This is a genomic window from Pinisolibacter sp. DMC19, from assembly GCF_056313985.1.
The window spans coordinates 1-56,704 of record NZ_JBQUZF010000008.1; the positions used below are offsets into that span (position 1 = coordinate 1).

The 56,704-nt window shown below is 70.0% G+C and carries 49 protein-coding genes (1 of these 49 cut by a window edge); 31 read left to right on the plus strand and 18 right to left on the minus strand.

The window, feature by feature from the left end:
* Positions 1-113: 113 nt before the first annotated feature.
* The 6 genes from allS to ACT53U_RS17195 all read right to left on the minus strand — a co-directional run bounded on the left by allS (position 114) and on the right by ACT53U_RS17195 (position 7,454).
* Complete coding sequence (gene allS / locus ACT53U_RS17170; RefSeq protein ID WP_476157023.1) at positions 114-1,061, minus strand: HTH-type transcriptional activator AllS; 948 nt, start codon at positions 1,059-1,061, stop codon at positions 114-116.
* A 130-nt stretch (positions 1,062-1,191) separates the two neighbouring features.
* Positions 1,192-2,091, minus strand: a complete 900-nt coding sequence (locus ACT53U_RS17175) for an oxamate carbamoyltransferase subunit AllH family protein (RefSeq protein ID WP_476157024.1) — start codon at positions 2,089-2,091, stop codon at positions 1,192-1,194.
* A 26-nt stretch (positions 2,092-2,117) separates the two neighbouring features.
* Entirely contained in the window at positions 2,118-3,104 is a 987-nt protein-coding gene (locus ACT53U_RS17180; RefSeq protein WP_476157025.1) for a carbamate kinase, read from the minus strand.
* Positions 3,105-3,229: 125 nt separating this feature from the next.
* Positions 3,230-4,486: a YlbE family protein gene (locus ACT53U_RS17185; RefSeq protein WP_476157026.1), complete on the minus strand. Its 1,257-nt coding sequence runs from the start codon at positions 4,484-4,486 to the stop codon at positions 3,230-3,232.
* A 15-nt stretch (positions 4,487-4,501) separates the two neighbouring features.
* Positions 4,502-6,166 carry an acyl-CoA synthetase FdrA gene (fdrA, locus tag ACT53U_RS17190; RefSeq protein ID WP_476157027.1) on the minus strand — a complete coding sequence of 555 codons (1,665 nt, stop codon included), beginning with the start codon at positions 6,164-6,166 and terminating at the stop codon, positions 4,502-4,504.
* Position 6,167: 1 nt separating this feature from the next.
* Positions 6,168-7,454, minus strand: coding sequence for an MFS transporter (locus ACT53U_RS17195; protein ID WP_476157028.1), 1,287 nt, complete (start codon positions 7,452-7,454; stop codon positions 6,168-6,170).
* Between the two features lie 967 nt (positions 7,455-8,421).
* Here ACT53U_RS17195 and ACT53U_RS17200 point away from each other — a divergent pair.
* On the plus strand, positions 8,422-9,804 hold the full coding sequence (locus tag ACT53U_RS17200) for a hypothetical protein (RefSeq protein WP_476157029.1): 1,383 nt from the start codon (positions 8,422-8,424) through the stop codon (positions 9,802-9,804).
* A 20-nt stretch (positions 9,805-9,824) separates the two neighbouring features.
* The gene (locus tag ACT53U_RS17205; protein ID WP_476157030.1) at positions 9,825-11,048 is read left to right on the plus strand and encodes an amidohydrolase family protein; all 1,224 of its coding nucleotides are present in this window, start codon (positions 9,825-9,827) and stop codon (positions 11,046-11,048) included.
* 58 nt (positions 11,049-11,106) lie between these two features.
* Here the strand turns inward: ACT53U_RS17205 and ACT53U_RS17210 are convergent, their stop codons facing one another.
* Complete coding sequence (locus ACT53U_RS17210; RefSeq protein WP_476157031.1) at positions 11,107-12,993, minus strand: sensor domain-containing phosphodiesterase; 1,887 nt, start codon at positions 12,991-12,993, stop codon at positions 11,107-11,109.
* Positions 12,994-13,339: 346 nt separating this feature from the next.
* On the opposite strand from ACT53U_RS17210, the gene acnA reads away from it, so the two are divergent.
* Both acnA and fumC read left to right on the plus strand, forming a co-directional pair.
* A complete protein-coding gene (acnA, locus tag ACT53U_RS17215) occupies positions 13,340-16,063 on the plus strand; it encodes an aconitate hydratase AcnA (protein WP_476157032.1) in 2,724 nt (907 codons plus the stop codon).
* A complete protein-coding gene (fumC, locus tag ACT53U_RS17220) occupies positions 16,060-17,457 on the plus strand; it encodes a class II fumarate hydratase (protein ID WP_476157033.1) in 1,398 nt (465 codons plus the stop codon). The genes acnA and fumC overlap by 4 nt, the downstream gene beginning before the upstream one ends.
* A 46-nt stretch (positions 17,458-17,503) precedes the next feature.
* On the opposite strand, the gene ACT53U_RS17225 is transcribed toward fumC, so the two are convergent.
* From ACT53U_RS17225 to ACT53U_RS17235, 3 genes are read right to left on the minus strand one after another with little or no spacing between them, the layout of a single operon-like run.
* The gene (locus tag ACT53U_RS17225) at positions 17,504-18,337 is read right to left on the minus strand and encodes an FTR1 family iron permease (protein ID WP_476157034.1); all 834 of its coding nucleotides are present in this window, start codon (positions 18,335-18,337) and stop codon (positions 17,504-17,506) included.
* Positions 18,338-18,359: 22 nt separating this feature from the next.
* Complete coding sequence (locus tag ACT53U_RS17230) at positions 18,360-18,737, minus strand: cupredoxin domain-containing protein (protein ID WP_476157035.1); 378 nt, start codon at positions 18,735-18,737, stop codon at positions 18,360-18,362.
* Positions 18,727-19,266, minus strand: coding sequence for an iron transporter (locus ACT53U_RS17235; protein WP_476137282.1), 540 nt, complete (start codon positions 19,264-19,266; stop codon positions 18,727-18,729). Before ACT53U_RS17235 ends, ACT53U_RS17230 begins: the two co-directional genes overlap by 11 nt.
* A gap of 725 nt (positions 19,267-19,991) precedes the next feature.
* Here ACT53U_RS17235 and ACT53U_RS17240 point away from each other — a divergent pair.
* On the plus strand, positions 19,992-21,485 hold the full coding sequence (locus tag ACT53U_RS17240) for a 4Fe-4S binding protein (RefSeq protein ID WP_476157036.1): 1,494 nt from the start codon (positions 19,992-19,994) through the stop codon (positions 21,483-21,485).
* Positions 21,486-21,506: 21 nt separating this feature from the next.
* On the opposite strand, the gene ACT53U_RS17245 is transcribed toward ACT53U_RS17240, so the two are convergent.
* Positions 21,507-22,403 (minus strand): LysR family transcriptional regulator, encoded by an 897-nt coding sequence (locus ACT53U_RS17245; protein WP_476157037.1) that lies wholly within the window; start codon positions 22,401-22,403, stop codon positions 21,507-21,509.
* A gap of 142 nt (positions 22,404-22,545) precedes the next feature.
* Here ACT53U_RS17245 and ACT53U_RS17250 point away from each other — a divergent pair, with 142 nt between their 5' ends.
* The 9 genes from ACT53U_RS17250 to ACT53U_RS17290 all read left to right on the plus strand — a co-directional run bounded on the left by ACT53U_RS17250 (position 22,546) and on the right by ACT53U_RS17290 (position 30,792).
* Positions 22,546-23,358: a putative hydro-lyase gene (locus ACT53U_RS17250; RefSeq protein ID WP_476157038.1), complete on the plus strand. Its 813-nt coding sequence runs from the start codon at positions 22,546-22,548 to the stop codon at positions 23,356-23,358.
* Between the two features lie 111 nt (positions 23,359-23,469).
* Positions 23,470-24,717: an ABC transporter substrate-binding protein gene (locus ACT53U_RS17255; protein ID WP_476157039.1), complete on the plus strand. Its 1,248-nt coding sequence runs from the start codon at positions 23,470-23,472 to the stop codon at positions 24,715-24,717.
* Positions 24,718-24,942: 225 nt separating this feature from the next.
* Positions 24,943-25,821: a branched-chain amino acid ABC transporter permease gene (locus ACT53U_RS17260; protein ID WP_476157040.1), complete on the plus strand. Its 879-nt coding sequence runs from the start codon at positions 24,943-24,945 to the stop codon at positions 25,819-25,821.
* Positions 25,821-26,825: a branched-chain amino acid ABC transporter permease gene (locus ACT53U_RS17265; protein WP_476157041.1), complete on the plus strand. Its 1,005-nt coding sequence runs from the start codon at positions 25,821-25,823 to the stop codon at positions 26,823-26,825. Before ACT53U_RS17260 ends, ACT53U_RS17265 begins: the two co-directional genes overlap by 1 nt.
* A 4-nt stretch (positions 26,826-26,829) precedes the next feature.
* Positions 26,830-27,573: an ABC transporter ATP-binding protein gene (locus ACT53U_RS17270; protein WP_476157042.1), complete on the plus strand. Its 744-nt coding sequence runs from the start codon at positions 26,830-26,832 to the stop codon at positions 27,571-27,573.
* A complete protein-coding gene (locus tag ACT53U_RS17275) occupies positions 27,557-28,261 on the plus strand; it encodes an ABC transporter ATP-binding protein (RefSeq protein ID WP_476157147.1) in 705 nt (234 codons plus the stop codon). Before ACT53U_RS17270 ends, ACT53U_RS17275 begins: the two co-directional genes overlap by 17 nt.
* Before the next feature lie 28 nt (positions 28,262-28,289).
* Positions 28,290-29,054 (plus strand): LamB/YcsF family protein, encoded by a 765-nt coding sequence (locus tag ACT53U_RS17280; RefSeq protein ID WP_476157043.1) that lies wholly within the window; start codon positions 28,290-28,292, stop codon positions 29,052-29,054.
* A gap of 2 nt (positions 29,055-29,056) precedes the next feature.
* On the plus strand, positions 29,057-29,779 hold the full coding sequence (locus tag ACT53U_RS17285) for a 5-oxoprolinase subunit B family protein (protein ID WP_476157044.1): 723 nt from the start codon (positions 29,057-29,059) through the stop codon (positions 29,777-29,779).
* Entirely contained in the window at positions 29,776-30,792 is a 1,017-nt protein-coding gene (locus ACT53U_RS17290) for a 5-oxoprolinase subunit C family protein (protein ID WP_476157045.1), read from the plus strand. Before ACT53U_RS17285 ends, ACT53U_RS17290 begins: the two co-directional genes overlap by 4 nt.
* On the opposite strand, the gene ACT53U_RS17295 is transcribed toward ACT53U_RS17290, so the two are convergent.
* From ACT53U_RS17295 to ACT53U_RS17320, 6 genes are all read right to left on the minus strand, one after another.
* Positions 30,780-31,805, minus strand: a complete 1,026-nt coding sequence (locus ACT53U_RS17295) for an NAD(P)H-dependent flavin oxidoreductase (RefSeq protein ID WP_476157046.1) — start codon at positions 31,803-31,805, stop codon at positions 30,780-30,782. The two genes, ACT53U_RS17290 and ACT53U_RS17295, sit on opposite strands and share 13 nt — an antisense overlap.
* A complete protein-coding gene (locus ACT53U_RS17300) occupies positions 31,802-32,242 on the minus strand; it encodes a PaaI family thioesterase (protein WP_476157047.1) in 441 nt (146 codons plus the stop codon). The genes ACT53U_RS17295 and ACT53U_RS17300 overlap by 4 nt, the downstream gene beginning before the upstream one ends.
* Positions 32,243-32,455: 213 nt before the next feature.
* Entirely contained in the window at positions 32,456-33,613 is a 1,158-nt protein-coding gene (locus ACT53U_RS17305; protein WP_476157048.1) for an acyl-CoA dehydrogenase family protein, read from the minus strand.
* A gap of 12 nt (positions 33,614-33,625) precedes the next feature.
* The gene (locus ACT53U_RS17310; RefSeq protein ID WP_476157049.1) at positions 33,626-34,822 is read right to left on the minus strand and encodes an acyl-CoA dehydrogenase family protein; all 1,197 of its coding nucleotides are present in this window, start codon (positions 34,820-34,822) and stop codon (positions 33,626-33,628) included.
* On the minus strand, positions 34,822-36,012 hold the full coding sequence (locus tag ACT53U_RS17315) for an acetyl-CoA C-acyltransferase (protein WP_476157050.1): 1,191 nt from the start codon (positions 36,010-36,012) through the stop codon (positions 34,822-34,824). The genes ACT53U_RS17310 and ACT53U_RS17315 overlap by 1 nt, the downstream gene beginning before the upstream one ends.
* 11 nt (positions 36,013-36,023) lie before the next feature.
* The gene (locus tag ACT53U_RS17320) at positions 36,024-39,770 is read right to left on the minus strand and encodes an AMP-binding protein (protein ID WP_476157051.1); all 3,747 of its coding nucleotides are present in this window, start codon (positions 39,768-39,770) and stop codon (positions 36,024-36,026) included.
* 356 nt (positions 39,771-40,126) lie between these two features.
* On the opposite strand from ACT53U_RS17320, the gene ACT53U_RS17325 reads away from it, so the two are divergent.
* The 11 genes from ACT53U_RS17325 (at position 40,127) to ACT53U_RS17375 (ending at position 50,398) form a co-directional block, all read left to right on the plus strand.
* Positions 40,127-41,305, plus strand: coding sequence for an ABC transporter substrate-binding protein (locus ACT53U_RS17325; RefSeq protein WP_476157052.1), 1,179 nt, complete (start codon positions 40,127-40,129; stop codon positions 41,303-41,305).
* 64 nt (positions 41,306-41,369) lie between these two features.
* Positions 41,370-42,242: a branched-chain amino acid ABC transporter permease gene (locus ACT53U_RS17330; RefSeq protein ID WP_476157053.1), complete on the plus strand. Its 873-nt coding sequence runs from the start codon at positions 41,370-41,372 to the stop codon at positions 42,240-42,242.
* 10 nt (positions 42,243-42,252) lie between these two features.
* Entirely contained in the window at positions 42,253-43,248 is a 996-nt protein-coding gene (locus tag ACT53U_RS17335) for a branched-chain amino acid ABC transporter permease (RefSeq protein WP_476157054.1), read from the plus strand.
* A complete protein-coding gene (locus tag ACT53U_RS17340) occupies positions 43,235-43,942 on the plus strand; it encodes an ABC transporter ATP-binding protein (protein WP_476157055.1) in 708 nt (235 codons plus the stop codon). The genes ACT53U_RS17335 and ACT53U_RS17340 overlap by 14 nt, the downstream gene beginning before the upstream one ends.
* Positions 43,942-44,664 carry an ABC transporter ATP-binding protein gene (locus ACT53U_RS17345; protein WP_476157056.1) on the plus strand — a complete coding sequence of 241 codons (723 nt, stop codon included), beginning with the start codon at positions 43,942-43,944 and terminating at the stop codon, positions 44,662-44,664. The genes ACT53U_RS17340 and ACT53U_RS17345 overlap by 1 nt, the downstream gene beginning before the upstream one ends.
* A gap of 26 nt (positions 44,665-44,690) precedes the next feature.
* On the plus strand, positions 44,691-45,479 hold the full coding sequence (locus ACT53U_RS17350) for an enoyl-CoA hydratase-related protein (protein ID WP_476157057.1): 789 nt from the start codon (positions 44,691-44,693) through the stop codon (positions 45,477-45,479).
* Positions 45,480-45,528: 49 nt separating this feature from the next.
* Positions 45,529-46,335, plus strand: a complete 807-nt coding sequence (locus ACT53U_RS17355; RefSeq protein ID WP_476157058.1) for an IclR family transcriptional regulator — start codon at positions 45,529-45,531, stop codon at positions 46,333-46,335.
* Positions 46,336-46,372: 37 nt separating this feature from the next.
* Positions 46,373-47,530, plus strand: a complete 1,158-nt coding sequence (locus tag ACT53U_RS17360; protein ID WP_476157059.1) for a CaiB/BaiF CoA transferase family protein — start codon at positions 46,373-46,375, stop codon at positions 47,528-47,530.
* A 192-nt stretch (positions 47,531-47,722) separates the two neighbouring features.
* Positions 47,723-48,556 (plus strand): ABC transporter ATP-binding protein, encoded by an 834-nt coding sequence (locus tag ACT53U_RS17365; RefSeq protein WP_476157060.1) that lies wholly within the window; start codon positions 47,723-47,725, stop codon positions 48,554-48,556.
* Positions 48,553-49,341: an ABC transporter permease gene (locus ACT53U_RS17370; protein WP_476157061.1), complete on the plus strand. Its 789-nt coding sequence runs from the start codon at positions 48,553-48,555 to the stop codon at positions 49,339-49,341. Before ACT53U_RS17365 ends, ACT53U_RS17370 begins: the two co-directional genes overlap by 4 nt.
* 28 nt (positions 49,342-49,369) lie before the next feature.
* A complete protein-coding gene (locus ACT53U_RS17375; RefSeq protein WP_476157062.1) occupies positions 49,370-50,398 on the plus strand; it encodes an ABC transporter substrate-binding protein in 1,029 nt (342 codons plus the stop codon).
* A gap of 194 nt (positions 50,399-50,592) precedes the next feature.
* Here ACT53U_RS17375 and ACT53U_RS17380 read toward each other — a convergent pair whose 3' ends face one another.
* Positions 50,593-51,507, minus strand: a complete 915-nt coding sequence (locus tag ACT53U_RS17380) for a LysR family transcriptional regulator (RefSeq protein ID WP_476157063.1) — start codon at positions 51,505-51,507, stop codon at positions 50,593-50,595.
* Positions 51,508-51,808: 301 nt separating this feature from the next.
* On the opposite strand from ACT53U_RS17380, the gene ACT53U_RS17385 reads away from it, so the two are divergent.
* The 6 genes from ACT53U_RS17385 to torT all read left to right on the plus strand — a co-directional run.
* Positions 51,809-52,585 (plus strand): 5-oxoprolinase subunit PxpA, encoded by a 777-nt coding sequence (locus ACT53U_RS17385; RefSeq protein ID WP_476157064.1) that lies wholly within the window; start codon positions 51,809-51,811, stop codon positions 52,583-52,585.
* Positions 52,586-52,612: 27 nt separating this feature from the next.
* Positions 52,613-52,855, plus strand: a complete 243-nt coding sequence (locus ACT53U_RS17390) for an acetyl-CoA carboxylase (protein ID WP_476157065.1) — start codon at positions 52,613-52,615, stop codon at positions 52,853-52,855.
* A gap of 10 nt (positions 52,856-52,865) precedes the next feature.
* Positions 52,866-54,236, plus strand: coding sequence for an acetyl-CoA carboxylase biotin carboxylase subunit (locus tag ACT53U_RS17395; RefSeq protein ID WP_476157066.1), 1,371 nt, complete (start codon positions 52,866-52,868; stop codon positions 54,234-54,236).
* Positions 54,237-54,246: 10 nt separating this feature from the next.
* On the plus strand, positions 54,247-55,116 hold the full coding sequence (locus tag ACT53U_RS17400; protein ID WP_476157067.1) for a 5-oxoprolinase subunit B family protein: 870 nt from the start codon (positions 54,247-54,249) through the stop codon (positions 55,114-55,116).
* Entirely contained in the window at positions 55,113-56,087 is a 975-nt protein-coding gene (locus ACT53U_RS17405; protein ID WP_476157068.1) for a 5-oxoprolinase subunit C family protein, read from the plus strand. The genes ACT53U_RS17400 and ACT53U_RS17405 overlap by 4 nt, the downstream gene beginning before the upstream one ends.
* A 124-nt stretch (positions 56,088-56,211) precedes the next feature.
* Positions 56,212-56,704 carry the start of a TMAO reductase system periplasmic protein TorT gene (gene torT, locus ACT53U_RS17410; RefSeq protein ID WP_476157069.1) on the plus strand. Its footprint extends 587 nt past the window's final position, so only the first 493 of its 1,080 coding nucleotides appear in the window; its start codon is at positions 56,212-56,214; the stop codon falls past the right edge of the window.

The window sequence follows — 56,704 nt, forward strand, 5'->3', positions numbered from 1 at the left end:
GAAGCGGGATCCGACGGGACCGATCGCGGGCCGGCAAAACCGCGACCGGACCTCCCCCGAAAGGGTCCCGCTTCCCCTTTTTACGACGAGAACGCCCGCGGATCGGTCCGATCTCAGAGTTCGGTCTCGGGGTCGATCCGGTCGGCGAGGAAGGCGAATTCCTCGGCGTTCGACAGGACGAGGTCGCGCAGGTGGGCGGCGACCCGGCCGTTGTGATTGCGCCGCCAGACGAGCGACAGCGGCGACGGCGATCGGCCCTGCACCACCCGGCGCTCGACGAGACGGCCGGCGCGGATGTGCTCGCGCGCCATGGTCGTCGGCAGGAAGCCGACGCCGGCGCCGGCGACATGGGCGACGATCTTGGTACGCAGATCCGGCACCAGCATCTCCTTCTGGCCGGCGAGCCGCCAGGCGACGCGCTTGACCAGACGTGTCGAGGTGTCCTGCACGTTGACCGCCGGGAAGCGCCGCAGTTCGTCGTTGGAGAGCGGTTCGGGGTGATCGGCGAGCGGATGGTCCGGCGCGACGACGAAGACCCACTCGATCGCCCCGAGCGGATGGGTGTCGAAGTCGTCGTTGATGGTGTGGAAGCCCGGCGCGCCGAGCGCCATGTGAACGCCGTTGTGCAGCAACTCGTCCCAGACCCCCATGTAGACGGCGCTGCGGATCTCGATCTCGGTGTGGGGGAAGGCGCGATTGAGATGGGCGAGGATTCGCGCAGCTGCGTCAGAGTCGTAGAGTAGATTGTTCACGACCAGGATGAAGCGCGGTTCGACGTTCTCGCCGACCTGCCGGAGCTCGTCGGGCAGGCCCTGCAGCCATTCGAAGATCTGGCCCGCCTTGTCGAGCAGCACGTGGCCGGCCGGCGTCAGCGTGACGTTGCGGGTGGTGCGGACGAAGAGCGGCGTGCCGATGCCGTCCTCGAGCGTCTTGATGCGGTAGCTCACCGCCGAGGTGGTGCGATGGAGTTGCTGGGCGGCGGCCGAGAAACTCTTCAGGCGCGCCACCGCGACGAAGGTGCGGACGGCTTCGAGATCGAGATTGGGAATGCGAGGTTCCATCGCGCGGACTCGATTCGATGCGCCTCGGCGGGTGCCGCGGGCGAGGCGAAGGGCGGGCGGCGGTCAGCCTAGCGCGGCTGTGGCGAGCCGGCAAAGCGACCCCGGCGCGCGCGAGACCCGTCGGCCGGTCTCAGGTTGTCGGGCATGGCCCCGCCCCGCGTCCGACGACCGCTGCGGCTGCGGCCACCATGCCGGCGAGCGTGTCCCAGCCCGAGGTGTGACCGATGGTCTCGACCCGGTCGAGGAGATCCTCGGCCACGGCGCCGACGGCGATCCGGTCGAGCACGTCGACGAGCCGCGCCGCCGCCTCGCCCTCGGCGGCGTGGGCGAGATGGGCGGCGGCGATCGTGTTGGTCGCGGTCGCCGCCGAGAGCAGCACGACGCGGGCCGCGGCATCGGCCGCAGCCGGGCGTCCCAATCGCCGCAGGGCGATGAGGAAGCCGGCGAGAAAGTCGTCGCCCGACGGCGTCAAGCCCGGACCGAGGCCGACGAGACGGGTCACGTCCGGTACCGGACCCACTCCGCCCACCCGCGCCCAGGCGACGAGCGCGGCGATCGGCGCGGCCGCCGACGCAAGCATGCGATCGAGCCCATCTGTCGAGGGCACCGTGCCGCGACAGAGGTCGGCGACGAGGACGCCGAGGCCGGCGGGTGTGCGATCGGCGACCGCCTCGGCCAACCGGTCGAGACCGCGGGCGAGCGTTTCGGCCGAGAAGGACGGCGGCGACGGCGCCCTCCAGGGCACGAGACCCGTGACGTCGAAGGCGACGCCGGCGACGTCGAGGACGGCGCCCCGCACCGCGCCCGTATCGCCGATCGCGATGCCGTCGGTCGCTTCGCTCTCCCCCTCGACATCGACGAGGAGATGGATCGGGCCGGGGCCGAAGTCGGTGGGGCCGACGCAGACGAGGCCGCCGCCGATGTCGAGGTAGAAGCTGCGGGCGAAGACCGCCACGACCCGCCCTCGCCCGCCCCGTTCGAGGAGGCGGGCGGCGGCAGCGCCGATCGTCGTCGCGGGTCTCGTCGTCATCGCCTGCGTCCCCTCCCCGGTGTCGTTCACACCGCCGCGCGGTGCGGGGCCACGACCGCGTCGGCGACGATGTGCGTTCCGGTCTCACCGCGCAACATCGGCACGGCATCCTCGAGGCGACCGATCAGCACGCGCCGGCCGCCACCTTCGAGGAACTGGATCGCCGCGTCGATCTTCGGGCCCATGCTGCCGGGCGGGAACTGGCCGTCGTCGCGGTGGCGCCGGATCTCGGAGAGGCTCACCCGTTCGAGCGGCCGCTGGGTCGGCTTGCCGTAGTCGACGGCGACGCGCGGCACCGAGGTGAGGATCATCAGATCCTCGATGCCGAGGAGATTGGCCATCAGCGCCGAGGTGCGGTCCTTGTCGATCACCGCCTCGACGCCGTGGCGGCAGCCCAGCTCGTCGCGCACCACCGGGATGCCGCCGCCGCCACCGGCGATGACGACCGCGCCGGAGGCGGCGGCGGTGTCGATCAGCGCCGTCTCGACGATGTGGACGGGCATCGGCGAGGGCACGACGCAGCGCCAGCCGCGTCCCGAGTCCTCGCGCATCTCCCAGCCGAGTTCCTCGCGCAGTGCCTTGGCCTCGGCCTCGCTGTAGAAATAGCCGATCGGCTTGGTCGGGTTCTCGAAGGCCGGGTCGGCGGGGTCGACCTCGACCTGGGTCAGCATGCAGACCACCTCGCGGCGATTGCCGGCGGCGCGCAGCGTGTTCTCGAGCGCCTGCAGCAGCACGTAGGCGACGCCGCCCTGGCTGTGGGCGACGAGGATGTCGAGCGACATCGGCGCCACACGGTGACGCGCCAGCACGTTGCGCATCAGGATCTTGCCGACCACCGGGCCGTTGCCGTGGGTGATGACGAGCTGTGTGTCGAGTTCCATCAGCGGCAGCAGGGCTGCGCCGAGACGGGCGGCGACTTCGGCCTGTTCGGCGGGGGTGCCGCGGATGCCCTCGGGGTGGATGGCGTTGCCGCCGATGGCGATCAGCAGGCGGGCGGGGATGTCCTCGGTCATGTCGACCTCCCGGGTGTGGTCGTCTCGTTGGTTTTCGAAAACAAGAGGCCGTCCGTCGGCCGCGGGCGGCCGACGGGGCTCGGTTCCGGTGGGGCGCGGGTCAGACGCCCCCTCGTCGCCTCGGGTCAGGCCGCCGCGGCGCGGGCGGCGGCGAGGGCTTCCAGCGCCTGTTCGAAACAGGCGAGCGGCGGCCGTACGGTGCCGGCGCCGACCTGGCCGATGCCGGGCAGGCGATGGGCGATGCCGGTGTTGATCACCGGCGTGATGCCGGTCTCGACGACGCGGCGCACGTCGAGGCCGACGCAGGCGCCCTGGAAGTCCCAGGTCGGGATCTGCAGGGTCGGGTTGGTCTCGACGTAGATCTCGCGCATCTCCTCGGAGATCTCGAGCGCGTCGGCGAAGCCGCCTGAGCCGACGAAGCGGGTGACGCCCGGTGCCGCGATCATCGCCGCACCGCCGATGCCGAAGGTCTCGGTGATGGCGCTGTCGCCGATGTCGGGATTGGCGTCGGCCTGCGAATAGCCGGTGAAGAACAGGCCGACCGGCGTGTTGACCGGGGCGGTGAACCAGCGGTTCCCCAGACCGGCGACGCGGATGCCGAAGTCGCGGCCGTTGCGGGTCATGGCGGTGACGATCGAGCCGGCGCCGACGGCGTGGCCGGCGTCCATGACGCACTTGCAGTGCGCCATCGCCACGTTGAGGAAGAACTGGTCGGTGCGTTCGAGGAAGCGCAGCACCGCTTCGTTGTCGGCGACCGAGGCCTCACCGGCGGCGATGTCGGCGGCGAGCGCCTTGAGCAGCAGCGCGGAGGCCGCGATGTTGCGCTGGTGGAACTCGTCGCCCATGGTGATCGCCTGGGCCATCAGGGCGGTCAGGTCGATGCCGCCCTTGCGCTTCAGCGCCGCCGAGAGCACCGGGGCGAGCACGTCGCGCATCCAGGCGAGCCGGGTCTGCACCTCGCCCTCGAAGGCGCCGAAGCGCATCACCTTGCCGATGCCTTCGTTGAGGTTGCAGTAGGCGACGTTGCCCTGCTCGGCGTTCTCGACGACGAGCACCGGCATGTTGGCCGAAGTGATGCCGCCCATCGGGCCGACGGCGGAATTGTCGTGGCAGGGGACGAAGCGGATCTTCGCGGCGGCGAAGGCCTCGGCCTCCTCCACGGTCTTCGCCCAGCCCTCGAACAGGCAGGCGCCGAGCACCGCACCCTTCATCGGGCCGGTCATGGCCGCCCATTCGATCGGCGGGCCGGCATGCATCAGCACCGCACCTTCGGCGAGGGCCGGGATGCAGGCCCCGGCGGGCCGGACGTCGACGAGGCGGGGACGGGCGCGGCGGATCTCGGCGATCACGGCCGCATTGGCTTCGTTGATGGTCGCATACATGTCGATACTCCGAATTCAGACGAGGGAGGCGGCCAGGCGGCGCAGCCGTTCGGCACCTTCCGGCGCCGGTTCCCATTGCAGGTGGACGGTGGCGACGCCGCCCGCGGCGAGGTCGTCGGCGAAGCCGCGCAGACCGATGTTGACGACCGCGGCGGGCTCGCCGAGCAGTGCGGGCGGCGTTCCCGGGGCGGCCCCGGAGGGCGTCAGGAGCCGGAGGGCGAGGAGGACCGCCGCCCGCACGCTGCCGGCGATCAGGATGCCGGCATCTTCGAGTTTCTGGGACTGGACCGCGAGATCCTGCGGATCGTCGGGAACGCCGGTCAGGGTGGCGACGACCGTGATCGGCGAGGCATCGCCGCGGGCGGCGCGCATCGCCTCGACGGCGCCGGCGAATTCGCCGGCCGGATCGAGGTGACTGCCGAAGCCGAGCACCACGTCGACCAGCAGCACGCCGGCGTCCGCGTCCTTCGCCAGGGCGACGACGAGCTCGTTGCGGGCGAAGGGGTCGATCATCGGGTGGGGACGGCCACGGGTGTAGACGTCGTCACCGAGGTCGACGATGCGATGATGCTCGGTGCGCAGCATGAAGCCTTCGGCATGGGCCGCGTCGGGGACGAGATCCAGCGCCTCGGCGAGCAGTCCCGCCGCCTCGCCGGCGAGCGTGCCGCCGGTGTAGAGGCCGCGGATTCCGCGCGCCGTCGGCCGCGGCAGGTCGCGGGCGAGCGCGTCGATCTCGACGAGTTCGACCGCCAGCGCCGCCGCCTCGTCGAGGGTGCGGGCGAGGTGGACGTCGCCGAAGTCGCGACGGCCGGGACGATCGCCGAGGAAGAGGGCGACGACCGGCTTGCCGAGCTTCGCCATCCGGTCGAGCAGCTTCGCCCGGACGGCCGCCGCCGGCGGCTTGGAGACGAAGGCGACGACGCGGGTCGCCGGATCGGCGGCGACGAGATCGAGCGCGGTCTCGGCGGAGATGCCGCCGATCGTCTCGGAGAGGTCGCGACCGCCCAGGCCGAGGGCATGGGTGATGCCGTGACCGCGCCGGGCGATCTGGCAGGTCAGTTCCTGGATGCCGGTGCCGGAGGCGCCGACCACGGCGATCGGACCGGCGGGTACCCGGTTGGCGAAGGCGAGCGGGGCGCCGCCGACGATCGCCGTGCCGCAGTCCGGCCCCATGACGAGGAGGCCGCGGTCGCGGGCGAAGGTCTTGAGGTCGCGTTCCTGATCGATCCCGACGTTGTCGGAGAAGATCATGACGTTGAGCCCGCCCTCCAGCGCCTCGCGGGCGAGCCCCGCAGCATACTGGCCGGCGACCGAGACGAGGGCGATGTTCGCCTTCGGGTTCATCTCCCGGGCCCGCCGCCAGGAGCGGGCGACCGGGTAGTGCGCCTTGCCGGAGCCCTTGGCGAGCTCGGCCAGACGTTCGCCGATGCGGGTGGCGATCGCGTCGGCGACGGCCGGGTCGGCGTTCTCGGCATCGACGACGATGCAGAGGTCGTTGGGGGTGGCCTCCGCGAGGAGGTCGTGCCAGAGGCCGGTCTCGCGGAAGACGTCCTTGTTGGCCGGGGTTCCCATCATCACCGAGACGCGTGTCACCTCGGGGAGAGCGGAGAGATCCCGCGACAGAACCATCAGGGTGACGGAGTCCTGGAAATTGCCTTTGATCAGACGAGCGTGGAGCATCTCAGGCAGCCTTCTCGGTCGCGTTGGCGCGGGTGTCGTCGAGGAACATCATGCCGACCATGCCGACGATCAGGATCGCGGCGGAGATGTAGAAGTTGGCGGCGAGGCTCCCGGTGGCGTCGGCGATCATGCCGGCGATGACGGGGGCGACGATCGACGAGGACATGCCGACGAAGTTGAAGATGCCGAAGGCGGTGCCGTAGGAGTCCTTCGAGGCGTTGTCGGCGACGGCGGCGACCAGCACCGGATCGAGGGCCAGCTTGCCGAAGAAGCCGTAGACGCAGATCGCGGCGATCACCTGGTTCACGTCGTGGAGGAAGGCGATCGAGATCAGGCTGAGGGCGGCGATCGGCACCAGCACCATGACCAGCGGACGGCGCTTGCCGAGCCTGTCGGAGATGCGGGCGAAGAGCAGGCCGCCGGGGATCGACACCCACGCCACCAGCGACGAGATGTTGCCGATGTCCTTCACCGGGATGCCGCGCTCGGTCTGCAGGTAGTAGGGCAGCCAGGTCAGGATCATGAAGAAGCCGAACAGCGAGCAGAACACCATCAGATAGGTGAGGACGAGGTTCCGGTTGCGGATCAGCGCCATGAAGGACGAACGCTGCGACTGGCCGGAGACCGGGGCGGGACGCGGACGTTCCTTGACCAGCCACCAGATCAGCAGACCGGTGACGATGGTCGGCAGGGCCATGAAGTAGAACGGCGTGCGCCAGCCCATGCCGAGCGTGTAGGCGACCCAGCTCGAGGCCATCAGGCCGAGCGCGATGCCGAAGGCCATGCCGGAATTGATGATGGCGCTGCCGAGCGAGCGGTATTCCTGCGGAATCTGTTCCGAGGAGATGCCGTACTGCGGGCCGTAGTAGGTGCCCTCGCCGGCGCCGGTGACGATACGCGAGGCGAGCAACTGCCAGAAGGTCTTCACCGTGCCGGTGACGGCGGTGAAGATGCCGAACAGGATGAAGCCCGGCACCAGCACCTTCTTGCGGCCGATGCGGTCGCCGAGGATGCCGGCAGGGATCTGCAGGATGGCGTAGGAGAAGAAGAACACGCTGGAGATCAGGCCGAGCTGGGTGCCGCTCAGACCGAACTCGCTCTGGATGTCCTTCATGACGGGGTTGAGGACGGTGCGGTCGGCGTACATGAACACCCAACCGAGCCAGAACAGAAAGACGGTGATCCACCATCCGGGGATGCCGATGCGGTTCTCGGCCGAGGCGGGCGCCGTGGTCTTCGCCGTCTCCGCCACCCGGGCCTCTCCCGATGTCGCGAGCTGACTGGTCATGAGACTGTTCCCTTCACGTGATGCGATGGACCATCGATACGCCCGCCGGGACGCCCGATCTTTCCGAAACTTCGCGACAATCGGTGCCCCGCGCCGGCCTTCGCCGCCCCCGACGGCGGGGGCCGTGCGGCGCGGACATTCGGTCAACACGTTGATCCATCCGGCTTTTTGGCTCGACCCGGCGCGGCCGGCGGCGGTGCCGGACTGTTGAAGGGGCTCGCAGGACGCCTCTTCTCGTCGCGACTTTCGATCAACGATCGACAGACTGTTGAATTCTCTCGAAATCCGCAGATTTACTGACACGATCTCGCAGTCACGACGCGGCATCGCGGCCCTCCGGCATCGTCGAAGCGCGTGAGAGAGGGGCCGAACGGTCGTCTTCGGGCGTCGTCCGGCCTCGTCCGCACCGTCTCGGGCCCGGGAGACGCGCCGCCATTGACGCAATGTTTTCAACAATCGGTTTCGCCCGTGGCGACGCGATCGGCGGAATTTCGCGCATTCCCGCCGCAGATCGCCGTCCGGGAGGGCGGGAGGGCGAAGGCCGCCTGGACGATTTTGCGCACTTGACGTCGAGCGACCTCGAAACGAAAGCTTCCCGTCATCGAAGGCAGACGTCGACCGTCACGAACCCGCTCTCGTCTCGAAGCGTGGAATGGTTCGAAGAAGTCGGAAAGACGTTCTGCGAGAGGAACCGTTCGATACACGCGATATCGCTCGCTTCGGCGACGACGGACAGGCGAAGGCGGCGACGTCGACTTCGGACCTCCGTCGTTCCGACGACGCCCTCGCATGGCCCGACGGCGTGATCCGGTCACGGGAAGACCCGACGCGCCGCGACGGGCCGGACCGGCGAACCGTTCCTCGACGTCCACGACGGGCCGGCCGGCATCGCCGCGGCCCCGCCACTCCATCGAGCGCGCCGCGACTCCGTCGCCGCCGCGCCGGAACGACGAACGGGGGAAGAACCATGTCCAATCCGTCGACACCAGCCGCGACCGGGCCCGCGCCCGACGGGTCGCGGCGCGCCACGATCGTCATGCTCGGCGCCGTCGCCGTCTCGCTGGCGCTCGCCGTCCTCGCCCGTTCGGCGCCGGGAACCGCCGCCGCCGCGGCGATCGGCGTGCTGCCGATCGTGCTCATCCTCGGGCTGCTCTTCGCCCAGGTGAACATGCTGATCGCGGCGCTGGCCGGCGGCATCATGGCGATGATCATCGGCGACATCGGGCTGGCCGAGGCCAACAAGGGCCTCGGCGAGGCCGTGCCGAAGATGCTGTCGATCACCGTGCCGATCCTCAACTCGGCGATCGCCATGGCGGTGTTCAAGGCCGGCGGCTACGCCTCGGCGCTGACGCTGGTCCGCCGCAACATCGGCGAACGGGTCGAATACGTCGGCGCCTTCATCGTGCTGCTGCAGGCCGCCGCCACCTACATGTCGGGCATCGGCGGCGGATCGGCCATGGTCATCGCACCGCTCGCCTTCGCCGCCGTCGGCGCCATCCCGGCGGTGATCGCCGGCATGTCGATCGCCGCCGCCGCCTGCTTCACCACCTCGCCGGCCTCGCTCGAGTCGTCGGTCGTGTCGAAACTGACCGGCGTTCCGGTCGCCGACTACGTGGCGATGATGCAGCCCTACACCGCGCTCTTCGTGATCGTCGCGGTCGCCATCGCCTTCGTCGGCACCAAGCGGGCGAAGACCCTGTTCCACGGCGAGATCCCGGCAGAATTCCGCGACATGTCGAACGCCGAACTGTGGAAGCGCACCATTCCGGCCGCCTTCCTGATGTTCGCGGTGATCGCCGGCCCCTTCGTCAACGCCGCCGTCGGCGTGCCGGTCCTCGGTCCGGTCGCCTATGCCATCGTCACGCTGGCGCTGGTGTGGCTGTGCAGCGACTTCTCGGCCAACCAGTCGGTCGACGCGATGATCGACGGCTCGTCCTACATCCTCACCCGTCTGCTGCAGGTCGGCCTGTTCCTGGTCTTCATCGGCATGATCGAGAAGATCGGCGCCTTCGCCACCATCGCCGGCCTGGTCAAGATGGCACCGCCCTCGCTGGTGGTTCCCGCCGCCGTCGTCGCCGGCTTCGCCATCGGCTTCCCGGCAGGCGCCTATGTCGGCTCGATCCTGACGCTGGTGCTGCCGATCGCCGTGGCGCTGGGCTTCTCGCCGCTCGCCGTCGGCTTCGTCACCATCGGCGTCGGCTTCGGCAGCCAGGTGTCGCTGGTCAACATCACCATGCAGGCGCTCAGTGCCGGCTTCCGCATCCCGGTGCTCCAGGTCTCCAAGGGCAACGCGCCCTACGTCCTGAGCTGCGTCGTGCTGCTGGTCCTGCTCGCCTTCGTCATGGTCTGATCGCTCGAGGAAACAGAATCATGGATCTGATCTTTCGCAACGTCCGTCTCGACGACCGCGACCCGACCACCGACGTCGGCATCGAAGCGGGGCGCATCGTCGCCGTCGAACCGAAGCTCGCGGCCGAGGCGGCCGAGACGATCGACGGCGCCGGCCGGGTGCTCGTCCCCGGCTTCGTCGAGAGCCATCTCCATCTGGAGAAGGCCTACGTCATGGACCGCAAGCCCAATCGCTCGGGCACTCTGATGGAGGCGATCGCCGTCACCGCGGCCCTGAAGCCGACCTTCACCCGCGAGGACATCGAGGCGCGGTCGCGGCGGGTGCTGAAGCAGCTCGTCGCCTGCGGCACCACCCATGTGCGCGCCCATGCCGAGTTCGACCCGGCGCAGGGCTTCACCGGTTTCGACACGGTGCTGAGCCTGCGCGACGAATATCGCGGCCTGATCGATATCCAGGTCGTCGCCTTCCCGCAGGAGGGCATTCTCAAGGCGCCGGGCACCGACGCCATGATGGTCGAGGCGATGAGGCGCGGCGCCGACGTGGTCGGCGGCATCCCCTACAACGACACCGACGCCGAGGCCCACATCGACTGGGTGTTCCGTCTCGCCCGCGAGTTCGACAGAGACCTCGACTTCCACCAGGACTTCCGCGACGACGGCGACGCCATGTCGATCGAGTATCTGGCGCGCAAGACCATCGCCGAGGGCTGGCAGGGTCGCGTCTCGGTCGGTCATCTGACGGCGCTCGCCGCCGTCTCGCCCGAACGCCGCGGCGAGATCGTCGCACTGCTGAAGGACGCCAGCATCTCGGTGATGGCATTGCCGGCGACCGACATGCACCTCGGCGGGCGCAGGGACGCCTACGACGTCCGGCGCACCATCACGCCGGTCCGGGCGCTGCGCGACGGCGGGGTCAACGTCTGCCTCGCGACCAACAACATCCGCAACGCCTTCACGCCCTACGGCACCGGCGACCTGCTGCAGATCGCGGCGCTCGCCCTGCCCGCCTGCCATCTTGGCGGCGCGGACGATCAGGCGACGGTGCTCGACATGCTGACGGTCAACCCGGCGAAGGCGCTGCGCCTTCCCGACTACGGGCTCGCGGTCGGCGCCCGCGCCGACATGGTGCTGCTCGACACGAGGCGCGTCGCCGACGTGATCCTCGACATCCCAGACCGCAACGTCGTGGTGAAGGGCGGCCGCATCGTCGCCCGCACCGAGCGGCGGGTCGAGACGCTGCTCTGAGGCCGCGCCGCGAGGAGGCCCGCGCCGGGGACACCCCTCGGCGCGGGCCTTCGCGTCGTCACATCGCTTCCCGGCGAACCGACGGGCGATGGAAGGCCGGGGCGATGCCGAAGGTCTCGGCGAAGAGCGTCGCCGGCATCGGCTTGCCGAAGAAGTAGCCCTGCCCCTCTCGGCATCCCTGGTTCAGGAGATCGTCGCGTTCGGCCGCCTCCTCGATGCCTTCGGCGATCGTGTCGAGATCGAAGGCCCGCGCGATGTCGAGGATCGCCCGCACCACCGAGGCGTCCTTGCCGGAGGTCAGCATGCCGGTGACGAAGGACCGGTCGATCTTGATGCGGGTCAGCGGGTAGCTCTTCAGCAGGCTGAGCGAAGCGAAACCGGTTCCGAAGTCGTCGACGGCGAGGCCGACGCCGTGAGCCCGGAGCCGGCTCAACCGATCGAGGACGACGTCGTCGAGGCCGAGGGCGATGTTCTCGGTGATCTCGAGCTCGAGCGCGTCGGCGGGAAGACCGTGACGATCGAGCGCCTCGATCACCTCGGTCGCGAGGTCACCGACACGGAACTGGGCGGCGAACAGATTGACCCCGATGCGGAAGTCCTCCGCGCCGTTGCGACGCCAGAACGCCGCCTGGGCACAGGCCTGGTCGAGGATCCACGATCCGACCGTCGCCGCCAGAGGTCCGCGTTCGAGGGCCGGCAGGAAGGCGGCGGGCGCCAGGAGCCCGCGCTGCGGGTGGAGCCAGCGGATCAGCGCCTCGGCCCCGGTCAAGGCGCCGTCGGTCAGGCGGACCTGCGGCTGATAGAAGAGCAGGAATTCGCCAGCCTTCACCGCCCGGTGGATCTCCATGCCGTAGAGACGGCGGGCCGCGGCTTCCATGCGCAACGCCGGTTCGAAGGCGAAGGACCTGCCGCGCCCGTCGGTCTTGGCCCGGAACAGCGCGAGATCGGCGTTGCCGAGCAGTTCCATCGGGCTCTTGGTATGGAGCGGGGCGAGCGCGACGCCGCAGCTCGCGGCGACGTGGATCTCCTGCCCGTCGATGACGATCGGGCGGGCGACGTCGTCGTTGATCGCGTCGGAGACCGCCATGGCCACCGCGGGTTCGACCACGCCGCGCAGGAGGATCGCGAATTCGTCGCCGCCGATCCGCGCCGCCGTGTCGCCCTCGCCGACGCGGCGTTGGAGCCGCGCGGCCACTTCGCGCAAGATGCCGTCGCCGACGGCGTGTCCGAGCGTGTCGTTGACGTCCTTGAAGCCGTCGAGATCGATCATCACCACCGCGGCGGGCGTCGGCTCCGCCAGCGTCTCCTCGACCAGCCGGAAGAAGCGCCCCCGATTGGCGAGGCCGGTGAGGAGATCGAAGTCGGCGAGCCGGAAGAGTTCAGCGGTGTCGCGGCGACCGGCGGCCACGTCGTCCGGCGGTTCGGCGCGCGCGGCCGATCCGGCGGCGACCTCGATGCGTCGCAGTTCGAGCCTGTCCGACGCCATCAGCGCCAGTTCGCGCAGGCGGTCCGCGTCGTCGCGCGAGAACTCCGGATGGGGCCGGCCATCGATCACGCAGAGCGCGCCGAGTGGCTGGCCGCAGGACGAGACCAGCGGCACGCCGGCGTAGAAGCGCAGCCCGGCCGGGCCGGTGACCAGCGGATTGTCGTGGAAGCGCTCGTCGCGGGTCGCGTCGGGAACGATCATGACGCCCTCGCCCGTGATGGCATGGGCGCAGAACGACACGTCGCGCCGCATGTCGACCTCGCCGATGCCGACGCTGGCGGCGAAGAAGACGTGGTCCGAGCCGATCATGTTCACCGCGGCGACGGGCATGTCGAAGATGCGCGCGGCGATGCGCACGACCGAGTCGAGGCTGGGCAGTGGGCGTTCATCCCCCAGGCCGTATTCCGACAGGGCCTTCAGTCTTTCCGTCTCGGTCGGCAAGATCGGGGGACACTTCATGAATTTCCCTCCCCAAGGCGTCACGAAGGAAGCTCCGGCAACCGGGAATCGAGACATCGACGTATCATATCAAATCCTGATCGATACTCCTTTCCAGAAGATCAACGGTCACACTCGCCATCGACGGCGAAAAACATCACTGCGATCAGTCGAACGAGTGGCCGGCTGACATTTCTACAGAACGCACTCGACAAAATCACCTTACGTAACTGTTGATCGCGATCGTCGATCGTTCGCCGGCACCACACCTCGGACGACACGAGAACGTGAAGCGGCCTGCGATCCTCGTCCGCGCGCCCCATATGTGCAGAGAAACGCCGCACTCCCCCCTCCCCGGAGACCGGACATGACCGCTTCCCATCCCGACACGTTCTCCGCCCGCCGTTCCATCGAGATCGGCGGACGATCCTTCGTCTGCTTCGATCTCGCCGCCGCCGAGGCCAACGGGCTCTCGGGGCTGTCGCGCCTGCCCTTCTCGCTCAAGGTGTTGGCGGAGAACCTGCTCCGCCACGAGGACGGCCGCACGGTGACGGCCGACGATCTCCGAGCGCTCGCCGCCTGGGGCGAGACGCGGGGACGGGCCGAGCGCGAGATCGCCTATCGCCCCGCCCGCGTGCTGATGCAGGACTTCACCGGCGTTCCCGCCGTGGTCGATCTCGCGGCGATGCGCGACGCCGTGGTGGCGCTCGGCGGGTCGCCCGATCAGATCAATCCGTTGATTCCGGTCGATCTCGTCGTCGACCATTCGGTCGTCGTCGACTTCTTCGGCAACGCGTCGGCGCTCTCGCGCAACGTGGCACGCGAATACGAGCAGAACCAGGAGCGCTACACCTTCCTCAAATGGGGGCAGAAGGCGTTCCGTGACTTCCGCGTGGTGCCGCCGGGCACCGGCATCTGCCATCAGGTCAATCTCGAGTATCTCGCCCGCGTGGTGTGGACGCGCGAGGGCGCCGACGGCACGACGGTCGCCTACCCCGACACCTGCGTCGGCACCGACAGCCACACCACCATGGTCGGCGGTCTCGGCGTGCTCGGCTGGGGCGTCGGCGGCATCGAGGCGGAAGCGGCGATGCTCGGCCAGCCGGTGTCGATGCTGATCCCGGAGGTGATCGGCTTCCGCCTGACCGGACGGCTGCGCGAGGGCGTGACCTCGACCGACCTCGTCCTCACCGTCACGCAGATGCTGCGCAAGAAGGGCGTCGTCGGCAAGTTCGTCGAGTTCTTCGGCCCCGGCCTCTCGGGACTCGGTCTCGCCGACCGCGCCACGATCGGCAACATGGCGCCGGAATACGGTGCGACCTGCGGCTTCTTCCCCGTCGACGCCGTCACGCTCGCCTATCTCCGCCTCTCCGGCCGCTCCGACGAGCAGGTGGCGCTGGTCGAGGCCTACACCAAGGCGCAAGGCCTCTTCCGCGACGAGACGACCGCCGATCCGCTCTTCACCGACGTGCTCGAACTCGATCTGACGGAGGTCGAGCCCTCGCTCGCCGGTCCGAAGCGGCCGGAGGGGCGCGTGGCGCTCGGTTCGGTGCCGGCGGTCTTCGACGCGGCGCTGGCGGGCGACTACCGCAAGCCCGGCGAGGCCGGGAAGCGCTGGAAGGTCGAGGGCACCGACTTCGACCTCGGCCACGGCGACGTCGTCATCGCGGCGATCACCTCCTGCACCAACACCTCCAACCCCTCGGTACTGGTCGCCGCCGGTCTCCTCGCCCGCAAGGCGCGCGAACGGGGGCTGCGGACCAAGCCGTGGGTGAAGACCTCGCTGGCGCCGGGCAGCCAGGTGGTCGCGGCCTATCTGAAGGCCTCCGGCCTGCAGGACGATCTCGACGCCCTCGGCTTCCAGATCGTCGGCTTCGGCTGCACCACCTGCATCGGCAATTCCGGGCCGCTCGACCCGACGATCTCGCGGACGATCGCCGAGCACGGCATCGTCGCTTCGGCCGTGCTCTCCGGCAACCGCAACTTCGAGGGCCGCATCTCGCCCGACGTGCAGGCGAACTGGCTCGGCTCGCCGCCGCTGGTCGTCGCCCATGCGCTCGCCGGCTCGACCCGCGTCGACCTCACCCGCGAACCGCTGGGCATCGGGTCGGACGGCAGGCCGGTGTTCCTCGCCGACGTCTGGCCGTCGTCGGCCGAGATCGACGCGGTGATCGCCCGACACGTCACCGGCGCCCTCTTCCGCGAGAAATACGCCGAGGTCTTCACCGGCGACGCCCGCTGGCAGGCGGTCGAGGTGACCGGCGGCGAGACCTATGCCTGGGACGACGCCTCGACCTACGTGCGCAATCCGCCCTATTTCGAAGGGATGACGCGGGCGCTGCCGACGATCTCGGACGTGAAGGGCGCGCGCATCCTCGCGCTGCTCGGCGACAAGATCACCACCGACCACATCTCGCCGGCCGGCTCGATCAAGACCGCCTCGCCGGCCGGGCAGTATCTCCTCGCCCACGGCGTCGAGCCGAAGGACTTCAACCAGTACGGCACCCGGCGCGGCAATCACGAGGTGATGATCCGCGGCACCTTCGCCAACATCCGCATCAAGAACGCCATGGTTCGCGACGAGACCGGCGCGATCGTCGAGGGCGGCTTCACCGTCCACCATCCCTCCGGCGAGAGAGCCGCGATCTACGATGTCGCCCGGCGCTATGCCGCCGAGGGCGTGCCGCTCGTCGTCTTCGCCGGCGTCGAATACGGCAACGGTTCGTCGCGCGACTGGGCGGCCAAGGGCACGCGGCTGCTCGGCGTCAGGGCCGTGGTGGCGCGGTCCTACGAGCGCATCCACCGCTCCAACCTCGTCGGCATGGGCGTGCTGCCGCTGCAGTTCGAGGACGGCACCGGTTGGGAGAGCCTCGGCCTGACCGGCGCGGAGACGGTGTCGATCGGCGGGCTCGACGCGCTGGCGCCGCGGGCGATGCTGACGCTCGACATCGAACGGGCGGACGGCTCGCGCCTCGCCGTGCCGGTCATCGTGCGCATCGATACCGCCGACGAGCTCGACTACTACGCCAACGGCGGCATCCTGCCGACGGTGCTGCGGCATCTGGCCGACGCGCGGGGAGGTGCCCGATGACCGATGCGCGAGACACCGCTCATCGGCTCGAACGCGACACGTTCGGCGAGATCGCCGTTCCCGCCGACCGGCTGTGGGGGGCGCAGACGCAGCGGTCGCTCGCCCATTTCGCCATCGGCGAGGACCGCATGCCGCGGCGCATCGTCCATGCCCTTTCGCTGATCAAGAAGATCGCGGCGGGCGTCAACGTCGCACTCGCCGGGCTCGACGCGGCCAAGGCGGATGCCATCGGCCGGGCAGCGGACGAGGTCGTCGCCGGCCGCCACGACGGCGAGTTCCCGCTCGTCGTCTGGCAGACCGGATCGGGTACGCAGTCGAACATGAACGTCAACGAGGTGCTGGCCAACCGCGCCTCGCAGCTCCTCGGCGGGCCGATCGGCGAGGGTCGTCTCGTCCATCCCAACGACGACGTCAATCGCTCGCAGTCCTCCAACGACGTCTTTCCGACCGCCATGAACGTGGCGATCGCCCGGGCGCTGGTCGCGGATCTGCTGCCGTCGCTGCGGCGGCTGCGCGCCACTCTGGAGGGCAAGGCCGAGGCCTTCGCCGACATCGTCAAGATCGGCCGCACCCACCTCCAGGACGCGACGCCGCTCACGCTCGGGCAGGAGATCTCGGGCTGGGCGGCGCAGCTCGCCCATGCCGAGACCCATGTCGCGGCGAGCCTGCCGCATCTCCTGGAACTGGCGATCGGCGGCACCGCGGTGGGCACCGGGCTCAACGCGCCGAAGGGCTTCGGCGAGCGGGTGGCGGCCGGGCTCGCCGAGGCGACGGGCCTCGCCTTCGTCGTCGCCCCCAACCGTTTCGAGGCGCTGGCCGCCCACGACGCGATCGTCCATGCCCACGGCGCGCTGAAGGGACTGGCGGCGAGCCTGTTCAAGATCGCCGAGGACGTGCGCCGCCTCGCCTCGGGGCCGCGCTCGGGGCTCGGCGAGATCACCATTCCGGAGAACGAGCCGGGCTCGTCGATCATGCCGGGCAAGGTCAATCCGACCCAGTGCGAGGCGCTGACCATGGTCTGCGTCCAGGTCTTCGGCCACGACGCGGCGATCGGCTTCGCCGGCGCGTCGGGGGCCTTCGAGCTCAACGTCTTCAAGCCGGTGATCGGCTTCGACATGCTGACGTCGATCCGCCTGCTCGCCGACGCCATGACCTCGTTCGATACCCACTGCGCTCGCGGCATAGAGCCGGATCGGGCGCGGATCGCCGATCTCGTCGAGCGCTCGCTGATGCTGGTCACCGCGCTCGCCCCCCACATCGGCTACGACGCGGCGGCGGCGATCGCCAAGGCGGCCCATCGCAACGGCACGACGCTCCGCCAGGAGGCGCTCGCCTCCGGCAAGGTCTCGGCCGAGGACTTCGATCGCTGGGTAGTGCCGTCGGCGATGGTGTGAGAGACGACAGTGGGCCCGCGCCGAGGGCGCGGGCCCGCGAGAGCCGTCAGGCGGCGGAGACCGGCGCCGGCCGCGCCGGGCGCATGAGGATCGCCACGCCGCCCCAGTAGACGAGGAAGGCCACGAGCTCGGTCAGGTTGGGCCGCGCCCGGTAGCCGGTCAGGTTGGCGAGGAAGCCGCCGAAGGCGTTGCCGTCGGGCAGGATCGCCGACGTGTCCCACAGGCGTCCGGTGAGCTTGGGCAACAGGTCGAGTTCGATCAGGCCGTCGATGCCGGTCATCAGCAGGGCGCAGGCGAGCAGCAGCAGCATCACCTCGGTCGCGCGGAAGAACACCCCCCAGGAGAGGCGCCGCGCACCGATCTGGAGCGCCATGTAGGTCGCCAGCGCGCCGATCAGACCGAGCACGGCGGCACCCGCCGCGGTCAGGCGGACGTCGCCCGACCCGGCGGTCAGGACGCCGTAGAGGAAGACGACGGTCTCCGAGCCCTCGCGGGCGAGCGCGATCGCGGCCAGCGTGAAGACGCCCCACCAGTTCTCGCGCGCCACCGCCTCGCCGAGCGCGCCTTCGAGATCACGCTTCATCGAGCGCCCGTGCCGGCGCATCCACAGGATCATCTGCACGATCAGCACGGCGGCGACGAGCACCATGCCGGTGCGGAACGCCTCCTGCGTCGTGTCGGAGAGCGTGTCGGCGAGCGCCACCAGCGCCCAGCCGAAGAGGCCCGCGACCACGAGGCCGGCGGCGACGCCGCCCCACAGGAAGAGGCGCGCGCGCGGAGCGCCGGCGGCGTTGGCGGTGAGCCAGGCGTTCAGGATGCCGACGACGAGAAGCGCCTCGACGCTCTCCCGCCACACCACGAAGACGACGTTGCCGTACATGGCGAGGTAATCCCTCTCCTGCTCACTTGGCGATCAGCACCGCTGGCGGTGCGTCGGGGTGGAAGTCGTCGAAGAAGGAATATTCGCCGGGCTCCAGCCCCTTGATGATCATCGACGTGGTGACGCCGGGGGCGATGACCTTCTCCTTGCGCAGGGGAAGGCTCTCGAACTCGGCCGGGGTCTTGCCGTCGTTGACCAGCTCGAGTTCGAACCGCGTGTCGGCCGGAACCTCGAGGCGCGAGGGCGTCATCTTTCCGTCCTCGAAGACGATCCGGAACACCGGATCGCCGGCGCGTGCCGGGCCGACCGCGACGATCGCGGCGGCGAGCAGCACGAACCCCGCGCCGAGAAGGCGCAGGGTCGCGATACGGCGGGTGAGGATCGTGCGTTCAGTAGCCACCCTTCTTCCCCGTGCCGGTGTAGACGAAGTCGTACTTGAGCTCGAAGGGCGAGAACCACGGGCCGACGCCGGTCTCCTTGTCGACGTGGCGACCGAAGTGGGCGTGCGGGTTGGCGGCCGGCGAGGCGACCTTCAGCGTCAGCTCGTACTTGCCGTTGCCGGCGAGCTTGACGTTGTCGCCGTAGTGCGGGCCGTCGTTGGCGACCATCGGCATGAACGGGCCCTTGGCCACTTCCTTGCCGTCCTTGGTCAGCACGAACTCGATCGACAGATAGGGAACCCAGTCGCCCTTGGCGAAGCCGTTCTTGTTGTCCTTGGTCGCCTTGATGTCGGCTTCCAGATGGACGTCGCTGTCGGCGGCGGCGCGCATCATGCCGGCGGGCTCCATCTCGATCGGCTGGAGATAGACCGCGGCGACCTCGAGGCCGGCCTGGGTCTGCGGCTTGCCGATCGGATATTCCTTGGCGGCGGCGGTCAGGGTCGTGCCGGCCAGCAGGGCAAGGGCGACGATCGGGAGCTTGAACGACATGGGGACTGTCTCCTGTTTCGCTAATGCAATTCGTTCGCAATAACAAAAAGCATCGCGACGCCCGCGTCAATCGACGAATCTCGCCGTCCGCATTTTTGCTGAGAGGGGAGTGGCGGGCGTGGGTGTGGCGAGACGGCGGCTGCGTGGGGGCGATGGCCCCCGGCGGCGTTGGGGGATGAAGGATCGGCCACGGTGGCGCCGAGGGCGAACGCCGGATTCGTCGGCGTGGGACGTCCGCACGCTTCCGAAGAGAGGTGGCCTCGACGCAGTGCGCGATGCTTCGAGACGGCGCCCTCCGGGCGCCTCCTCAGCATGAGGCGTTTTTTTTGCCGCAGCATGACGCGTTCATTGTTTGCCACGGCAAACTCCGGCGCCTCATCCTGAGGAGCGCCGCAGGCGCGTCTCGAAGGATCGCGCACCGACGCCGATCAACGTCGTCCGAGTCGCTCGCGAAGCCCGGCGAAGGCACAACCCGATCTCCCCGCCACGGCCGGGCGGCAGAATGTCCCGCGTGCCCTCCCCGCCCCTCCCGTGCGCCCCCTCCCCCGTACTGCCACCCCGTACCGCACCTCTCCCCGCCTCCCCCAGCGCCACCTTCGACCTGCCATACGTCGAAACGCTATTGCGTATGAGTTTCAAGAGCGAGTATTGAAAGGGCCGAGGGACGAGCGAGGGACGATCGACGGAGGCCCGAGGGGCGCCGGTCGCGTCAGCGAGGTTTCGACATGAACAGCATCGAGCGCGGCGGTTCGTTCGCGGCGGAGACCTCTGCGAACGGCGGCTTCGGCGGCGCGGAGGCGACCGTCGACGGCCTGCGCATCGCCATCCCGGAAGACCGCTCGGCCTTCACCCGCGCCCTCGAGGTCTGGGCGGTCGGTGCCAAGCGGCACTTCGTCTGGATCCAGATCGCGATGTTCGGCGTCTTCCTGGTGGTGGTCGGCGTGCCGCCACTGCTGCCCGAGCCGCCGGCCGAGGCGACCATCCTCGGCAATCCGACGCTGTTCCTGAAGTATCTGCTGTGGGGCGTGTGGTTCCCGCTGGTCTTCCTGTCGGTGATCCTGTTCGGCCGCATCTGGTGCGGCGTGCTCTGCCCGATGGGCGCGGCCTCCGAGCTCGCCAACCGCCACGGCATCCAGCGCGCCATTCCGGGCTGGATCAAGTGGGAGGGCACGCCCGCCCTCTCCTTCATCGTCATGACGCTCTACGGCCAGACGCTCGGCGTGCGCGACCATCCGGAGGCCGCCGCCGGGCTCTTCGGCGGCACGATGCTGCTGGCGATCGTCTTCGGCTGGGCCTACGGCCGCAACAAGCGGGTGTGGTGCCGCCACCTCTGCCCGATCGGTCGGGTCCTCGGCCTCTATTCGCGCCTCGGCGCGGTGCAGTTCACGCCGAAGCTGCGGCTCGCCGGCGGCGACGTCTATTCGGAGCGCGGCGCCTGTCCGACGATGATCGACCTGCCGCGCAAGTGCGAGAGCCGCCACTGCATCGAGTGCTTCCGCTGCGTCAATCCGAAGGCGCCGGGCAGCATGCGCCTCGACCTGCGCCGCCCCGGCGTCGAGATCGAGGACATCCGCGAGCATCGCGCCAATTCGGCCGAGGCGTGGTTCCTGTTCATGGACACCGGCGTCGCCCTCGGCGGCTTCCTCTGGCTCGTCCTGCCGCAGTACCAGGACGCCCGGCAGGCCTTCGGCGAATGGGTGATCACCAACGGCGGCGCGGCCTTCGGCTGGATCCTCGACGTCGGGCCGTCCTGGCTGATGAGCGTCCATCCCGAACGTGGCGAGACCTTCATGTGGCTCGACTTCGTGATGATCGTCGCCTTCATGCTGGCGACGATGGCGGCGCTGACGCTGGTGCTCGCGGCACTGACCGCGGTCGGCGCCTGGCTCGCACGCCGCGTCGGCTCGGACGTGAGCTTCGGCCAGACCTTCACCGAACTCGGCTATCAGTACGCGCCGGTGGCTCTCATGAGCCTGATCATCGGCCTCGGCGCGGAGTTGCTCGACCCGCTGAAGCACACGTTCGTCGGCCAGACCGGCATCGGCGCGATCCGCGGCGGGCTGTTCGTCGCCGGCCTCCTGTGGAGCATCTGGCTCGGCGAACGCATCCTCGCCCGTCAGGGGATCGCGCCGACGTGGCGCTGGCTGCCGCTGGTGCCCGGCCTCGCGGGTAGTCTCGCCGTCGGCGTCGGCTGGTGGCCGGCGATCTTCGGCCTCTGAGGCGGGCGATTCGCCCGCCCCTCACGCGAAGGGGTTCGACGCCGCCTCTTCGCCGGCGAGCTCGGCGATGACCTCGCGCGAACGCACGTCGACGCCGGGCAGCCACGCGGCGCGGAACGCGAGATCGGGGAAGCGCACGCGCGTGTCGATCATCACCAGCCGGCCGTCGGCGAGATGGTCGCGGACGATCGCCGGCGGGATGGCGGCGATGCCGAGGCCCTGCTCGGCCATGCGCACCAGCGTGGCGATCGAGGCCGAGGCGTGGAGCCGCACGCGCGGCAGGTCGGGGCGATTGAAGGCCTCGTAGACCGCCTCGTAGGGCTTGGTGCGACGCGAGAAGGTCATGATCGGATGGCGCGCGAGGTCCTCGAGCGTCATCGTCGTGTTGCCCCCCACCAGCCGCGGCGAGGCGACGAAGGCGAGCGCGTGGCGGCAGAGGTCGCGCGAGACCAGCGGCTCGCCGGCGAACGTGTCCATCAGGAAGGCGAGATCGATCTCGCGCGAGATCAGGCGCTCGCGCATGTTCGGCGAGATGTCGACCTCGATCTCGATGGTGAGGCGCGGATAGTCGCGGCTGACCCGCTCGATCAGACGCGGCAGCCAGGTGTGGACGATGGTCTCGGCGACACCGATGCGCAGAACGCCGACCAGCGTCGCCGGATCGCCCACCGCGGCGACCATCTCGGCCCTGAGCGCCAGCAGTTTCTCGGCATAGAGCACCAGCTCACGGCCCTTCGGCGTCGGCGTCACCCTGCGGCTCTCGCGCACGAAGAGGCGGACGCCGAGCTGGCTCTCGAGCTGGGCGACGCGTTGCGAGATCGCCGGCTGGGTAGCGTTGAGGCGCACCGAGGCGGCGCGGAAACTCGCCAGCCGCGCCACTTCGAGGAAGGTCTCGAGGTTCTTGAAATCGACCGACACGCGCCACCGATAAATTCTTCTTATCGAAGTCGATTAAAACAAACGATTTGAGCTTAATCAAGTCGGGTGATGAAATGGGCAGCATCGAAAATGCGACGTCGATAGGCAGATCGACCCGACGTCGAGATCCAGGAGCCGCCCGATGCGCCACGCCGTCGCCCCTTCGTCCGACGACACGATGCTCCCCGGCCGTGCCGTTCGGCTCGCCTGCCGCTCCGGCGCCCTGAAGGGTTCGACCGCCGGCATGGCGCTCGGCTACGCGCAGGGCAATCTCGCCGTGCTGCCGAAGGAACTCGCCGGCGACTTCCTGCGCTTCTGTCAGGCCAACCCGAAGCCCTGCCCGATCCTCGGCGTCTCCGAGGTCGGGTCGTGGGAGATCCCCTCGCTCGGCGCCGATCTCGACCTCAGGACCGACATTCCGGGCTACCGCGTCTGGAAGGACGGCGAGATGATCGCCGAGGTCGACGACGTCCGCGACGTCTGGCGCGACGATCTCGTCGCCTTCGTCATCGGCTGCTCCTATTCCTTCGAGGAAGGTCTGATCGCCGAAGACATCGGCATTCGCCACGTCGAGGAGGACGTGCGCGTGCCGATGTATCGCACCAGCATTCCCTGCAATCCGGCGGGCGCCTTCTCCGGGCCGATGGTCGTGTCGATGCGGCCCCTGAAGCCGAAGGACGCGATCCGCGCGGTGCAGATCTCGTCGCGCTATCCCGCCGTCCACGGCGCGCCCGTCCATCTCGGCCTGCCGCATCTGATCGGCATCGAGGATCTGGCGAAGCCCGACTACGGCGACGCGGTCACCGTCCGCGACGACGAGATCCCGGTCTTCTGGGCCTGCGGCGTCACGCCCCAATCGGTCATCGCGACGGTGAAGCCCAGCTTCGCCATCACCCACAAGCCCGGCACGATGCTCGTCACCGACCGGCGCAACTCCGAATATGCGGTGATCTGAGCTCACCGCCGCCTCCGCGATCGACCCGAAGGGCCGATCCGCGTCGCATCCGACCGGGACATTCGACAGCGGCAGGACCCGGCGAAACGCCGCCGAACAGAGGGATCGCAGATGATCAATCGCAGAGACGCACTCATCGGAGCGGCCGCCGCCGCCACCTGGTTGTCCGGCCTTCGCGCAGCCTCCGCCGCCGACGAGATCGTGATCGGCGCGATCTACCCGATGTCGGGCGCCAGCGCCCAGATCGGTGTCGATGCCCGCCACGCGCTGGAGACGGCGGTCGACATCGTCAATTCGGTGCACGATCTCGACCTGCCCTGCGCCAAGACGGCCGGCATCGCCTCGCTCGGCGGCGCCAAGATCCGTCTCGTCATCGCCGACCATCAGGCCGACCCGCAGAAGGGTCGCGCCGAGGCCGAACGCCTGATCACTCAGGAGAAGGTCGTCGCCATCCTCGGCTCGTTCCATTCGTCGGTCTCGGCCACCGTGTCGGCGACCTGCGAGCGCTACGGCGTGCCCTTCGTCGCCGCCGACAGCTCCTCGCCGAGCCTGCATCGCAAGGGGCTGAAGTACTTCTTCCGCCCGGCGGCGCACGACGAGTTCTTCTCGACTGCGATGTTCGACTTCCTCGACGCGCAGAAGGCGGCCGGCGCCAAGATCGAGTCCGTCGCCCTCTTCTACGAGGACACGATCTTCGGCACCGACTCGTCCAACGTCCAGCGCAAGCTCGCCGGCGAGCGCGGCTACAAGATCGCCGCCGACGTGAAGTACCGCGCCAACTCGCCCTCGCTCACCGCCGAGGTGCAGCAGCTGAAGAGCGCCGACGCCGACGTGCTGATGCCGTCGAGCTACACCACCGACGCCCTCCTCCTGGTCAAGACCATGGCCGAGCTCGGCTACAAGCCGAAGAACATGCTCGCCCAGGCCGCCGGCTTCTCGGAGAAGGCGGTGTTCGACGCGGTCGGCGACAAGCTCGAGGGGCTGATCTCGCGCGCCTCCTTCGCCCTCGACCTCGCGCCCAAGCGCAAGTCGATCGGCGTCGTCAACGAGCTGTTCAAGGCGCGCGCCGGTCGCGACATCAACGACAACACCTCGCGCCTCTTCACCGCCTGCCTGACGCTCGCCGACGCCATCGACCGGGCCGGCTCGATCGACGGTGCCAAGATCCGCGACGCCCTCGCCGCCACCAAGATCCCGGGCGACCGCACCATCATGCCGTGGCGCGGCATCGAGTTCGGAGCGGACGGGCAGAACACGCTGTGCGATCCGGTGCTGATCCAGTACCTCGGCGGCAAGTTCGTCACCGTCTTCCCGGCGGCGGTGGCTGCGGCCAAACCCAAGTGGCCGATGAACGGCTGATCCCGAACGGTCGGAGTTCCAGCCCTTTCGGCCCTTGCGGAGGTCCTTCACCCTGAGGTGCTCGCAACGCGAGCCTCGAAGGGCGAAGGGCCGACAGGCAAGGCCCGTCGAGGCTTCGCCCTTCGAGGCCCGGCCGATGGCCGGGCACCTCAGGGTGAAGCCGAACAGAACGCGAAGAGCCGGAACTCCATCCGCTCGGCCTGTCGTTTTTCCGAGGCGAGGTCCATGACGACACAAGCAATCATCCAGATTCTGGCGAGCGGCCTGCTCACGGGGCTGATCTACGCCCTCGTCGCGGTCGGCCTGTCGCTGATCTTCGGCCTGATGGACGTGGTGAACTTCGCCCACGGCGAGATGCTGATGCTGGCCATGTACGCCGCCTTCGGCGCCTGGGCGGTCTCGGGCATCGATCCGGTGCTGCTGATGCCGCTGGTGGTGGCGGCGATGTTCGTCCTCGGCGCGCTGGTCTATCTCGGCGTGGTCCGTTACGCCATGCGCGCCAAGGCCAATGCCGGCATGGTGCAGATCTTCGCCACCTTCGGCCTGGCGGTGACCATCCAAGGCCTGGCGCAGTACTTCTTCTCGCCCGACTACCGCTCGATCGGCTCGTCCTGGCTCGCCGGGCGAACGGTCAACCTCGCCGGCGTCTATCTGCCGGCGCCGCAGATCTTCGGCGCCGCCGTCTCCCTCGCCGCCTTCGCCGGCCTGTGGCTCCTGATGACCCGCACCGACTTCGGCAAGGCGCTGGAGGCGACGCGCGAGGACCAGGGCGCGGTGGCGCTGGTCGGCATCGACCGCAACCGCATCTTCGCCCTCGGCTGGGGCCTCGGCGCCGGGCTGATCGGGCTCGCCGGCGGGGTGATCGCGATCTTCTACTACGTCCACCCGCAGGTCGGCGGCGGCTTCGCCCTCGTCGCTTACGTCACGGTGGCGCTCGGCGGCTTCGGCTCGGTGTTCGGCGCGCTCGCCGCCGGCATCATCGTCGGACTGGTCGAGGCCGCGACGACCCTGATCCTGCCCTCGGCGATGAAGTCGATCGGCGTCTATGTCCTCTATCTCGGCGTGGTCTTCCTCCGCCCGAGCGGCCTGTTCGGGAGGCTCTGATGTCGTCCGCTCCCCTCGTTTCCCCCGCCGCGGCGCGCTTTTCGGCCGACCGGCGACGCCGGCTGATCGTCGGTGCGGCCGTGGCCGTGGCGATCGCCGCCATCCCCTTCGCGGTCAAGGACGTCTATCTGCTCAACGTCGTGGTGCTGACCCTGCTCTATGCGGCGATGTCGCAGAGCTGGAACATCCTCGGCGGCTACTGCGGTCAGATCTCGCTCGGCCACGCGCTCTATTTCGGCCTCGGCGCCTATGCCACGACGCTGCTCTGGGTGAACAACGGCATCACCCCCTGGGCCGGCATGATGGCGGGCGCGGCGATCTCGGCGGCGACGGCGCTGATCGTCGGTCGCTTCTGCTTCCGCCTCAAGGGCCACTATTTCTCGATCGCGACGATCGTCATCGCCGAGATCGGCCTGATCGTCGCCCACAACGCCGAATTCACCGGCGGGGCGCTCGGTCTGCAGTGGCCGATCGCGTCGGACGGCTGGTGGTCGCTGCAGTTCGGCCGCGAAAAGAGCCAGTGGGTGTGGATCACCCTCGGCCTCTTCGCCGCGACCTTCCTCGTCACCTGGGTGATCGAGGACAGCCGCTGGGGCTACTGGTGGCGCGCCGTCAAGGACGACGTCCAGGCGGCCGAGAGCCTCGGCGTCGAGGTCTTCTCCTCGAAGATGTCGGCCGCCGCCGTCTCCGCCGCCTTCACCGCGCTCGGCGGCGGGCTCTACGCCGCCTATGTCGCCTACATCGACCCGGAGAGCGTGATGACCTTCCGCTTCTCGCTGCTCTTCGCGCTTCCGGCGGTGCTGGGCGGCATCGGCACCCTGTGGGGGCCGCTGGTCGGCGCGGTCGTGCTGGTGCCGCTGACCGAGATCACCCGCTCCTATGCCGGCGGCTCCGGCTCGGGCCTCGACCTCGTGATCTACGGCGTCCTCGTCATGGTGGTGGCCCTGGCGCGACCGGAAGGTCTGCTCAGCCTGCTGCCGCGCCGTTCGACCAGGAAGGGATGACGCCATGCCCCAGACACCCCTCCTCGAGGTCTCCTCGGTCACCAAGCGCTTCGGCGGTCTCGTCGCCAATGCCGACGTGTCGATGACCGTCGGTCGCGGCGAGATCCTCGGCCTGATCGGCCCCAACGGCGCCGGCAAGTCGACGCTGTTCAACGCCATCGCCGGCGCCTTCGCCGTCGACGAGGGCACCATCCGCTTCGACAGTCACGACGTCACGGCGCTGACCGGCCCCGCCCGCTGTTCGCTCGGCATCGCCCGCACCTTCCAGGTGCCGCGTTCCTTCGACAGCATGAGCGTGGTCGAGAACGTGCTGGTCGGTGCGCTCGCCCGTCGCGCCTCGGCCCGGGCGGCCCGCGTCGCCGCCCTCGAAGTGCTCGACTTCGTCGGGCTCGGGGACCGCGCCGAGGTCTCGGCCGGCGAGCTGACCCCGCCGGAGAAGCGTCGCCTCGAAATGGCGCGCGCGCTCGCCACCGAGCCGAAGCTCCTGCTGCTCGACGAGGTGATGACCGGCCTCACGCCGTCGGAGGCCCGCGCCGGCGTCGATCTGATCCGCAAGGTGCGTGATCAGGGCGTGACGGTCGTCATGGTCGAGCACGTCATGGAAATCGTCATGCCGCTGATCGACCGCGCCGTCGTGCTCGAACTCGGCCGCGTTCTGGCGGAAGGCACGCCGAAGGAAATCGTCGCCGACCCGCGCGTCGTCGCCGCCTATCTGGGAGACCGTCATGGCGCTGCTCGAGGTTCGTGATCTCACCACCGCCTACGGCGGACTGGTGGCCATCTCCGACATCTCGCTCGAGGTGAACGACGGCGAGATCGTCGTGGTGGCGGGCGCCAACGGTGCCGGCAAGTCGACGCTGCTGAAGTCGATCTCCGGTCTCGAGAAGCCGAAGTCGGGCAGCGTCTCCTTCGCCGGAGATCGCATCGACCGTCTCGCCGGCCATCTCGTCACCGCCCGTGGTCTCGCCTACGTGCCGGAGAACAAGCGGCTGTTCCCGCGGCTCTCGGTGCGCGACAATCTGCGGCTCGGCAGTTGGCTGCATCGCGGCGAGCCCGATCGCGAGGCGCCGCTGGAGCAGGTCTTCGCGCTGTTCCCGCGCCTCAAGGAACGGCTCGACCAGCGCGCCGGTACGCTCTCGGGCGGCGAACAGCAGATGCTGGCGATCTCGCGGGCGCTGATGACGCGGCCGCGCCTCCTGATGCTCGACGAACCGTCGCAGGGCATCATGCCGAAGCTCGTCGACGAGATCTTCGACGCGGTGAAGGTGATCCGCGCGACCGGCGTCACCATCCTGCTGGTCGAGCAGCGGCTGGTGGAGAGCCTGGAGATCGCCGATCGCGCCTATGTGCTGCAGACCGGTCGTGTGGTTCTCTCCGGCCCTGCATCGCAGATCGCCGACGACCCCGAGGTCCGCCGCGCCTATCTCGGCATGTGACGAACGAGAAGAAGACGGGAGGGTGCCCATGACGACGGTCGATCTCAACTCCGATCTCGGCGAGAGCTTCGGCGTCTGGTCGATGGGTGACGATGCGGCGATGCTCGCCATCGTCACCTCCGCCAACGTCGCCTGCGGTTTCCACGCCGGCGACCCGGACGTGATGGCGGCGACCTTCCGGACCGCGCGGGAGAACGGCGTGGCGGTCGGCGCCCATCCGGGCTTCGCCGATCTCCAGGGCTTCGGCCGCCGCCGGATCCCTCTCGGCGAACGCGAGATCGAGCATCTCGTCGCCTATCAGATCGGCGCCGCGGCGGCGATGGCGGCGCAGGCCGGTCATCGCCTCACCCACGTCAAGGCGCACGGCGCGCTCGCCAACATCGCCGCCGCAGAACGCGGCGTCGCCGACGCGATCGCCCGCGCCGTCCGCGCCGTCGACCGCGACCTCGTCCATCTCGCCATCGCGCTCTCCGAACAGGTCGGCGCCGGCGAACGGGCGGGGCTGCGGGTCGTGGCGGAGGTCTTCGCCGATCGCGGCTACGACGATGCCGGCCAGCTCGTCCGCCGTGGTCAGCCCGGCGCGATGATCGACGATCCCGACGAGGCGGCGGAGCGAGCCCTCGCCATGGTCCTCGACGGCGCGGTCGTCTCGGTCTCGGGCAAGCGGATGGCGACCCCGGTCGGCTCGATCTGCGTCCACGGCGACGGCCCCCATGCGGTGGCGGCGGCCCGGCGGCTGAAGGAACGCCTTCTCGCCGCGGGCGTCACCGTCGCCCCCTTCGCGAGCGCCTGACCATGGTCCCCTTGCGCTTTCTCGACAGCGGCGAGTGCATGCTCGTCGTGGAGTTCGGCGACGACGTCGATCCGGCGATCAACGAGCGCGTGCTGGCGCTCGATGCGGCGGTGACGACGGCGGCGCTCGCCGGCGTGATCGAGACGGTGCCGACCTTCCGCTCCCTTGCCGTCCACTACGAGCCGCTGACGATCGGCCGCGACGCGCTGATCGAACGCCTGATCGACCTCGAGGCGAGCGCCGAGGTCACCGTCCGCGCGGCGACGCGCTGGCATCTGCCGCTGTCGTTCGAGCCGCCGCACGGCGAGGATCTCGCCGAGATCGCCGCGCGCATCGGGATGACGCCATCCGCGGTCATCGACCTCGTCGCGGCGACGCCGCTGCGCGTCCACATGTACGGCTTCGCCCCCGGCTTCGCCTATCTCGGCGGCCTCGCCGAACCCTTGCGCGTCGCCCGCAGGCCGGCGCCGCGCCCGCCGCATCCCGCCAATGCGGTGATGATCGGCGGCGGCATGGCGGCGGTGGCGAGTTTCCCGATGCCGACCGGCTGGTGGGTGCTCGGACGTTCGGCCGAACGCCTGTTCGTGCCCGATCGCGACCCCGCCTTCCTCGTCGCCGCCGGCGACGAGATCGCCTTCGAGCCGATCGACGCCGCCCGCTTCGCCGCCCTCGAGGCGCGCGTCGCGGCGGGCGAGGTCGTCGCCCGCGCGGAGGCGATCCGATGACCCGGCTCCCGACCCGGCTCCATGTCCTTTCCGCCGGCCCCGGCGTCACCGTCCAGGACGGCGGCCGCCACGGCAGCCTGCGCTTCGGCGTCACCGTCGCCGGGCCGATGGACCCGATCGCCTTCGCGCTCGCCAACCGCGCCGTGGGCAATCCGGCGGGCGCGGGCCTGATCGAGATCTCGCTCGGCGGCTTCGAGGCGACGGCGGAGGACGGCGCGATCGACGTCGCGATCGTCGCGCCCGGCTTCGACGTCAAGCTCGACGGCTCCGCGCTGCCCGATGCCTGCGTCCTACGGCTGGAGCCCGGCGCCAGGCTGGCGGTCCGCCCCGGTCCCGGCGGCGCCTGGGCCTATCTGGCGCCGGCCGGGCGGCTCGATCTCGTGCCGGTGCTCGGCTCCCTCGCCACCCACGCCCGCTCGGGGCTCGGCGGTCTCGACGGCCGCGCCCTGCGTCCCGGCGACCGCCTCGGCGTGCCTGACCCACGCGGAACGGTCGCCGGGACGATGCGCCTCCTCGACGCGCCCGCCCCCGACGACGGCGACATCCGCGTCGTCCTCGGGCCGCAGGCCGACCATTTCGCGCCGGACCAGATCGCGGCGTTCCTTTCCCGCGACTGGACCGTCTCGCCGCGCTCCGACCGCATGGCCTATGCGCTCGACGGCGAGCCGCTCGCCCACGCCCGCGGCCACGACATCGTCTCCGACGGAGTCGCCCACGGCGCCATCCAGGTGCCGGGGTCGGGGCTGCCCTTCGTGCTGATGGCCGACCGTCAGCCGACGGGGGGGTATCCGAAGATCGCCACGGTGATCGGCGCCGACCTCGGTCGCATGGCGCAGCGCCGCCCCGGCGCGCCGGTCCGCTTCCGCGCGGTGACGATCGAGGAGGCGGTCGCCGCCCGCCGCCGCATGGTCGAGGCGACGACTCGGGCGCCGACGCTCGAACCGCTGGTCCGCGGCGTCTTCTCTTCGGAGTTCCTGCTCTCGGCGAACCTGATCTCGTCCTACGGCGCGTGAGCGGCGACGAGGCGGCCGACGGCGGCCTCGGCCTCGGCGATCAGGCGCTCGACGATCCGCCCGAGCGGTTCGACCCTGTCGGCGAAGGCGAGCGCCTGGCCCATGGAGAGAGCGCCGCGGGTGGTGTCGCCGGTCCTGTAGGCCTCGCGACCGATCCGGCCGGCGACCAGCGGCAGCAGCGTCTCGGTGCTCCCCTCGCCGCGCGCCTCGATCGCCGCGACCGCCTCGGCGGTGTCGTTGCGCAGAATGCGGATGGTGTTGCGCAGCGACTGGAGCACCAGCATCGTGTCGGTCTCCCGTGCCGCGACCACCCGCGCCTTGAAGTCGGGATGCGCCCACAGTTCCTCGGCCACCAGAAAGCGGGTGCCGATCACCACGCCGTCGGCGCCCATGGCGAGCGCCGCGGCGATCTGCGCGCCGTGGCCGACGCCGCCGCCGATGCAATAGGGGATGGTCAGGCGGCTCGCCGCCTGCGCCGCCTGGACGAAGGTGCCGATCAGCTCCATGCCGGGGTGGCCGCCGCATTCGTAGCCGACGATCGACACCGCATCGACGCCCGCCCGCGCGGCGCTCTCGGCGTAACGCACCGCCGGCACCTTGTGGATGATCCGGGCGCCGGCCTCGTGCAGCGGGCCGACCCATTCGGCCGGGCTGCGGCCGGAGGTCTCCACGAAGGCGACCTTCTCGGCGACGATCACCCGCATGATCGCCTCGACCCGCTCCTGCGGCGCGATCTTCGGCAGCATCGAGACGTTGACGCCGAAGGGCGCCCCTTCGACGAGATCGCGGCAGCGGCGGATCTCGGCGACGAGCGAAGCGTCGTCGGCGAAGCTCGCCGCGGTGATGAAGCCCATCGTCCCGGCCTTCGCCGCCGCGGCGACATAGTCGGCGTTCGCCAACCATTGCAGGCCGCCGGCGAGGATCGGATGGCGGATGCCGAAGAGGTCGGTGATCCGGGTGTGGAAGTGCCCGTCGGCGGAGGCGCGCGCGGGCGCCGCGGCGAGCGTCGTCATGCGTCGTCTCCGGCGCGGGCCATGCCGCCCGCGTCGTCGCGGATGCGGCGGACGACGCCGGTGGCCATCGCGATCGTGGCGCCGGCCTCGTCGACCACCTCGCCCTCGACGTGGAGGGTCTTCGCCCCGCCGCCGCGGATGCGCGAGCGCGCCCGGAGGCGGCCGGTCAGCCCCGGCGCGACGAAGTTGGTCGAGAGCTGCACCGCCACGACGCGGCCGGCGAGTTGCCCGTCGACGAGGCGGACGCCGGCGAGCGAACAGACGCTGTCGAGCATCGACAGGACGACGCCGCCGTGCACCGCGCCGTTGCGGTTGAGGTGATGGGGCGCGATGTCGAGCACCAGCTCCGGCCCGTCCTCGGTCCAGCCGGCGATCGAGAGGCCGAGATGGGCGGCGAAGCCCGCCAGCGGCGGAAAGGTCGTCTGCGTGTCGGTCATGGGAGGCCTCGTCCTTGGGGCCGAAGGGATTTCGCCGATCTCTGTTCGGCTTCACCCCGAGGTGCCCGACCACAGGGTCGGGCCTCGAAGGGCGAAGTCGTCGACGGACCGTGCCTCTCGGCCCTTCGCCCTTCGAGGCTCGCTGACGCTCGCACCTCAGGATGAAGGGCCTCCGCGACGAGCCGACGGGGTCGGGACTTCGTGCGCGTTTCGTCAGCTCGCCCTGACGAGCCCGCCGGCGAGCGCCACGCGCTTGAGGTGATGGGCGGTGTCGCCGAAGGCGATCTCGATCATCGCCAGACGGCGGAAGTGATGGGCGCCGAGATACTCCATCGTCATGCCGATGCCGCCGTGCAGCTGCACCGCGGTCTGGCCGACGAAGCGGGCCGACTTGTTGATCTGCACCTTGGCGGCGGAGATCGCCGAACGGCGTTCCTCGGCGTCCTCGGCGTCGACCATCATGGCGGCGTAGAGCGCCATCGAGCGGGCCTGTTCGAGGGCGACGAACATGTCGACCGCCTTGTGCTGCAGGCTCTGGAACGAACCGATCGCCACGCCGAACTGCTTGCGGGTGCGCAGGTATTCGACGGTGAGGTCGGTCAGCGCCTCCATCGAGCCGATCGCCTCGGCGGCGATGGCGGCGATCGCCGCCTCGTGCGCCCGTTCGACGAGGTCGAAGCCGCCGCCGATCGGGCCGAGCACGGCGTCGGCCGGCACTTCGACGCCGTCGAGCGAGACGTCGGCGGTGCGGCCGCCGTCCTGCGCGGCACGCGCCACCACCCGCAGGCCGGCGAGGTCGGCCGGCACCAGGAACAACGTGATGCCGTCCGGATCGCGTCGGCTGCCCGAGGTGCGGGCGCTCACGATCAGCAGATCGGCGCTGCCGCCGTGTTCGACCACGGTCTTGCGGCCGTCGAGGCGCCAGCCGCCCGAGGCGGTCTTCGTCGCGGTCGTGGCGACGTCGAAGAGATCGAAACGCGCCTGCGCCTCGCCATGGGCGAGGATCGGCCGCGAGGTGCCGGCGATCACCGCCGGCAGGATCGCCGCGCGCTGCGCAGTGTTCGCGCCGCGACGCAGGACGTCGCCGGCGACGACGATCGAAGCCAGGAAGGGCTCGGGCGCGAGGCGGCGGCCGAAGGCCTCCATCACCAGACCGACCTCCAGCGGGCCGCCGCCGAAGCCGCCGTCGGGCTCGGCGAAGGGGAGGCCCAGCACGCCGAGGTCGGCCAGTTCGGCCCAGTGCGCGGCCGAGAAGCCGGCCGGCTCGGCGCGCGCCGCGATCGTCGCCTCGAGGGTCGGACAGGCATCGGCGGCCCAGCGCTCGATGGTGTCCTTCAGGAGGGTCTGTTCTTCGGTCAGATCGAAATCCATGGGTTCCGCTCCTCAGAGGCCGAGGATCGCCTTGGCGATCACGTTGTGCTGGATCTCGTTCGATCCGCCGTAGATCGAGACCTTCCGGGTGTTGAGATAGACCGGCGCCGCGGTGTCGGCCCAGGCGAAGGGGGCGTCGAGATCGTTGACGCCGACGTCGATCGGCGCACCGGCCATCGCAGCGGGGCCGGCGAGTTCGAGCAGCAGCTCGGTCGTCGCCTGTTGCAGTTCCGAGCCGCGCAGCTTGAGGATCGAGGAGGCCGGATCGGGCTTCGACGGATCGCGCGTCGCCTGGGCGGCGACCACCCGCATCTGGGTGATCTCGAGCGCCTTCAACTCGATCTCCACCGCGGCGAGGCGCGAGCGGAAGTCGAGATCGTCCCACATGGTGCCGTCGCCGGCGGGGACCTGCGGCGCCAGCCGCTTGATGCGCAGGATGCGCTCCTTCGACATGCCGATGCGGGCGATGCCGGTGCGCTCGTTGGCGAGCAGGAACTTGGCGTAGTCCCAGCCCTTGTTCTCCTCGCCGACGAGGTTCTCGACCGGCACCTCGACGTTGTCGAGGAAGACCTCGTTGACCTCGTGGCGACCGTCGATGGTGATGATCGGCCGCACGGTGATGCCGGGCGACTTCATGTCGATCAGCAGGAAGGAGATGCCGGCCTGCTTCTTGGCGGTCGGATCGGTGCGGGCGAGGCAGAACATCCAGTCGGCATATTGGCCGAGCGTCGTCCAGGTCTTCTGGCCGTCGACGACCCAGACGTCGCCCTTGCGCACGGCGCGGGTCTTCAGCGAGGCGAGGTCGGAGCCCGCACCCGGCTCGGAGAAGCCCTGGCACCACCAGTCGTCGAGATTGGCGATGCGCGGCAGGAAGCGCTTCTTCTGGTCTTCGCTGCCGAACTGGGCGATGACCGGGCCGACCATGAAGCAGTTGAACTGCAAGGGCAGCGGCACCGCCGCCTGCATCAGCTCCTCCATGAAGATGTAGCGCTGGACCGCGGTCCAGTCCTTGCCGCCCCAGGCTACCGGCCAGTGCGGCACCGCCCAGCCCCTGGCATTGAGGATGCGCTGGGAGGTGACGTAGTCGGCGCGGTCGAGCTTGCGGCCTTCCGACACCTTGGCGCGGATCTCGGCGGGGATCTCGGTCAGGAAGAAGGAGCGGACTTCCTCGCGGAAGGCGATCTCCTCGGGCGTGAAGCGCAGGTCCATCAGTTCGCTCCCGGATGAATTTCGAAGAGGCCGGCCGCACCCATGCCGCCGGCGATGCACATGGTGACGACCGCGAAACGCACGCCGCGCCGCCGTCCCTCGATCAGGGCGTGACCGACGAGGCGCGCCCCGCTCATGCCGAAGGGATGGCCGATCGAGATGGCGCCGCCGTCGACATTGACGATCGCCGGATCGAGCCCGAGGCGGTCGATGCAATGGAGGGACTGCGAGGCGAAGGCCTCGTTGAGCTCCCACAGGCCGATGTCGGAGACCTTCAGCCCCTGCCGTTCGAGCAGGCGCGGCACGGCGAAGACCGGACCGATGCCCATCTCGTCGGGCTCGCAGCCCGCCGTGGCGTAGCCCCGGAAGACGCCGAGCGGTTCGAGCCCGCGGCGCGCGGCCTCGCCGCCCGACATCAGCACGCAGGCGGAGGCGCCATCGGAGAGCTGGCTGGCATTGCCGGCGGTGACGAACTGGCCGTCGCCGCGCACCGGCTTCAGCGCCGCCAGCCCTTCGTAGGTGGTGTCGGGGCGATTGCCCTCGTCGCGGGCGAGCGTCACGGTGCGCCGCGTCGTTTCGCCGGTCGCCTTGTCGGTCACCGCCTGTTCGACGGTGATCGGCACGATCTCGGCGTCGAAACGGCCGGCCGCTTGCGCTTCCGCCGTGCGCTTCTGGCTCTCCAGCGAGAAGCGGTCCTGCGCCTCGCGGGTGACGCCGTAGCGCGCTGCGACGATGTCGGCGGTCTCGATCATCGAGGTGTAGACGGAGGGCTTTTCCGCCGTGAGCCAGGGGTCGCGATAGAGTTCGCGATCGACCGGCTGGGTGAGCGTGATCGACTCGAGCCCGCCCGCCACGGCGACCGGCACGCCGTCGCGGGCGATGCGGCCGGCGGCGGCGGCGACCGCCTCGAGGCCGGAGGCGCAGAAGCGCGAGACCATCGCGGCACTCGCGGTGACGGCGACGCCGGCCCGCAGGGCGGCGTGGCGGGCGACGTTGCCGCCGGTCGCGCCTTCCGGATAGCCGCAGCCGAGGATCACCTCCTCGACCTCACCACCCTCGAGGCGGGCGCGATCGAGGCTCGCACGGATGACGTGGGCGCCCATGGCGGCGCCACGGGTCAGGTTGAGCGCGCCGCGTCCCGCCTTGGCGATGGCGGTGCGCGCGGTCGAAACGACGACGACGTCGACCATTGGTCTTCTCCTCAGAGGGCTTCGGTGCCGGCGGCGGCAGGGGGGGCCTTGGCCGCTTCTTCGGCGATCAGTTCGCGCGCCAGGAGCTTGCCGGTGGCGCTCTTCGGGAGCGCCTCGCGGATCTCGAGGTCGCGCGGCATCTCGTGGCGGCCAAGGCGGTCGGCGAGGAAGGCAACGAGTTCGTCGAGCGACGGCGCGGGCGCGCCGCGGCGGAGCTTGACGAAGGCCTTGGCCGATTGGCCGCGATAGGGATCGGCGACGCCGATGACGATCACCTCCTCGACGGAGGGATGCTCGTGGATCGCGTTCTCGATCGCCGCCGGATAGACGTTGAAGCCCGACGAGATGATCATGTTCTTGCGCCGGTCGACGATCTCGAAGAGACCGCGCGCGTCCATCGATCCGATGTCGCCGGTGAGGAACCAGCCGTCGCGGAAGGCCGCCGCGGTGCCCGCCGGGTCGCCGAGATAGCCGGCGAAGACGTTGGGGCCACGAATGGCGATCTCGCCGACCTCGCCCGGCTCGACCGCGCGCGAGGGATCGTCGAGGCCGACGATGCGCATCGCGAGCCCCGGCAGCGGAATGCCGATCAGCCCGGGCCGACGCGGCACGGAGGCCGGCACGCGCGAGCCCGCCGGCGCCGTCTCGGTCATGCCCCAGCCGTTGTTGAGGCGGGTGCCGACGAGCTTCTCGATCCGCGCCTGAACGTCGAAGGGCAGCGGCGCGCCACCCGAGACGCAGGACTTGAGCGAGGAGAAGTCGACCGTCTCGACGCCGGGACGCGCGAGCAGCGACACCCACATGGTGGGCACGCCGGAGAACTGCGTCGCACGGCCGGTCTCGATGTCGGCGACCAGCGTCTCGACGTCGAAGCGCTGGCGCAGGAGGAGCGTGTTGCCGTCGCGCAGGTGGCGCAGCAGCACGGTCGTCAGGGCGTAGATGTGGAAGAGCGGCAGCACCGCAACCACCCTCTCCTCGCCCGGCACCAGCGGACGCTCGCCGTCCTGCCACAGGCGGTACATCGCGACCGCCGCGGTCAGGTTGCCGTGGGTCAGCATGGCGGCGCGCGGCGTTCCCGTCGTACCGCCGGTGAACTGCAGCACGGCGATGTCGTCGGCCTTCGGCGGCGGAACCTCCAGCGGCGCGTCGTCGAAGAAGGCCGCGAGATCGGCGATGCCCTCGCCTTCCGGCATCGGCAGCGGCGCCGTCTCGCCCGGCCCCCAGACGGCATCGTCGGCGACGAGGACGCGCGGCACGGCGCCGTCGGCGTGCTGGTCGAGCGCCTGCGGCAGGAGACCGGGGAGATTGGTGGTGACGAGCCACTTCGCGCCGGTGGCATGGAGCTTGTGGGCAACCTCGCGCCGCGCGTCGAGCGGGCTCAGCGCGACGATGCGGGCGCCGAGCCGCGTCACCGCGAAGAAGACGATCGGATGCCACGGCGTGTTGGGCAGGAGGAGCGCCACGGCGTCGCCGTTCCGCAGGCCGGCGCGGGCAAGGCCGCTCGCCAGCCTCTCGACGCGAGTCGAGAGCTCCCGGTAGGAGAGCGTGCGACCACGGAAGTCGATCGCCGGGCGATCGCCGCCGAGCGCGGCGCCCTTGGACAGGAGTTCCGGCAACGTGCCGATCTCGAGCGGCGCGTCCCAGTCGCAGGCGGAGGGGAAATGACGGCGCCAGAGCGGCACGTCGGGCGCGGCGGGGCCGGCGAACGTCGCGCCCTCGTCGGCGAGGCGGCGCAGCAGCGCGGCGGGGCGCAGGCTCTCGTCGCCGCTCTCGTCGGCCATCTCGTCGAGGGCCGCGACGATGGTCGACAGGCCGACGCGGTCGGCCCAGTGCATCGGGCCACCGGTCGTGGCCGGCCAGCCGTAGCCGTTGATCCAGACGAGATCGATGTCGCTCGAGCGGGCGGCGATCCCTTCCTCCAGGATCTTCGCGCCCTCGTTGACCATCGGATAGAAGAGCCGCGCGACGATCTCGCGGGGGGAGAAGCCGCGGCGGGTGACGCCGTGCGTCTCGGAGAGGCCGAGGATCAGCGCCTCGACTTCCGGGTCGCGCTCGCCCTTCCGCGCGCCGGCGGGATAGAGGTAGAAGCCGCGCCCGGTCTTCTGGCCGAAGCGGCCCTGTTCGCACAAGGCATCCGCGACGGGTGCCCTGCCGCCGGTCGCCTTGCGGGTGCGCCAGCCGATGTCGAGACCGGCGAGATCGGCCATGGCGAAGGGGCCCATGCGGAAGCCGAAGCCGGTGACGGCGTCGTCGATCTCGTGCGGCAGAGCACCCGCCAGCAGCAGCCGCTCGGCGGCGGCGGAGCGCTTGGCGAGAATGCGGTTGCCGACGAAGCCGTGGCAGACGCCGACGACGACCGGCAGCTTGGCCAGCCGGCGACCGAGGTCGAGCGCGGTGGCGATGACGTCGGGCGCGGTCTTCGCCGCCCGCACGATCTCGAGCAGGCGCATCACGTTGGCGGGCGAGAAGAAGTGCAGGCCGATCACGTCCTGCGGCCGCGACGTGAAACCGGCGATGGTGTCGACGTCGAGATAGGAGGTGTTGGTGGCGAGGATGGCGCCGGGCTTGGCGATGCGGTCGAGAGCGCGGAAGATCTCCTCCTTGACGCCGATCTCCTCGAAGGCCGCCTCGACGATCACGTCGGCCTCGGCCGCCGCCTCGAGCCCGACGGCGCCGGTCATCAGCGCCAGACGCGCCTCGAGCGTCACCGGATCGAGCGAACCGCGCTTGACCGAGGTCTCCCAATTGGCGCGGACGCGAGCGAGGCCGGCGTCGAGCGCCTCCTGCTTGGTCTCGATCACCGTGACGGGGATGCCGGCCTGGGCGAAGCACATGGCGATGCCGCCGCCCATGGTGCCGGCGCCGATCACCGCGGCGCGGGCGATGGTGCGCGGACGATCGTCCTTGCCGACACCGGGGACACGGGCCGCCTCGCGCTCGGCGAAGAAGAGATGACGCGCCGCCTTCGAGCGCGGATCGCGCAGCAGCGCTGTGAAGCGGGCGCGTTCCAGCGCCAGCCCCTCGGCGAAGGGCAGGTCGAGCGCGGCGCGCACGGATTCCACCAGAGCGGCGACGTTCGGCGCGTCGGGGGATTTCGCCAGCGCCTCGCGGGCGGCGGCCTCGAAGGCGGCGCGATCGTCGGCGTCGGGAGCACGCACCGCCGCGGAGAGACGGCGGGGTTCGCCACGATCGGCGATCTCGAGCGCCAGAGCGACGGCGGCCTCGACGAGATCACCGTCTGCGACCGCGTCGACGAGACCGAGGGCGGCGGCCTTGCCGGCCTCGACCGGAGCGCCGGAGAGCATGATGGAAAAGGCCTTCGCCGCGCCGACCAGGCGGGGCAGACGCTGCGTGCCGCCGGCTCCGGGCAGGAGGCCGAGCCTGATCTCGGGGAGACCGACGGTCGCGGCGGGTGCGGCGACGCGGGCATGGGCGGCGAGCGCCAGTTCGAAACCACCGCCGAGCGCCGCACCGTTCAGCGCCGCGACCACGGGCTTGGCGCAAGCTTCGATGCGGGCGAGGACGTCGGGCAGCGACGGCGGGATCGGCGGCTTGCCGAATTCGGTGATGTCGGCGCCGGCGACGAAGGTTCGGCCGGCGGCGGCAAGCACGATCGCCCGCACCGCGGGATCGACCTCGGCGGCGGCGATCGCAGCGACGAGATCGCCGCGCAACCGCGCCGAGAACGCGTTCACGGGCGGATTGTCGATGACGAGAAGCGCGACGGAGCCGACGTTCCGCCTCGAGACCGTACCCATGCGTCCTCCCCGATTTTTGTTCTGCATAGCGGAATTGAAAACCGCAAATTTTCGTTGTTTCGATGAAATGCGGGACGCAGACGGGGTTGTCAAGCGGGTTGCTGTACCGATGGCGCCATTTGCGAACAAATCATTCTGCTGTGCGGAATGCTGGACTGCATTTTGTTGACAAGCTTCCGGGGCCGTGGCACTCGATGGGCGACCGTCGCTCGACCGACGGACAGGAAACGACGCGGGGACCGACCCGCGCGAACTCGGGAGGCGCCGGAACGGGTGCCGCGGACGACGCCTCGAGGCGCGGTCGCGGCGGCAGCGGTTCCGCACCCCCTTCGCGAGAAAACCTCTGGAGGGAAGAAATGGTCCGCAATGCCCTGGTGTCCGCGGCTCTCGGTCTGGCGCTCGGCGCCGTCGGTGCCACCGCCGGACACGCCCAGTCCGCCACCAAGATCGTCATCGGCGCCCACATGCCGCTGACCGGCTCGCTCGCCCGCTCCGGCCACGCCTTCGACGAGGGCATGCGCGTGGCGCTCGAGGCCTGCAACGCCGCCCAGCCGCGCTGGCGCTTCGAGGTCGAGGAGATCGACGACGAATCGACCCCGGCCAAGGCGGTCTCGGCGGTCGAGAAGCTCGCCGCCTCCGGCGCCACGGCGATCATCGGCGGCTACGGCTCGAACATCGTCGGCCCGGCCTCCGACGCTTCCGACAAGCTCGGCAAGACCTACATCACCGCCGGCGCCGTCTCCGACGAGCTGACGGCGCGCGGGCTGAAGACCTTCTTCCGCATCAACAACAACGCCGGCTATCAGCGCGGCATCGCCGGTCTCCTGACCGAGCTGAAGCCGACGGCGGTGTCGATCGTCTCCTCGACCAAGGAGGCCCCGGCCCTGCTCGCCGAAGGGCTCGAGAAGGAGCTCTCCGCCAAGGGCATCAAGGTGACCGTCCACAAGTTCGATCCGGCGATCACCGACTTCAAGCCGATCGTCAACAAGATCAAGGTCCAGGACAAGCCGGACATCATCATGATGTCGGCCTACGAGAACGACTACGTCGGCATCGTCCGCGCCGCCAAGGTGCTGAAGCCGGACGTCAAGCTGATCGTCGGCGCCTGGTCGCTCGCCACGCCGAAGATGTACCAGGAATTCCCCGACCTGATGAACAACGTCGTCGGCACCTCGTTCCTGCCCTTCCCCGTCGAGGTGAAGAGCGAGGAGGGCCGGCACTTCGCCGAGGCCTACAAGAAGATGTTCGGCAAGGAGATCGAGTATCTCTCCTCGCTCGCCTACGTCGAGACCATGGCGCTGTGCGAGGCGATCGTGCGCTCCGGCGACGCCGGCACCCTCGACAAGGGCGGCCTGCCCGACGAGATGCGCAAGACCGACCGGCCGTCGATCCTCGGCCGCATCCAGTTCGACGCCACCGGCGACAACCCGAACTTCGCGCTGTCGATGGGCCAGCATCGCGACGGCAAGATCGTGCTCGTCTCGCCGAAGGCCGCCGCCACCGGCCCGCTCGCCTATCCGGCCCTGCCCTGGTGAGTCCTCGTCGCGGCGCCCTCCCCGGCGCCGCGTCCGCCCCGTTCCGCAGACCCCTCGAGGCATCATGTTCGAACTCGTTCTGCAGGCCGTCTTCTCGGGCGTGCTCGTCGGCAGCGTCTATGCCCTCGTCGCGCTCGGTCTGGCGGTGACGTTCGGCGCCATGCGCATCATCAACCTCGCCCACGGCGAACTGGTGCTGCTCGCCGCCTACATGGCCTACGTGGTCGAGAACCGTTTCGGCCTGAACCCGTGGGCGGCGATCCCCCTCGCCCTGGTGGTGGTGGTGTCGCTGAGCTGGGTGGTCTTCAAGGCGATCGACCGGATCCGCGAGCATCGCGAACTCAACTCGCTGATCCTCACCTTCGCGGTCGGCATCGTGCTGACCAACGCGATCCTGCTGGTCTTCGCCTCCGACGTCCGCTCCACCTCCTCGCCGCTGTTGCAGGACGCGATCTCCTTCGGCGATCTCTTCGCCATGAAGGGCGAGATCGTCGCCTTCAGTGTCTCGCTGCTGCTGATGACGGTGCTGTGGTGGTGGTTGAAGAAGAGCTGGTACGGCCGTGCGGTGCGGGCCGTTTCCTCCGACCGCGCGGCGGCGGCGCTGATGGGCATCGATCCCGCCCGCATCGAGACCGTGTCGTTCCTGGTCGCCGGCGCGCTCGCCTCCTTCGCCGGCATCGCGCTCTACACCATGAGCGTGGTCCAGCCGGCGGTCGGCCACGCCTTCACCGTCAAGGCCTTCATCGTCACCGTCCTGGCCGGCGTCGGCTCGATCCCCGGCGTCTTCCTCGGCGCGATCCTGCTCGGCGTCACCGAGGCGCTGACGGTGACGCTGGCGAGCTCCGCTCTGCAGGAACTCGCCGGGATGGTGCTCTTCCTGCTCGTCCTCTTCTTCCTTCCGAACGGCCTGTTCGGTGCCCGCGCCCGGCGCGGCTGAAAGGGGCTCCATGTCCGCGAAACCCGTCTCCTCCGGGCCGAACACGACCGTGCTCCTCGCCGGGGCGGCGCTTCTCGTCGTCGCCGCGGCGCCGATCGTGCTCGGCCTCGGCAACTATGCGCTCGGCCTGCTCGTCTCGGCGCTCGTGCTCTCCGGCCTCGCGCTCTCCTGGGCGCTGCTCGGCAATCTCGGCGGCATGGTCTCCTTCGGCCATGCGGCGTTCTTCGGGGTCGGCGCCTACGGCTCCGCCCTCCTCTCGGCGCGTCTCGGCGTGCCGGTGGCGCTGGCCGTGCCGCTCGGCGGGCTGATCGCCTCGGCGAGCGCGCTGACCATGCTGCCGACGCTGCGGCTGTCGGGGCCCTATTTCGCGCTGGCGATCCTCGCCTATGCGCAGATCTTCCGCATCCTCGCGACCGAGGCGACGCCGATCACCGGCGGTGCGGCGGGGCTCCAGCGCTATCCGACGCTGCCGACGGTCTTCGGCTTCGATCTCTCGACCCGCACCGGCTCCTACCTCGTGGTCCTCGCCGTGCTCGCCGTCTTCGCCGCGGTCTATGTCGCGATCCGGCGCAGCCACGTCGGCACCGCGCTCCGGGCGATCGCCGAGAGCGAGGTCGCCACCCGCGTCGTCGGCGTCGACAGCATCCGCCTCAAGGCGTGGATGCTGATCCTCTCGGCCTTCATGGCCGGCGTCTTCGGCGCCCTCAACGCGCATGTGATCGGCTTCCTCGAACCCGACTACGCCTTCGGCGGCACCTGGAGCGTCATGCCGATCATCGCCGCGATCTTCGGCGGCTATCACACCGTGTTCGGGCCGATCTTCGGCGCCGTGGTGATCTATCTCTTCGACCAGCTGGTGGCGAAGAGCCTGATCCCGGTCGGCCACGAGATCCTGCTCGGTCTCGTCCTCGCCGCCATGGTGCTGATCGCCCCCAACGGCATCGCCGGGCTGGTCGACGGTCTCTTCGGAAAGTTCGCGGGAGGGCGTCGCCATGCTGCGACTTGACGGCGTCTCGGTGCGTTTCGGCGGCCTCGCCGCCCTGACGGACGTCTCCTTCGACGTGGCGGAGGGCGAGATCCTCGGTCTCGTCGGTCCAAACGGCGCGGGCAAGACCACGCTCTTCAACACCATCTCCGGCCTCGTCCGGCCGCGCGGCCGCATCCGCTTCGACGGACGCGACATCACGGCGACGGCGCTGCACCAGCGCGCCCGGGTCGGCATCGGCCGCACCTTCCAGATCCCGCAGCCGATGCAGCGGCTGACGGTGCGCGAGAACCTCGAGGTGGCGCAGGTCTTCGGTGCCGGCCGGCACGAACCGGCGCGGATCGACGAGATCCTGACGGTGATGGAACTCGCCCACAAGGCCGACGCCGACGCGGCGACGTCGCTGGCGTTGCAGGAGCTGAAGCGCCTCGAGATCGCCAAGGCGCTCGCCATCCGCCCGCGCGTGCTGTTGCTCGACGAGGTGCTGGCCGGGCTCGAGAGCCGCGCCAAGCATCTCTTCATGCTGAAGCTGCGCGAGCTGCACGCGCTCTACGGCCTGACCATCGTCATCGTCGAGCACGACATCGAGACGATCTCGAACCTCTGCTCGCGCGCCGTGGTGCTCGACTTCGGCCGCCTGATCGCCGACGGCACCCCGGACGAGGTCTTCCGCGACCCGGATGTCGTGAAGAGCTACACCGGAGGAGCCCACTGATGCTCGAGACCCGCAACCTCGGTGCCGGCTACGGGGCGATCACCGTCCTCTGGGACCTGACCATCGGCTTCCGCGACGGGGCGTTGACCGCCATCGTCGGCCCCAACGGCGCCGGCAAGACGACGCTGCTGCGCGCCCTGACCGGCCTCGCCCCCCACCGCGGCGAGATCCTGCTCGACGGCCGGCCGCTGCGGGGCAAGACCTGGGACCTTGCCGCCGACGGCCTCGTCATGGTGCCGGAGGGGCGACTGATCTTCCGCGACATGACGGTGGAGGAGAACCTCTGCCTCGGCGCCTTCCCCAAGCGCTGCCGGCCGCACCTCGCGAGCAATCTCGAGCGCATGTACGAGCTCTTCCCGCGCCTCAAGGAGCGGCGGCATCAGGCGGCCGGGTCGCTGTCGGGCGGCGAGGCGCAGATGGTGGCGATGGGCCGCGGCCTGATGGCCGAGCCGCGCATCCTGCTGATCGACGAGCCGTCGCTCGGTCTCGCGCCGGTGATGGTCAAGGAGGTGTTCTCGATCATCGCCCGGCTGAAGCAGGAGGGCACCACCATCGTGCTGATCGAGCAGAACACCAACGTGGCGCTGTCGGTCGCCGACGACGTCCACCTGATGCGCGCCGGCGGCGTCGCCTTCTCGAGCCCGGCGGCGGAAGTCGATCTCGACCGCCTGCACGATCTCTACTTCGCCCGCGACGGCAAGCCGTCCGCGGCGACGCCCTGACCGCCCGACCGGAGGAGCAACTGCCCATGTCGCCGACGATCCAGGTCGACACCCCGCGCCCCGGCGTGCGGCTCGTCACCATCGCCCGCCCGGAGCGGAAGAACGCGCTCGACCGCGCCACCTATCGCGCCCTCGGCGACGCCCTCGACGCGGCGGCGGCCGACGACGAGGTCCGCGCCGTGGTGGTGACCGGCGCCGGCGGCGACTTCACCAGCGGCAACGATCTCGCCGACTTCCGCGACACCGCCGAGACCGGCCAGCCGAGCCCCGGCCTGACCTTCCTCGGCCGGCTCGTCGCCTTCCCCAAGCCGGCGATCGCGGCGATCGAGGGTGTCGCGGTCGGGATCGGCACCACCATGCTGCTCCACTTCGACCTCGCCTACTCCGGCGCCGGGGCGACGTTCCGTCTGCCCTTCGTGCCGCTCGGCCTCTGTCCGGAGGGCGGGTCGAGCCTGCTCCTCGCCCGCGCCGCCGGGTCGAAGCGGGCGCGCGCGCTGCTGATGTTCGGCGAGGCCTTCGACGCGGACGCCGCGCGCGAGGCCGGCCTCGTCAACGCCGTCGTGCCGCGCGGCGAGGCGCTCTCGACGGCGCTCGATCGGGCCGAAGCCCTCGCCCGCCTGTCGCCGGCGGCCCTCGCCGCCACCAAGCGGCTGATGGGGGCGGCGAGCGCCGACGAGGTGCGGGCGGCCATGATGCGGGAGGCCGAGGTCTTCCACGCGCTGAGGCGCGGCCCCGAGGCGCAGGCGGCCTTCGCCGCCTTCTTCCGCCGGCGCGGCGCGAACGACGCGGCGGCGGCGACCGCGTCGCCTTCGTGAGCCCGTCGTGGCACAAGACCGACGCGACCATCGAAACGAGAGGCCGGACATGACGGAACACCTCACCGATGCGGCGGACCCGGACGACCCGTCCAGGGAAGACCGCCATTTCGTCACCGCGCTGGCGCGGGGGCTCGACGTGCTCTCGGCCTTCCGTCCCGGCGAGACCTGGCTCGCCAACCACGAGATCGCCGAACGCTGCCGGCTGCCGCGCTCGACGGTGACGCGGCTCACCTACACGCTGACCAAGCTCGGTTATCTCCACTTCGTCGAGGACGTCGGCAAGTACCGGCTCGGCAGCCGGTTGATGGCGCTCGGCACGGTGGCGCTGGGCGGGCTCAGCGTGCGCCAGATCGCCCGACCGGCGATGCGCGAACTCGCCAATCTCTCCAACGCCTCGGTCGGGCTCGGCGTGCGCGACAATCTGTCGATGCGCTACGTCGAGATCGCCCGCGGCCCGGCGGCGATCGCCCTCAACATCGACGTCGGCTCGCGCCTGTCGATGACGCGCAGCTCGATGGGCCGCGCCTTCATCGCCGCGTTGACGCCGGTCGAGCGCGACCGCCTCTGCCACGAGCTGAAGATGCTCGACCCCCTCGCCTGGCCGAAGACCGAGGCCGCCCTCGCCCGGGCGCTCGAGGACCACGAGCGGCTGGGCTGCAGCCCGTCCTTCGGCGACTGGCAGGAGAACGTCAGCGCCATCGCGCTCGGCTTCCGGCCGGGCGGCGGCCTGCCGCCGATGGTCATCAACTGCGGCGCGCCGACGGTGATCGCCTCGCCAGAATTTCTCCTGAACGAGGTCCGCCCCCGCCTCCGCGAGGTCGTCGCCGGCCTCGACGGGGTGATGGGCGCCTGACCCCGACCCGAGCCAGAGCCGAAGCCGGAGCCTGCCGATGACCGCATCCACCGACCTCGACCTGCCGCTTTCCGGCGTGCGCGTGCTCGATCTCTCGCGCATTCTCGCCGGCCCCTGGTGCGCCCAGGTGCTGGGCGATCTCGGCGCCGACGTGATCAAGGTCGAGCATCCCGCCCGCGGCGACGACACCCGCGACTGGGGTCTGCGCACCGGCGGCACGACGACGTCCTACTTCGACGCGGTCAACCGCAACAAGCGCTCGATCGGCATCGATCTCGGCACGCCCGAGGGTCTGGCACAGGTGCGGGCGCTCGCCCGCGAGGCCGACGTGGTGGTGCAGAACTTCAAGACCGGCGGCGCCGAGCGGCTCGGTCTCGGCTACGACGACCTCGCGCGGGAGAATCCGCAGCTGGTCTATTGCTCGATCGCCGGCTACGGCCCCGGCCCCGAGGCCGAACGGCCGGGTTACGACCTGCTGGTGCAGGGCGAGGCCGGGTTGATGGCGCTGAACGGAGAGGCCGAGCGGCCGCCGCTGAAGTTCGGCGTCGCCGCCGTCGACCTCTTCACCGGCCAATACGCGGCGCAGGCGGTGCTGGCCGCCCTCTTCCGCCGCGAGCGGACCGGGCGCGGCGGCAGGGTCGATCTCGCGCTCTACGACTGCGGCGTGGCGCTGACCTCCTACTACGGGCTGGAAGCGCTGGTGCAGGGCAAGGACCCGGCGCGTTACGGCAATGCCCATCCCTCGATCGTGCCCTACGGCGTCTTCGAGGCGGCCGACGGCCCGGTCGTCGTCACGGTCGGCAACAATGCCCAGTACGAGCGCTTCTGTTCGATCGTCATCGGGCGGCCGGATCTGGCGAAGGACCCGCGCTTCGCCACCAACATCGACCGCGCCCGCAATCGCGCCGCACTGCTGCCCGAGCTCGAGCGGGAACTCCGCAGCCGCAGCCGCGCCGAACTGCTCGCGGCGCTCGGCGAGGCCGGCATCCCGGCGGGCGAGGTGCTCGGCCTCCACCAGTCGCTGACCTCGGAGCGCACCCGCACCGCCGGCATGGTCGAAGACCGCGGCGCGGCCGACGGCGCCTCGCGCTGGGTTCTCGCCCCGCCCTACCGGGTCGACGGTCGCCGCGTGCCGGTCCGCCTGACGCCGCCCGAGCTCGGCGCGGCATCCGCGTCGGCGCGCTGGGGCGGATGACGCCGCGGTTTTCCCCAGCGTCGCCGGACGACCCGTTCGCCTGCTGAACGGCGCGCGACGGGAGGCATCTCGGCCGAGTGTCGACCTTGACCGGCCCGGGACGGATGGGGAAAGTAACGCCCCTTCACGAGCGACGGATGCCCCGTCCGTCGCCCCCGGTCCAGTCGAATCGGGGTCTTTCGGAGCCGCGACATGTCCCCGCCCGACACGCCCGCCGTCGCGACGGCCGGTCCGACCGCCATCCGCCTCGACGGTGTCGGCATCGCCTTCCCGATGAAGGGCAACCGGGTCTACGAGGCGGTGGCGCCGACCGATCTCGCCGTCGCCGAGAGCGAGTTCGTGGCGATCGTCGGCCCGACCGGCTGCGGCAAATCCACGCTCCTCAACGCCGTCGCAGGCCTGCTGAAGCCCGCCTCGGGCACCGTCGAGGTGCTCGGCCGGCGGATCACGGGCCTCTGCCGCGATGCCGGATATCTCTTCCAGCAGGACGCGGTGATGCCGTGGAAGACGGCGCTCGAGAACGTCGCGCTCGGGCTCGAGGTCGCCGGACGGTCGCATGCCGAGGCCGAGGCGGAGGCGCGTACCTGGCTCGGCCGGGTCGGCCTGTCGCGTTTCGTCGACCGCTATCCGCACGAGTTGTCGGGCGGCCAGAGGAAGCGCGTCGGCCTCGCCCAGGTGCTGATCCGTCACCCGAAGATCCTGCTGATGGACGAGCCCTTCGGGCCGCTCGACGCCCAGACCCGGCAGATCATGGGCAATCTGCTGCTCGACCTGTGGGCGACCGACCGCAAGGCGGTGCTCTTCGTCACCCACGACCTCGAGGAGGCGATCGCGCTCGCCGATCGGGTGGTGATCATGTCGGCCGGCCCCGCCTCGACCATCGTCGGCGATCACCGGATCGACCTCGCCCGACCGCGGGACGCCGCCGACATCCGGCTCGATCCGCGCTTCCACGAGATCCACAAGGCGATCTGGAGCGAGCTCAAGGCCGAAGTGATCAAGACCTACGGGGAGGCCAGCGCATGAACCGGTGGAAGCTCCTCGCCCTGCAGATCCTCGTCGGCGTCGTCGCCGTCGGCTTCTGGTGGGTCGGCTCGTCGACGAAGATCTTCGGCGTCACGCTGTTGCCGCCCTTCTTCTTCTCGACGCCTGCCGACGTCTTCTCGCGGATCGTCAGGATGTTCGCCACCGGCCTCGTCTGGCGCCACCTCGGGGTGACGCTGCTCGAGACGGCGCTCGCCTTCGGCATCGGCGCGGCGAGCGGCATCGTCTTCGGCTTCTGGTTCGCCCGCAAGCCGACGGTCGCCGCGGTCTTCGATCCGTGGCTGAAGATGGCCAACGCGCTCCCCCGCGTCGTGCTGGCGCCGATCTTCATGCTGTGGCTCGGCCTCGGCATCTGGTCGAAGGTGGCGCTGGGCGTGACTCTGGTGTTCTTCATCGTCTTCTTCAACGTCTATCAGGGCGTCAAGGAGGTGAGCCCGGTGGTGCTCGCCAACGCGCGACTGATGGGCATGAACGAGCGCCAGCTGTTCCGCCACGTCTACTGGCCTTCCGCCCTGTCGTGGATGTTCTCCTCGCTCCACACCTCCGTCGGCTTCGCGCTGGTCGGCGCCGTGGTCGGCGAATATCTCGGCTCGTCTGCGGGGCTCGGCTATCTGATCCATCAGGCCGAGGGCGTCTTCGACATCGCCGGGGTCTTCGCCGGCATGTTCGTGCTCGCCGCCTTCGTGCTGGTGATCGACTGGGGCGTGACGCGCCTCGAGAACCGACTGCTGGTGTGGCGCCCGCAACAGGCGCCGGGACAGGACTGATCGAACCAACGAAAAGGGAGAAGACGCGATGAAACGCCTCACGAGAATCCTGGCCGTCGGCCTCGCCCTGCTGGGCGCGAGCCTCGCCCCCGCCGTCGCCGGCACGCCGGAGAAGCCGAAGCTCGAGATCGGCGTCGGCGGCAAGCCGCTGCTCTACTATCTGCCGCTGACGCTCGCCGACCGGCTCGGCTACTTCAAGGCCGAGGGGCTCGACGTCACGATCAACGACTTCGGCGGCGGCGCCAAGGCGTTGCAGGCGTTGGTCGGCGGCTCGGTCGACGCGGTCACGGGCGCCTACGAGCACACGATCCGCATGCAGCAGAAGGGCCAGAAGATCACCGCGGTGATCGAGCTCGGCCGCTTCCCCGGCATCGTCTGGGCCGTCTCGAAGGCCAAGGCCGACAAGGTCAAGACCATCGCCGACCTCAAGGGCATGAAGATCGGCGTCACCGCGCCGGGTTCCTCGACCCACCTGACCACGGTCTACCAGCTCGCCAAGGCGGGGCTGACGGCCGACGACGTCGCCTTCGTCGGCGTCGGCGGCGGTGCCTCGGCGGTGGCCGCACTCGAGAACGGCGCGGTCGACGCGGTCGCCCATCTCGACCCGGTGATCTCCAAGCTCCAGGCCGACGGCGCGGTGAAGATCCTCGTCGACACCCGCACCGAGGAAGGCACCCGCGCCGTCTTCGGCGGCACCAATCCGGCGGCGGTGCTCTACGTCAAGGCCGACTTCGCCGAGGCCAACCCGAACACCGTGCAGGCGCTCACCAACGCCTTCTGGAAGACGCTGAAGTGGATCGAGAAGGCGACGCCGGAAGAGATCGCCGCCGCGGTTCCCGAGGACTACTGGCTCGGCGACAAGGCGCTCTATCTGACGTCGGTGAAGGCCTCGCTGCCGACCTATTCCAAGACCGGCATCGTGCCGGCCGAGGGTATGACCTCGACGCTGAAGTTCCTCGAGACGACCGAACCGGCGGCCTTCGCCGGCCAGACCATCGATCTGCCGAAGACCTTCGACGATCGCTTCGTCAAGAAGGCGGCCGAAACCATCAAGTGACGACGAAACCGGCGGCGCGGAGGATCGCCATGCGCGATCACCGTGCCGTCGTCTTCCCGGTCGACTGCGTCAAGCGCCTGTGCGAGCGGCGCGCCCTACCCTTCCGCGCCCTGCGCTCGAGCGGCCTCGGCTCGCTCGTCGACGCACTCGGCGAACTGGCGGCCCGAGGGCGGAACCTCGCCCGAGCCCGCTCGTCAGAGCCGATGGTCGGCGCGCGGGGTCTGGAAGACCTGGCGGAAGTAGTCGCGGAAGGTCGCCATCGCCGGGGTGATCTCGGCCGATCGCTTCCACGCCAGACCGACGTCCATCGACGGCACCGGGTCGGAGAGCAACCGCGTCTCGATCCGCTTGCCCTCGAGCGACCACGGCCGGTGGACGAGGTCCGACAGGATCGCCACGCCGCGCCCGTTCGCCACCATCGAACGCACCGCCTCGACCGAGGAGGTGCGCAGGATGACGTTGGGCTGGGCCTGCGCGCGGTTCCAGTACTTGAGCGACGAGTAGGCGGCCTCGTCGACCGTCAGCATGACGTAGGGCTCGGCCGAGATGCGCTCGAGGCTGACGGTCGAGAGCTGGGTCAGCGGATGGCGCGCCGCCATCCAAAGCCGCCGGATCGAGGAATGGAGCGTCTCGGAGACCAGTTCCGGATTGGCGACGTTCGAGGTCAGCAGCACCGCGATGTCGTAACGGTTGGTGAGCAACCCCTCCTCGATCGCCTCGCGGTTGGTCTCGAAGAGTTGCAGCTTCAACTCCGGGTGCAGCCGCTCGAGGCGCTCGAGATGGGCCGGCAGGAAGTAACCGATGACGGTGTAGGTCGCCGCCACCGTCAGCGTGCCGCGCACCTCGCGATGGGGCACCCGCAGGGACATCGCCTCGTCGATCTTGGCGAGGATGTCGTAGGCCTGTTCGAGGAAGCGCCGCCCGGTGTCGGTCAGTTCCATGCCGACCGAGGAGCGTCGGAACAGGTCGGTGCCGAGCGTCTGCTCGAGCTCCTTGATCGCCGTCGTCACCGCCGACTGTGAGATCGACAGCCCCACCGCCGCCTGGGAGACCTGCCCCAATTCGGCGGTGGCGACGAAATACTTCAACTGACGGATGGAGAAGCTCATCGACCGCGTGCTCCACTTTCGAGCATGGGATATCCGAAAATCAGATCGTCAGATACGAGAAAATCGAAAATCGAAGCTCAATTTCCAGGCACCCACAAGGATGACCTCATATTTTCAATGACTTGGTCACAGCCAAAGCCTGTGCAGCATTCTGATTTTTCGAATTAGCGTGTTCCAAAAACAATAATTCCAAATTCCGGGGCCGCTGCTAGCGTTTTCCAAGGACGGAAGACGCGCGGTCGGCGAAATCGAGCCGACGACGTCGAGCCGACCGACGAAGACATCTCGGGAGAGTGCCGCAGTGCCAACCAAGACGATCATCGACGTGAATTGCGACATGGGCGAGAGCTTCGGTCACTGGACGCTCGGCGACACCGCGGATGCCGCGTTGATGCCGCTGATCAGCTCGGCCAACATCGCCACGGGCTTCCACGCCGGCGACCCCAACCTGATGGACCGCACCGTCCGTCTCGCCAAGGAGTTCGGCGTCGGCGTCGGCGCCCACCCCGGCTTCCGCGACCTGCTCGGCTTCGGCCGCCGCTTCATCGGCGCCAGCGCCGAGGAACTGGTCAACGACATCGTCTATCAGGTCGGGGCGCTGCGCGAATTCGCCCGCCGCCACGACCTGCGCCTCCAGCACGTCAAGCCGCACGGCGCCCTCTACATGCACGCCGCCCGCGACGAGGCCTTCTCGCGGACGTTGGTCGACATGCTGCGCCGCACCGCCCCCGACATGGCGCTCTACTGCATGGCCTCCTCGGTCACCTGCGAGGTCGCCCGCTCGGCCGGTCATCCGACGGTGCGCGAGTTCTATGCCGATCGCGACTACGACCGGTCCGGCTCGATCGTCTTCACCCGCCGCGTCGGCACCCTCGATCCGCAGCGCCTCGCCGACAAGGTGCTGCGCGCCTGCGTCGACGGCAAGGTCGAGACGGTGGAGGGCGACGTGATCGACATCGACTTCGACTCCGTCTGTTTCCATTCCGACACGCCCGGCGCCCTGGCGATCGGCGAGGCGCTGCGCGCCGCGCTGGTGGCCGCCGAAATCCGCATCGCGCCGCCCGCGATCCAGGGCTGAACCGACGGCAGAGACCAGGAGAAGACCATGACCATCGAGACGATCCTCGCCCCCATCCCAGGCATCTTCTACCGGACCCCCGCCCCCGGCCAACCGGCCTTCAAGCAGGAGGGCGACGCCGTCGCCGCCGGCGAGACCATCGGCCTGATCGAGGTGATGAAGACCTTCACCCCGGTCGTCGCCGAAGTCGCCGGCAAGATCGCCGCCTTCCACGTCGAGAACGAAGACGCGGTGATGGCCGGCTTCCCCCTCTACGATCTCGACGTCTGAGGACAAGCCCATGCCGATCGAGCGTCTCCTCGTCGCCAACCGCGGTGAGATCGCGGTCCGGATCGTCCGTGCCGCCAAGAGCCTCGGCATCGCCACCGTCCAGGCGGTGAGCAAGGCCGACCGCGACATGCTCGCCGCCCGTCTCGCCGACGAGGTGATCGAGATCGGACCGGCCCAGGCGACCAAGTCCTATCTGCGTCCCGAGCTGCTGATCGAGGCGGCGAAGAAGACCGGCGCCGACGCGATCCACCCCGGCTACGGCTTCCTGTCGGAGAACGCCGACTTCGCCGAGGCCGTCGAGGCGGCCGGGCTGATCTTCGTCGGCCCCTCCGCCGACACCATCCGCAAGATGGGCGACAAGGCCACCGCCCGCGCCATCGCCGCCGCCGCCGGCGTGCCGACGGTGCCCGGCAGCGACGGCCGCGTCGACGGGCTCGCCGAAGCGCTGCGGGTCGCCGGGACGATCGGCTGGCCGGTGATGATCAAGGCCGCCGCCGGCGGTGGTGGTCGCGGCATCCGCGTCGCCCGCGACGCCGCCGAGCTCGCCGAGCAGATCCCGCAGGCGACCCTCGAGGCGACCACCGCCTTCGGCGACGGCGGGCTCTATCTCGAGCGCTTCATCGGCCGCGCCCGCCACATCGAGGTCCAGATCCTCGGCGACGGCAGCCGCTCGGTCCATCTCTTCGAACGCGAATGCTCGCTCCAGCGTCGCCGCCAGAAGGTGTGGGAGGAGGCGCCGGCCGCCTGCCTGAGCCCCGAGACGCGCGCAGCCCTCTGCGCCTCCGCGGTGCGGCTCGCCGAATCCGTCGGCTATCGCGGCGCCGGCACGCTCGAGTATCTCTGGGACGAGGCGACCGGCGAGTTCTTCTTCATTGAGATGAACACCCGCATCCAGGTCGAGCATCCCGTCACCGAGATGATCACCGGCGTCGACCTCGTCGCCGAGCAGATCCGGGTCGCCGGCGGCGCGCCGCTCTCCCTCCACCAGGCGACGATCGGGCTCACCGGCCACGCCATCGAGTGCCGCATCAACGCCGAGGACGCATCGCGCGACTTCGCCCCCTCGCCGGGCGTGGTGACCGGGCTCGCCGTCCCCGAGGCGGCGCACGTGCGCTTCGACAGCCACCTCTACGAGGGCTACGCGGTGCCGCCCTTCTACGACAGCCTGCTCGGCAAGCTGATCGTCCACGGCGCCAGCCGCGACGAGGCCCGCACGCGCATGGCCGCCGCCCTCGCCGATCTGCGGGTGGAGGGCGTGGCGACCACCATTCCGCTGCACCGGGCTCTCGCCGCCGATGCCGGCGTCGCCGCCCACGACGTCCACACCCGTTGGCTGGAAGGCTGGCTCGCCGCCAATCCGGTCGCCCCCGCCGACGCCTGAGGAGAGACCCATGAAGACGCGTTACTCCTTCGGAGGCGACGAGCATCTCTTCGTCGAGATCGACGAAGCCATGTCGCTCGACGCCTTCTTCAAGAGCCTGTCGATGTGCAACGCGGTCAAGGAGGCCGGCATTCGCGGCGTCACCGAGATCTGCCCGGCCAACGCCTCGATGCAGGTGAAGTTCGACCCCGATCTCATCGCCCCCGACGACCTCTTTGCCGAGGTGAAGGCGCTGGAGGCGGCGGCCGAGAAGTCCGACCACGTGCTGAAGACGCGCATCGTCGAGATCCCGGTCTTCTACGACGACCCGTGGACGCACGAGACGCTGATGCGCTTCCGCGAGCGCCATCAGGACCCGAGTAAGACCGATCTCGAATATGCCGCCGCGATCAACGGCTACGCCGGCGTGCCGGAGTTCGTCGCCGCCCATTCCGGCGCGCCGTGGTTCGTGTCGATGGTCGGCTTCGTCGCCGGTCTGCCGTTCATGTACCAGATGGTCGAGCGCGCCAAACAGATCGAGGTGCCGAAGTATCTGCGCCCCCGCACCGACACGCCGCGCCTCACCGTCGGTCACGGCGGCTGCTTCGGCTGCATCTATTCGGTGCGCGGCGCCGGCGGCTACCAGATGTTCGGCATCACCCCGATGCCGATCTACGACCCCAAGCAGGAGATCGGCTATCTCAAGGAGATGATGACCTTCTTCCTGCCGGGCGACATCGTGCAGTTCCGCTCGGTCGGCCGCGAGGAATACGACCAGGCCGTGGCCGAGGTCGACGCCGGTCGCTACCACCCGCTGATCCGGCCGGTCACCTTCTCGCTCGACGCCTTCCACGCCGATCCCGCCGCCACCACCGCCAAGCTCCAGGAGGCGCTGCAATGACCATCGCGGTCGTCAAACCCGGCCTTTCGACCACGGTCCAGGACCTCGGTCGCCCCGGTTGGTACCATCTCGGCATCCCGGTCTCGGGCGCGATGGACCGGCAGTCGCTGCGTGCTGCCAACCTCCTCGTCGGCAACGACGAAGGGGCGGCGACGCTGGAGATCACCTTCCTCGGACCGGAGCTGCGGTTCACGGAAGCCGCCCTCGTCGCGGTGACCGGCGCCGAACTGCCGCCGAAGGTCGACGGCGCGGCGCGCCCGACCTGGACCGCCTTCCGCGTCGAAGCCGGCGAGACGCTGAGCTTCGACTTCCTCAAGGCGGGAGCGCGGGCCTATCTGGCGGTCGCCGGCGGCATCGACGTGCCGGTGGTGCTCGGCAGCCGCTCGACCTACCCGCTCGGCGCGCTCGGCGGCCATCAGGGCCGCAAGCTCGAGGCCGGCGACGTCCTGCCGATCGGCACACCGGACAAGACGGTCGCCGAGGGGCGCAGCCTCGCCCCCGAACTGCGCCGGCCGCTGCCGAAGACGGCGGAGCTGCGCATGATCCCCGGGCTCTACTGGCACCGCCTGACCGAGGAGGCCGGCGAGACCGTCTTCGCCGACACCTGGAAGGTGGCGCCGGAGGCCGACCGCATCGGCTATCGCTTCCGCGGCGGCCGCAAGATGAGCTTCGTCGATCGCGATCCGCCCTTCGGCGCGGGCTCGGACCCCTCCAACGTGGTCGACTGCTGCTATCCCTACGGCTCGATCCAGATCCCCGGCGGTCTCGAGCCGATCGTGCTCCATCGCGACGCGGTGTCGGGCGGCGGCTACTTCATGATCGGCACGGTGATCTCCGCCGACATGGACCTGATCGGCCAGCTGCAGCCCAACACCCAGACCCGCTTCGTTCCCGTCGACATGACGGCGGCGCTCGCCGCCCGCCGTGACCGACGCGGAGCGCTCGACGAGATCCGCCGCGCCCTCGCCTGAGGTCGCGTCCCTCGTCGCCTCCCGGAAGGTCCGCCTTCCCCATCCCAGACCGCAAGACGGAGAAGCCGACGGCTTCTCCGAACCCTCCCCTCTGCTCGCCAGCAACCGAGAGGATACCGGAACCATGCGTCGCATTCCGTCTCTGATGGCCGCGTCCCTCGCGGCGACCCTCGCCTCCGCCACGCTGGTGCGCGCCGCCGACGCGCCCTGGTTCCCCTACCCGGCCGAGAAGGTCGTCCCGCCCTTCGCCGCCGACGGCAAGGCCGAGCCGACCTCCTACGAGCCGCTCGCCAAGGCCTCGAAGCCCTGGAAGATCTGTGTCTCCTTCCCGCACATGAAGGACGCCTATTGGCTCGGCGTCGACTACGGCGTCGTCGAGGAGGCCAAGCGCCTCGGCGTCAAGCTCGTCGTCGTCGAGGCCGGCGGCTACACCGAACTCGCCAAGCAGATCTCGCAGATCGAAGACTGCGTCGCCAACGGCGCCCAGGCGGTGGCGATCGGCGCCATCTCCGCCGACGGTCTCGCCTCGGTGGTGGGCGAGCTGAAGAAGAAGAACGTACCGGTCGTCGATCTGGTCAACGGCATCAACTCGCCCGACGTGGCGGCGAAGTCACTCG

Bases quoted from the DNA above. Each gene is read 5' to 3' on its own strand.
- ACT53U_RS17330 (WP_476157053.1), top strand. From the start codon at position 41,370: ATGTTCGAACTCGTTCTGCAGGCCGTCTTCTCGGGCGTGCTCGTCGGC.
- acnA (WP_476157032.1), top strand. From the start codon at position 13,340: ATGACCGCTTCCCATCCCGACACGTTCTCCGCCCGCCGTTCCATCGAG.
- ACT53U_RS17360 (WP_476157059.1), top strand. From the start codon at position 46,373: ATGACCGCATCCACCGACCTCGACCTGCCGCTTTCCGGCGTGCGCGTG.
- ACT53U_RS17285 (WP_476157044.1), top strand. From the start codon at position 29,057: ATGGTCCCCTTGCGCTTTCTCGACAGCGGCGAGTGCATGCTCGTCGTG.
- ACT53U_RS17395 (WP_476157066.1), top strand. From the start codon at position 52,866: ATGCCGATCGAGCGTCTCCTCGTCGCCAACCGCGGTGAGATCGCGGTC.
- ACT53U_RS17225 (WP_476157034.1), bottom strand. From the start codon at position 18,337: ATGTACGGCAACGTCGTCTTCGTGGTGTGGCGGGAGAGCGTCGAGGCG.
- ACT53U_RS17205 (WP_476157030.1), top strand. From the start codon at position 9,825: ATGGATCTGATCTTTCGCAACGTCCGTCTCGACGACCGCGACCCGACC.
- ACT53U_RS17260 (WP_476157040.1), top strand. From the start codon at position 24,943: ATGACGACACAAGCAATCATCCAGATTCTGGCGAGCGGCCTGCTCACG.
- ACT53U_RS17335 (WP_476157054.1), top strand. From the start codon at position 42,253: ATGTCCGCGAAACCCGTCTCCTCCGGGCCGAACACGACCGTGCTCCTC.
- ACT53U_RS17340 (WP_476157055.1), top strand. From the start codon at position 43,235: ATGCTGCGACTTGACGGCGTCTCGGTGCGTTTCGGCGGCCTCGCCGCC.
- ACT53U_RS17270 (WP_476157042.1), top strand. From the start codon at position 26,830: ATGCCCCAGACACCCCTCCTCGAGGTCTCCTCGGTCACCAAGCGCTTC.
- ACT53U_RS17180 (WP_476157025.1), bottom strand. From the start codon at position 3,104: ATGACCGAGGACATCCCCGCCCGCCTGCTGATCGCCATCGGCGGCAAC.
- ACT53U_RS17390 (WP_476157065.1), top strand. From the start codon at position 52,613: ATGACCATCGAGACGATCCTCGCCCCCATCCCAGGCATCTTCTACCGG.
- ACT53U_RS17250 (WP_476157038.1), top strand. From the start codon at position 22,546: ATGCGCCACGCCGTCGCCCCTTCGTCCGACGACACGATGCTCCCCGGC.
- ACT53U_RS17315 (WP_476157050.1), bottom strand. From the start codon at position 36,012: ATGGTCGACGTCGTCGTCGTTTCGACCGCGCGCACCGCCATCGCCAAG.
- ACT53U_RS17295 (WP_476157046.1), bottom strand. From the start codon at position 31,805: ATGACGACGCTCGCCGCGGCGCCCGCGCGCGCCTCCGCCGACGGGCAC.
- ACT53U_RS17300 (WP_476157047.1), bottom strand. From the start codon at position 32,242: ATGACCGACACGCAGACGACCTTTCCGCCGCTGGCGGGCTTCGCCGCC.
- ACT53U_RS17200 (WP_476157029.1), top strand. From the start codon at position 8,422: ATGTCCAATCCGTCGACACCAGCCGCGACCGGGCCCGCGCCCGACGGG.
- ACT53U_RS17290 (WP_476157045.1), top strand. From the start codon at position 29,776: ATGACCCGGCTCCCGACCCGGCTCCATGTCCTTTCCGCCGGCCCCGGC.
- ACT53U_RS17345 (WP_476157056.1), top strand. From the start codon at position 43,942: ATGCTCGAGACCCGCAACCTCGGTGCCGGCTACGGGGCGATCACCGTC.
- allS (WP_476157023.1), bottom strand. From the start codon at position 1,061: ATGGAACCTCGCATTCCCAATCTCGATCTCGAAGCCGTCCGCACCTTC.
- ACT53U_RS17310 (WP_476157049.1), bottom strand. From the start codon at position 34,822: ATGGACCTGCGCTTCACGCCCGAGGAGATCGCCTTCCGCGAGGAAGTC.
- ACT53U_RS17355 (WP_476157058.1), top strand. From the start codon at position 45,529: ATGACGGAACACCTCACCGATGCGGCGGACCCGGACGACCCGTCCAGG.
- ACT53U_RS17280 (WP_476157043.1), top strand. From the start codon at position 28,290: ATGACGACGGTCGATCTCAACTCCGATCTCGGCGAGAGCTTCGGCGTC.
- ACT53U_RS17265 (WP_476157041.1), top strand. From the start codon at position 25,821: ATGTCGTCCGCTCCCCTCGTTTCCCCCGCCGCGGCGCGCTTTTCGGCC.
- ACT53U_RS17325 (WP_476157052.1), top strand. From the start codon at position 40,127: ATGGTCCGCAATGCCCTGGTGTCCGCGGCTCTCGGTCTGGCGCTCGGC.
- ACT53U_RS17185 (WP_476157026.1), bottom strand. From the start codon at position 4,486: ATGTATGCGACCATCAACGAAGCCAATGCGGCCGTGATCGCCGAGATC.
- ACT53U_RS17195 (WP_476157028.1), bottom strand. From the start codon at position 7,454: ATGACCAGTCAGCTCGCGACATCGGGAGAGGCCCGGGTGGCGGAGACG.
- ACT53U_RS17375 (WP_476157062.1), top strand. From the start codon at position 49,370: ATGAAACGCCTCACGAGAATCCTGGCCGTCGGCCTCGCCCTGCTGGGC.
- fumC (WP_476157033.1), top strand. From the start codon at position 16,060: ATGACCGATGCGCGAGACACCGCTCATCGGCTCGAACGCGACACGTTC.
- ACT53U_RS17305 (WP_476157048.1), bottom strand. From the start codon at position 33,613: ATGGATTTCGATCTGACCGAAGAACAGACCCTCCTGAAGGACACCATC.
- ACT53U_RS17240 (WP_476157036.1), top strand. From the start codon at position 19,992: ATGAACAGCATCGAGCGCGGCGGTTCGTTCGCGGCGGAGACCTCTGCG.
- ACT53U_RS17380 (WP_476157063.1), bottom strand. From the start codon at position 51,507: ATGAGCTTCTCCATCCGTCAGTTGAAGTATTTCGTCGCCACCGCCGAA.
- ACT53U_RS17370 (WP_476157061.1), top strand. From the start codon at position 48,553: ATGAACCGGTGGAAGCTCCTCGCCCTGCAGATCCTCGTCGGCGTCGTC.
- ACT53U_RS17210 (WP_476157031.1), bottom strand. From the start codon at position 12,993: ATGAAGTGTCCCCCGATCTTGCCGACCGAGACGGAAAGACTGAAGGCC.
- ACT53U_RS17350 (WP_476157057.1), top strand. From the start codon at position 44,691: ATGTCGCCGACGATCCAGGTCGACACCCCGCGCCCCGGCGTGCGGCTC.
- ACT53U_RS17235 (WP_476137282.1), bottom strand. From the start codon at position 19,266: ATGTCGTTCAAGCTCCCGATCGTCGCCCTTGCCCTGCTGGCCGGCACG.
- ACT53U_RS17255 (WP_476157039.1), top strand. From the start codon at position 23,470: ATGATCAATCGCAGAGACGCACTCATCGGAGCGGCCGCCGCCGCCACC.
- ACT53U_RS17405 (WP_476157068.1), top strand. From the start codon at position 55,113: ATGACCATCGCGGTCGTCAAACCCGGCCTTTCGACCACGGTCCAGGAC.
- ACT53U_RS17400 (WP_476157067.1), top strand. From the start codon at position 54,247: ATGAAGACGCGTTACTCCTTCGGAGGCGACGAGCATCTCTTCGTCGAG.
- ACT53U_RS17320 (WP_476157051.1), bottom strand. From the start codon at position 39,770: ATGGGTACGGTCTCGAGGCGGAACGTCGGCTCCGTCGCGCTTCTCGTC.
- ACT53U_RS17175 (WP_476157024.1), bottom strand. From the start codon at position 2,091: ATGACGACGAGACCCGCGACGACGATCGGCGCTGCCGCCGCCCGCCTC.
- ACT53U_RS17365 (WP_476157060.1), top strand. From the start codon at position 47,723: ATGTCCCCGCCCGACACGCCCGCCGTCGCGACGGCCGGTCCGACCGCC.
- fdrA (WP_476157027.1), bottom strand. From the start codon at position 6,166: ATGCTCCACGCTCGTCTGATCAAAGGCAATTTCCAGGACTCCGTCACC.